The organism is Micromonospora sp. NBC_01699 (assembly GCF_036250065.1).
In the GTDB taxonomy this organism is placed as follows: domain Bacteria; phylum Actinomycetota; class Actinomycetes; order Mycobacteriales; family Micromonosporaceae; genus Micromonospora_G.
The window spans coordinates 3,563,734-3,621,404 of the sequence record NZ_CP109199.1 but is presented as its reverse complement, the minus strand read 5'-3'; the positions used below and the strand labels follow the sequence as shown (position 1 = coordinate 3,621,404).

40 protein-coding genes and 1 pseudogene (1 of these 41 running past the window's edge) are annotated in these 57,671 nt (G+C 72.4%); 20 read left to right on the top strand and 21 right to left on the bottom strand.

From position 1 onward, the window contains the following. Positions 1-69: 69 nt before the first annotated feature. Positions 70-468, bottom strand: a complete 399-nt coding sequence (locus OG792_RS15740) for a hypothetical protein (protein ID WP_329110393.1) — start codon at positions 466-468, stop codon at positions 70-72. 138 nt (positions 469-606) lie between these two features. Between OG792_RS15740 and OG792_RS15735 the strand changes: the two genes are divergently transcribed. After that, on the top strand, positions 607-2,346 hold the full coding sequence (locus tag OG792_RS15735) for a DEAD/DEAH box helicase (RefSeq protein WP_329110392.1): 1,740 nt from the start codon (positions 607-609) through the stop codon (positions 2,344-2,346). Positions 2,347-2,421: 75 nt separating this feature from the next. Here the strand turns inward: OG792_RS15735 and OG792_RS15730 are convergent, their stop codons facing one another. Together OG792_RS15730 and OG792_RS15725 are read right to left on the bottom strand one after the other, a co-directional pair. Beyond that, positions 2,422-4,272 carry a phosphatase PAP2 family protein gene (locus tag OG792_RS15730; RefSeq protein WP_329110391.1) on the bottom strand — a complete coding sequence of 617 codons (1,851 nt, stop codon included), beginning with the start codon at positions 4,270-4,272 and terminating at the stop codon, positions 2,422-2,424. Positions 4,273-4,456: 184 nt separating this feature from the next. After that, positions 4,457-5,611, bottom strand: a complete 1,155-nt coding sequence (locus OG792_RS15725; protein WP_329110389.1) for a nucleotide disphospho-sugar-binding domain-containing protein — start codon at positions 5,609-5,611, stop codon at positions 4,457-4,459. Positions 5,612-5,801: 190 nt separating this feature from the next. Between OG792_RS15725 and OG792_RS15720 the strand changes: the two genes are divergently transcribed. After that, positions 5,802-6,794 (top strand): methyltransferase domain-containing protein, encoded by a 993-nt coding sequence (locus OG792_RS15720; protein ID WP_329110388.1) that lies wholly within the window; start codon positions 5,802-5,804, stop codon positions 6,792-6,794. Here the strand turns inward: OG792_RS15720 and OG792_RS15715 are convergent. Further along, positions 6,776-7,966 carry a 4-hydroxybenzoate 3-monooxygenase gene (locus OG792_RS15715; protein ID WP_329110387.1) on the bottom strand — a complete coding sequence of 397 codons (1,191 nt, stop codon included), beginning with the start codon at positions 7,964-7,966 and terminating at the stop codon, positions 6,776-6,778. The genes OG792_RS15720 and OG792_RS15715 overlap by 19 nt on opposite strands. Then, positions 7,963-8,856 (bottom strand): hypothetical protein, encoded by an 894-nt coding sequence (locus tag OG792_RS15710; RefSeq protein WP_329110386.1) that lies wholly within the window; start codon positions 8,854-8,856, stop codon positions 7,963-7,965. Before OG792_RS15710 ends, OG792_RS15715 begins: the two co-directional genes overlap by 4 nt. A 439-nt stretch (positions 8,857-9,295) precedes the next feature. Between OG792_RS15710 and OG792_RS15705 the strand changes: the two genes are divergently transcribed. Beyond that, the gene (locus OG792_RS15705) at positions 9,296-10,048 is read left to right on the top strand and encodes a hypothetical protein (RefSeq protein WP_329110385.1); all 753 of its coding nucleotides are present in this window, start codon (positions 9,296-9,298) and stop codon (positions 10,046-10,048) included. A gap of 56 nt (positions 10,049-10,104) precedes the next feature. Here OG792_RS15705 and OG792_RS15700 read toward each other — a convergent pair whose 3' ends face one another. Together OG792_RS15700 and OG792_RS15695 are read right to left on the bottom strand one after the other, a co-directional pair. Next, the gene (locus tag OG792_RS15700) at positions 10,105-10,779 is read right to left on the bottom strand and encodes a hypothetical protein (RefSeq protein WP_329110384.1); all 675 of its coding nucleotides are present in this window, start codon (positions 10,777-10,779) and stop codon (positions 10,105-10,107) included. A 140-nt stretch (positions 10,780-10,919) separates the two neighbouring features. Further along, positions 10,920-11,324 (bottom strand): DUF2267 domain-containing protein, encoded by a 405-nt coding sequence (locus tag OG792_RS15695; protein WP_329110383.1) that lies wholly within the window; start codon positions 11,322-11,324, stop codon positions 10,920-10,922. A 169-nt stretch (positions 11,325-11,493) separates the two neighbouring features. Here OG792_RS15695 and OG792_RS15690 point away from each other — a divergent pair, with 169 nt between their 5' ends. The 3 genes from OG792_RS15690 to OG792_RS15680 all read left to right on the top strand — a co-directional run bounded on the left by OG792_RS15690 (position 11,494) and on the right by OG792_RS15680 (position 13,286). Then, positions 11,494-11,766, top strand: coding sequence for a DUF2795 domain-containing protein (locus OG792_RS15690; RefSeq protein WP_329110382.1), 273 nt, complete (start codon positions 11,494-11,496; stop codon positions 11,764-11,766). Between the two features lie 35 nt (positions 11,767-11,801). Further along, complete coding sequence (locus OG792_RS15685) at positions 11,802-12,455, top strand: DUF1345 domain-containing protein (RefSeq protein ID WP_329110381.1); 654 nt, start codon at positions 11,802-11,804, stop codon at positions 12,453-12,455. A gap of 423 nt (positions 12,456-12,878) precedes the next feature. Beyond that, positions 12,879-13,286 carry a glyoxalase superfamily protein gene (locus OG792_RS15680; RefSeq protein WP_329110380.1) on the top strand — a complete coding sequence of 136 codons (408 nt, stop codon included), beginning with the start codon at positions 12,879-12,881 and terminating at the stop codon, positions 13,284-13,286. 21 nt (positions 13,287-13,307) lie between these two features. On the opposite strand, the gene OG792_RS15675 is transcribed toward OG792_RS15680, so the two are convergent. The 3 genes from OG792_RS15675 to OG792_RS15665 are packed head-to-tail and all read right to left on the bottom strand — an operon-like array spanning position 13,308 to position 16,491. After that, a complete protein-coding gene (locus OG792_RS15675; RefSeq protein WP_329110379.1) occupies positions 13,308-14,861 on the bottom strand; it encodes a long-chain-fatty-acid--CoA ligase in 1,554 nt (517 codons plus the stop codon). Further along, positions 14,858-15,322: a MaoC family dehydratase gene (locus OG792_RS15670; protein ID WP_329110378.1), complete on the bottom strand. Its 465-nt coding sequence runs from the start codon at positions 15,320-15,322 to the stop codon at positions 14,858-14,860. Before OG792_RS15670 ends, OG792_RS15675 begins: the two co-directional genes overlap by 4 nt. Next, a complete protein-coding gene (locus OG792_RS15665) occupies positions 15,319-16,491 on the bottom strand; it encodes an acyl-CoA dehydrogenase family protein (protein ID WP_329110377.1) in 1,173 nt (390 codons plus the stop codon). Before OG792_RS15665 ends, OG792_RS15670 begins: the two co-directional genes overlap by 4 nt. A 230-nt stretch (positions 16,492-16,721) precedes the next feature. On the opposite strand from OG792_RS15665, the gene OG792_RS15660 reads away from it, so the two are divergent. The 7 genes from OG792_RS15660 (at position 16,722) to OG792_RS15630 (ending at position 23,491) form a co-directional block, all read left to right on the top strand. Further along, positions 16,722-17,387 carry a TetR/AcrR family transcriptional regulator gene (locus OG792_RS15660; RefSeq protein ID WP_329110375.1) on the top strand — a complete coding sequence of 222 codons (666 nt, stop codon included), beginning with the start codon at positions 16,722-16,724 and terminating at the stop codon, positions 17,385-17,387. Between the two features lie 50 nt (positions 17,388-17,437). Next, positions 17,438-18,856, top strand: a complete 1,419-nt coding sequence (locus OG792_RS15655; RefSeq protein ID WP_329110373.1) for an aldehyde dehydrogenase family protein — start codon at positions 17,438-17,440, stop codon at positions 18,854-18,856. Then, complete coding sequence (locus OG792_RS15650) at positions 18,853-19,968, top strand: alcohol dehydrogenase catalytic domain-containing protein (RefSeq protein WP_329110371.1); 1,116 nt, start codon at positions 18,853-18,855, stop codon at positions 19,966-19,968. The genes OG792_RS15655 and OG792_RS15650 overlap by 4 nt, the downstream gene beginning before the upstream one ends. 58 nt (positions 19,969-20,026) lie before the next feature. After that, positions 20,027-21,046: an SEC-C domain-containing protein gene (locus OG792_RS15645; RefSeq protein ID WP_329110370.1), complete on the top strand. Its 1,020-nt coding sequence runs from the start codon at positions 20,027-20,029 to the stop codon at positions 21,044-21,046. Between the two features lie 154 nt (positions 21,047-21,200). After that, positions 21,201-22,253, top strand: coding sequence for an LLM class flavin-dependent oxidoreductase (locus tag OG792_RS15640; protein ID WP_329110369.1), 1,053 nt, complete (start codon positions 21,201-21,203; stop codon positions 22,251-22,253). A 105-nt stretch (positions 22,254-22,358) separates the two neighbouring features. Beyond that, positions 22,359-23,117, top strand: a complete 759-nt coding sequence (locus OG792_RS15635) for a HipA family kinase (protein ID WP_329110367.1) — start codon at positions 22,359-22,361, stop codon at positions 23,115-23,117. Then, a complete protein-coding gene (locus tag OG792_RS15630) occupies positions 23,114-23,491 on the top strand; it encodes a DUF3037 domain-containing protein (protein WP_329110366.1) in 378 nt (125 codons plus the stop codon). Before OG792_RS15635 ends, OG792_RS15630 begins: the two co-directional genes overlap by 4 nt. Before the next feature lie 80 nt (positions 23,492-23,571). On the opposite strand, the gene OG792_RS15625 is transcribed toward OG792_RS15630, so the two are convergent. The 5 genes from OG792_RS15625 to OG792_RS15605 all read right to left on the bottom strand — a co-directional run bounded on the left by OG792_RS15625 (position 23,572) and on the right by OG792_RS15605 (position 28,679). Further along, positions 23,572-24,363: a maleylpyruvate isomerase family mycothiol-dependent enzyme gene (locus OG792_RS15625; RefSeq protein WP_329110365.1), complete on the bottom strand. Its 792-nt coding sequence runs from the start codon at positions 24,361-24,363 to the stop codon at positions 23,572-23,574. Between the two features lie 176 nt (positions 24,364-24,539). Next, entirely contained in the window at positions 24,540-25,637 is a 1,098-nt protein-coding gene (locus OG792_RS15620; protein WP_329110363.1) for a sugar-binding protein, read from the bottom strand. Between the two features lie 62 nt (positions 25,638-25,699). Next, a complete protein-coding gene (mmsB, locus tag OG792_RS15615) occupies positions 25,700-26,998 on the bottom strand; it encodes a multiple monosaccharide ABC transporter permease (protein ID WP_329110361.1) in 1,299 nt (432 codons plus the stop codon). Next, positions 26,995-28,542: a multiple monosaccharide ABC transporter ATP-binding protein gene (gene mmsA / locus OG792_RS15610; protein ID WP_329110360.1), complete on the bottom strand. Its 1,548-nt coding sequence runs from the start codon at positions 28,540-28,542 to the stop codon at positions 26,995-26,997. The genes mmsB and mmsA overlap by 4 nt, the downstream gene beginning before the upstream one ends. Next, the gene (locus OG792_RS15605) at positions 28,539-28,679 is read right to left on the bottom strand and encodes a hypothetical protein (RefSeq protein ID WP_329110358.1); all 141 of its coding nucleotides are present in this window, start codon (positions 28,677-28,679) and stop codon (positions 28,539-28,541) included. Before OG792_RS15605 ends, mmsA begins: the two co-directional genes overlap by 4 nt. Positions 28,680-28,856: 177 nt before the next feature. Between OG792_RS15605 and OG792_RS15600 the strand changes: the two genes are divergently transcribed. Continuing rightward, positions 28,857-29,783: a shikimate dehydrogenase family protein gene (locus OG792_RS15600; protein ID WP_329110357.1), complete on the top strand. Its 927-nt coding sequence runs from the start codon at positions 28,857-28,859 to the stop codon at positions 29,781-29,783. Here the strand turns inward: OG792_RS15600 and OG792_RS15595 are convergent. Then, positions 29,780-30,787, bottom strand: coding sequence for an FAD-dependent oxidoreductase (locus tag OG792_RS15595; RefSeq protein ID WP_329110355.1), 1,008 nt, complete (start codon positions 30,785-30,787; stop codon positions 29,780-29,782). The genes OG792_RS15600 and OG792_RS15595 overlap by 4 nt on opposite strands. Positions 30,788-31,474: 687 nt before the next feature. Between OG792_RS15595 and OG792_RS34710 the strand changes: the two are divergent. The 4 genes and pseudogenes from OG792_RS34710 to OG792_RS15575 form a co-directional block, all read left to right on the top strand. Further along, a pseudogene (locus OG792_RS34710) lies at positions 31,475-31,591 on the top strand (hypothetical protein); the annotation flags it as partial. Continuing rightward, positions 31,591-32,043 (top strand): tetratricopeptide repeat protein, encoded by a 453-nt coding sequence (locus tag OG792_RS15585; RefSeq protein WP_329111280.1) that lies wholly within the window; start codon positions 31,591-31,593, stop codon positions 32,041-32,043. The pseudogene OG792_RS34710 and the gene OG792_RS15585, both read left to right, overlap by 1 nt. Before the next feature lie 178 nt (positions 32,044-32,221). Further along, positions 32,222-33,160 carry an ion transporter gene (locus OG792_RS15580; protein WP_329110352.1) on the top strand — a complete coding sequence of 313 codons (939 nt, stop codon included), beginning with the start codon at positions 32,222-32,224 and terminating at the stop codon, positions 33,158-33,160. Positions 33,161-33,196: 36 nt separating this feature from the next. Further along, positions 33,197-33,712, top strand: a complete 516-nt coding sequence (locus OG792_RS15575) for a 2'-5' RNA ligase family protein (RefSeq protein WP_329110350.1) — start codon at positions 33,197-33,199, stop codon at positions 33,710-33,712. Positions 33,713-33,773: 61 nt separating this feature from the next. Here the strand turns inward: OG792_RS15575 and OG792_RS15570 are convergent, their stop codons facing one another. Together OG792_RS15570 and OG792_RS15565 are read right to left on the bottom strand one after the other, a co-directional pair. Next, positions 33,774-35,468: an NB-ARC domain-containing protein gene (locus OG792_RS15570; protein ID WP_329110349.1), complete on the bottom strand. Its 1,695-nt coding sequence runs from the start codon at positions 35,466-35,468 to the stop codon at positions 33,774-33,776. Between the two features lie 131 nt (positions 35,469-35,599). Next, complete coding sequence (locus OG792_RS15565; RefSeq protein ID WP_329110348.1) at positions 35,600-36,772, bottom strand: alanine--tRNA ligase-related protein; 1,173 nt, start codon at positions 36,770-36,772, stop codon at positions 35,600-35,602. A 360-nt stretch (positions 36,773-37,132) separates the two neighbouring features. On the opposite strand from OG792_RS15565, the gene OG792_RS15560 reads away from it, so the two are divergent. After that, entirely contained in the window at positions 37,133-37,621 is a 489-nt protein-coding gene (locus OG792_RS15560) for a hypothetical protein (protein ID WP_329110347.1), read from the top strand. On the opposite strand, the gene OG792_RS15555 is transcribed toward OG792_RS15560, so the two are convergent. Beyond that, the gene (locus OG792_RS15555) at positions 37,622-38,623 is read right to left on the bottom strand and encodes a LysR family transcriptional regulator (RefSeq protein WP_329110346.1); all 1,002 of its coding nucleotides are present in this window, start codon (positions 38,621-38,623) and stop codon (positions 37,622-37,624) included. A gap of 23 nt (positions 38,624-38,646) precedes the next feature. On the opposite strand from OG792_RS15555, the gene OG792_RS15550 reads away from it, so the two are divergent. Further along, entirely contained in the window at positions 38,647-39,828 is a 1,182-nt protein-coding gene (locus OG792_RS15550; protein ID WP_329110345.1) for a nuclear transport factor 2 family protein, read from the top strand. 275 nt (positions 39,829-40,103) lie between these two features. On the opposite strand, the gene OG792_RS15545 is transcribed toward OG792_RS15550, so the two are convergent. Then, entirely contained in the window at positions 40,104-40,316 is a 213-nt protein-coding gene (locus OG792_RS15545) for an MbtH family protein (RefSeq protein ID WP_329110344.1), read from the bottom strand. Next, on the bottom strand, positions 40,313-57,671 hold the 3' portion of the coding sequence (locus tag OG792_RS15540) for a non-ribosomal peptide synthetase (RefSeq protein WP_329110343.1). It continues 3,323 nt past the right edge of the window; 17,359 of the gene's 20,682 nt are visible here — the last part of the coding sequence; its start codon lies off the right edge, out of view; it ends in the stop codon at positions 40,313-40,315. The genes OG792_RS15545 and OG792_RS15540 overlap by 4 nt, the downstream gene beginning before the upstream one ends.

Here is a 57,671-nt window from a genome sequence, read left to right as displayed (position 1 = left end):
CGGTGCCGGGCGCCCCGCCATCGTGGTGGGGCGCCCGGCTCCGTACGGCGCGCACCCTCGGGCCGTACGTCAGGAGATCGGGCGGTCGCGGCGGGCGAGTGCCGCGTCGACCACGAGCACGGCGGCGCCGGTGTAGACGCCGACCGCGACGACCGCCGCCGCGATGATCGGCCACGGTGTCGCGATCGCCGCGAGATGGACCGCGACGGTGCCCGCGGCGACCGGGCCGGCGGCCGGTACGCCCGTCCGGCGCAGCCACCACCAGGTCACCAGCGGAACCGCCAGCGGGGGCAGGCCGAGGACGAACAGACCCAGACCGATGTTCGCGTCCGGGCTGGGGAAGGCGGTCTCGACCAGCCGGGCGGTACCGAAGCTCACCGCCCAGGCGGACGCCGTGGCCCCGCCGCCGACCAGGGCGGCGAGCGCGGCTCGACGGGACGGGGACGCGGTGCGCTGGACGGATCTCATGCCGGTCATTCTCACCGGATCGCACCCGCCGCCGCCTGAGTCGCCGGGCTCAGCCGGCAGCGGTAAGCACAGGCCCGTGCCGGCCCGGTACACCGGTAGTCGAAACACGCCGAGAGGGGTAATGAAAAGCTTATGGGTATGAGTTCCGAAAGCGTACAGCCCGACCCGGCAGACCCCGTCGACAGTTTCGGCGACGACGACGGGGCCGGCACCTTCGCCGACCTCGGGTTGCGGGCCGAGTTGCTCGGCGCGTTGAGCGCCCTCGGCTACGAGGAACCGACCGCTATCCAGCGGGAGACGATTCCGCCGCTGCTGGCCGGACGCGACCTGCTCGGGCAGGCGGCGACCGGGACCGGGAAGACGGCCGCGTTCGCGCTGCCGCTGCTGCACCGGATGCCGGCCGACCGGCGCTCCGGCGACCCGGTGGCGCTGGTCCTGGTGCCGACCCGCGAGTTGGCCGTGCAGGTCTCCGAGGCGGTCCACCGCTACGGCCGGGAGCTCGGCGTACGGGTGCTGCCGATCTACGGCGGGCAGCCGATCGGCCGGCAGCTGCGGGTCCTCGACAGCGGGGTGGACGTGGTCGTCGCCACGCCGGGCCGGGCGCTGGACCACATAGCGCGGGGCACGCTCCGGCTCGGGCAGCTCGTCACGGTCGTGCTCGACGAGGCGGACGAGATGCTCGACATGGGCTTCGCGGAGGACATCGAGGCGATCCTGGCGCAGACCCCGGAGCAGCGGCAGACGGTGCTGTTCTCGGCCACCATGCCGTCCCGGATCGACGGCATGGCCCGCCAGCACCTGCGCACCCCGGTACGGATCGAGATCGGCCGGGCGTCGACACCGACCGGTACGGCACCGCTGGTCCGGCAGACCGCGTACGTGGTGGCGCGGGCGCACAAGCCGGCGGCGCTGGGACGGGTGCTGGACGCCGAGTCGCCGACCGCCGCGATCGTCTTCTGCCGCAGCCGCGAGGAGGTCGACCGGCTCACCGAGACGATGAACGGGCGGGGCTACCGGGCCGAGGCGCTGCACGGCGGGATGAGTCAGGAGCAGCGCGACCGGGTGATGGGACGGTTGCGTACCGGCACCGCGGATCTGCTGGTCGCCACCGACGTGGCCGCGCGCGGGCTGGACATCGAGCAGCTCACCCACGTGTTCAACTACGACGTGCCGTCGGCGCCGGAGTCGTACGTGCACCGGATCGGGCGGGTCGGCCGGGCCGGTCGGCAGGGGGTGGCGATCACCCTCGCCGAGCCGCGCGAGCACCGGATGCTCAAGACCATCGAGCGGGTCACCGGCCAGCGGATCTCGATCGACCGGGTGCCGACGGTCGCGGACATGCGTACCCGGCGGTTGGAGCTGACCCGGGCGGCGTTGCAGGAGAGCCTGCTGGAGGACGACCTGGAGCAGTTCCGGGTGATCGTGGAGACGCTGACCGACGAGTTCGACGTGATGGAGGTGGCGCTGGCGGCGGTGAAGCTGGCCCACGAGGCGTCCGGCATACCCGTCGACGACGAGGAGATCCCGCAGGTCACGCTCCGGGGCGAGCGGGACGGTCGGGGTCCCCGGGACAGTCGGGACGGGCGCGGCGGCCGGGACGGTCAGCGTGCCGGCCGGCCCCGCCAGGGCAATATGACCTGCCTGTTCATCGGGGTGGGCCGGCGGTCCGGCATCCGGCCACAGGATCTGGTCGGGGCGATCACCGGGGAAACCGGGGTGAACGGCCGGGAGATCGGCTCGATCGAGATCGCCGACCGGTTCTCGCTGGTCGAGGTGCCGCAGGCGGCGGCCGACGAGGTGATCAGCCGGCTGCGCGGCACCACCATCAAGGGCCGCAAGGCCACCGTACGCCGAGACCGAGAAGGCACCCGCGACTAGCCCTCCCCGGCCGCCACCCCGTTGATCATGAAGTTAGCGCAAGTTCGATCTCTGTTTTGCGCGCTAACTTCATGATCAACGGGGCTGGGGCGGTGGGGAGCGGTCAGGGGTGGGTTTGAGCTGGGGTGGTGGCGGGGCGGCGGGGCGGGTCGGGGTCAGCAGGTCGGCGATCTGGCCGATCACCCGCTTCGCCTCGGGGATCGGGGTGAGCACCCAGTCGTGCAGCATGCCCGGGTACTCGTGCAGGACGATCTCGGTGCCCTGCTCGGCGGCGAGGTGTCGCAGCCGCCGGGCGTCGGGGTTGAGCACGTCGCGGGTGCCGGTGAACAGGGTCACCCGGCCGAGGTCGCGCAGCGGGCCGTTGATCGGGCTCACCTCGGCCACCGAGGGCAGGTCCGGCAGCGCGTACAGGTGTCCGAGGGATCTCAGGTGCGCGGGCTTGAGCAGCGGGTCCCGTGGCGCGATCGCGGGGATGTCCGGGTTGGTCATGGTCGCGTCCAGCCACGGCGAGAGCAGGACCAGGTCACCGGGGCGAGGGTCGCCGGCCGGCAACGACTGCACCAGGGCGAGCGCCATGCCGGCACCGGCCGAGTCGCCGACCACCGCGAGCCGGTCCGCCGACCCGAGCGCGGCGACCCGCCGGTAGAGGCGGTGCAGGGTCGGGAACACGTCCCGGTGGCCGTACTCCGGGGTCAGCGGGTAGATCGGTACGGTCACGGTGCGGTCGGTCCGCTCGGCCAGCCGGGCGACGAGGTTCCAGTGCCCGACGGTGATCTCGGTCGCGTACGCGCCGCCGTGCAGGTAGAGGATCTGCCCGGCGGATCCGCCGGAGACCGGGGTGACGACGTACGTCGGCCACTGCTCGACGTCCTGCCGCCGCACGGTGACGTGCCGCAGGATCGGTGGCCGGTGTCCGTTCGGGTCGCGGGGCGGGGCGGCGGCACCGATGAAGCGTTTCGGGGCGAACTGCCACCGCCGCACACCGGCCAGGGTCAGTGAGACGGTCAGCAGGCGACTGCTGATGCTGGGCATGGCTACGGTTCCTCCGTCGGCGCGGGTTTTCTGCACGGGCGTCCGTACCGGGTGCCCGGTGGTGCCGCTCGCCGGGGGACGACGCAGGGCGGGCAGCAGGAACGGGATCAGCGCGAGGATGGCGGCGGCGACGATGCCGTCGAGCCAGTAGTGGTTGGCGGTGGCGACGACCACGGTGAGGGTGAGCGCCGGGTGGATCAGCCACAGCCAGCGCCACCGGCTCCGGGTGGCGGCGACGAGTCCGACGGCGACCAGCAGCGCCCAGCCGACGTGCAGTGAGGGCATGGCCGCGTACTGGTTGGTGAGGTCGTCGGCGGTCGGCGAGCCGTAGACGGACGGGCCGTAGCGGGCGGCGGTGTCGACCAGACCGGTGTCGGCGAGCATCCGGGGCGGGGCAAGCGGGAAGAGCAGGTGGACGACCAGGGCCGCGCCGGTGAGTACGGCGAGGGTGTTGCGGGCCCGGCGGTAGTGGTCGGGGCGGCGCAGGTAGAGCCAGACCAGGAACGCCACGGTGGCCGGGAAGTGCACGTACGCGTAGTAGCCGTTCGCGGTGCGCAGCAGCGTCTCGCTGTGTGCGAGCAGGTGCTGGAGGCTCGCCTCGTCGGGCAGGTGCAGCGCCCGTTCGAGGTCCCAGACCCGGTGGGCGTTGGCCATCGCGGTGGGCACGTGACCGTCGGCGACCAGCCGACCCAGGCTGTACGCGGCCCAGAGCGCGGCGACGAGGAGCAGCTCCCGTACCGCCCCGAGGGCGCGGGGACAGCCGACCGGCCGTCGCCCGGCGGCGGGGACGGATCGGGGTTGCCGTACCGCCGTGCCGGGGCCGGCGGCGGTCTGCGGTGACGCGCCGTCGACGGCGTACGGCGCCGGGCCGAGCTCTGCGAGGGGTACGGGCATGGTGGCTGCTGTCCTTGGTTGCTTCCTACCAACTAGTAGCTTTGAAAATACAAGCTCCTATGCTTCGGCTAGCCAAGCTACCTCCCGTAACACCACTGGTCGCCGGTTCGATACCGGAAAGTTCCGCAGGACACACTCACCCGAGCCGCGTGCCCCCTCCCGGTCGGCGGGAGTACGGTCCGTCTCAGCCGGCGAGCGCCACCAGCCGGCCGACCAGGTCCACCGGGGCGGGAAGCTCGCCCATCCGGCGCGCCGTCGCCTGCGCCGCGCCGCGTACCGCCCGGTCGCGCAGCACCGCGCTCAGCAGCTCGGAGTCGACCTCCTCGGGCTCGGACTGCCGACCGACGCCGTGTCGGGCCACCAGGTCGGCGTTGACGAACTGGTCGGCACCGTGCGGCAGGACCAGCTGCGGCACACCGGCACTGAGCGCGGTCATGGTGGTGCCCGAACCGCCGTGGTGCACCACCGCCGCGCAACTGGCCAGCAGCGGGTGCAGCGGGGTCCACCCCACCGGTCGTACGTTTGCCGGCAACCGCCCCAGCGAGGCCAGGTCCGCGTCCTCGCCCAGCGCCAGCACGAACTCGGCGTCCACCCGGGCGGCCGACGCCAGCAGCCCGGTCAGCCCGCCGACCCCCGCCAGCCGGGGCACCACCGTACCGAGCGTGACCAGCACCCGGGGCCGGGCCGGCGGCTCCCACAGCCAGTCCGGCAGCAGACCACCGGCGTTGTACGGCACATACCGCATGGACCAGCCGGTGCCGGTGCCCGACATCAGTTCCGGCGGGGCGACATGGATCACCGCGCGGCGGGGCAGTTCGAGCGGCACCCGGTGGCGCTCGAACCCCTCCGCGAGGTACGGCAGGAAGCGCGCCGCGAAGTCGTCCTCGCGCAGCAGGTTGAACCCGTGCTCCACCGCCGGTACGTCGAGCATCCGGGCCACCAGCAGCCCGGTGCCGTCGAGCCGGGAGTGCACCACCAGCTCGGGGCGCCACCACCGGGCCAGCCGTACGGTCCGGTCGGCCATCGCCGCCGACACCTGCCCGAAGGTCCGCAACAGCAGATCATGGGTACGCCCACCGGCGCGGGCGATCTGCCGCCCCCGCTCCCGCATCCGGTGCGCCCGCCCGGCCGGTTCGCCGACCGTACCGACGAAGATCGCGTCGATCGCCGTGGCCGGTGCCGTCGCCACGGCCGCCAAACCGGCCCGGATCGCGGCGGCCACCCCGTCGGCCGCGGTGGCGACCAGCACCTCGTGACCGGCCGCCCGCAGCGCCCAGGCCAGCGAGATGGTCGGGAACAGGTGCCCGAGCCCCGGCGAAACGGTGAACAGAACGCGCATCCGAGTTTCCTTCCTCCGGGCCGATCGGCGCATTTCCGATAGCCGAGATCAGCGCCCGACCGGAAGGTCCGGAGGCGCTCCGAATGGTTGACACCAACATCCATGATTGCTAATTTCTCAACCATTGCCCCGGCGATTTCCCCCCTTCGCGCCGGGATGACCGTCACTTCCAGCGAAATGGAGAATCGGCGTGCCCGAACCGGTTGACATCCCCTTTACGCCGGACCTGCACCTGCGTCTGCTGCTGAGCCTCGACCGGGGCCAGAACGTGCAGCGGGCGGTCACCGAAGCGGTCCGTCCCGGAATGCGCGTGCTCGACGCCGGGACCGGCAGCGGACTCCTCTCCTTCATCGCGTTGGCGGCCGGCGCGGCTACCGTGGTCGGGGTCGACCGGCACCACGTGGACCTGGCCCGGTCGATAGCGGAGCACAACGGACTGGGCGACCGGCTTTCGTTTATCGAAGCCGACCTGGCCGATCTGGAGCTGTCGTCGTTCGACCCGCCGAAAGGGTTCGACCTGCTGTTGGCGTTCATCCACACCAACAACCCGCTGATCGACGAGGGCCGGTCACGGCTGGTGTTCGAGCTGCGGGACCGGCTCTGCGCGGACGGCGCCACGGTGGTGCCGGGCGCGGTCCGCTACCGGGCGACCGGGTGCGACCGGCGGGACTGGGACCTGCACACCGAACTCACCGACCTGGACGAGACGACCGGGGTGCTGCGCGGCGCGTACGGCCTGGACTTCCAGCCGGTGACCGACGCGGTCCGGCAGGGGCTGGCGCTGCGCCGGATGCGCCCGGTCGACGCGGTCGCGCACACCTGGCGCTCCCCCACCACGATGGCCGCCATCCGGTTCCCCCGCACCGACGTACGGCTGCTGACCGGGGCCCACGACTTCGCCACGTTCGACTACGGCGCACCCGCGTTCACCGGATTCCCCCCGCAGGTGCGACTGCGGGCCACGGTCGCGGGCCGGCTGACCGGGGTGATCTGGACCCAGGAACTGCTCCACGCCGGGGTGCCGCTGTGGACGACCGAGTCCTACAGCCCGCTGGCCGCCCCGATCGCGGTGACCGCCGGGGACGAACTGACCCTCGCCACCGGCGACGAGTGGCGGGCGACGAACATCCTGCGTACCCGGCCGAGCGGGGAGGCCGGCGAGGATCACTCCCACCCGATGTAGTCCTGTAGGAAAGCGGCGGCGTACGCCGGGGAGGCGAAGATCCGTTCCAGCCGGGCCCGTTGCACCCGGTGTAGGAACGGCGCCTCCCGGCTACCCAGACCGGGCGTGTTGACCAGGTCCATCATCCAGCCGACGAACTCCTGCGCCCGCCAGATCCGGGCCAGCCGGGTGTCCGAATAGGCGTCCAGCCGGGCGGCGCTCGCCCCGGAGAACCGCTCCACCAGGGCGAGCGCGAGTTCCTCGGCGTCGGCGAGGGCGATGTTGAAGCCCTTGCCGCCCACCGGCGGCACGATGTGGGCCGCGTCGCCGGCCAGGAAGAGCGGACCGTACCGAAGCGGAGCGCAGACCAGACTGCGCATCCGTACGCTGCTGGTGGACAGGATGGGGCCCTCGTTCAGGGTCCACGGCGCGTCCAGCGTCAGCCGGATCCGGACCTCCTTCCAGATCCGCTCGTCCGGCCAGTCCGCCCGGCTGTCCTCCCGTGGGCACTGGAGGTAGAACCGGCTCACCGTCGGGGTTCGCCGGACGTGCACGCAGGAGCCCGACTCGTGGATCGCGTTGATCACGCAGTCGCTGGACGGGGCCGCCTCGGCGAGCACGGCCAGCCAGGCGTAGTCGTACTGGTACTCGTGGATGGCCAACGCGGCGCGCGGGATGGCGCGGCGAGCGACGCCGTACTCGCCGTCGCTGCCCACCACGACCTCGCACCGCAGCTCGGTCGGCCCGGCCCCGGTGGCCGGTTCGAGCAGGATCCGGGGCCGGTCGCCGCCGAGATCGGTGATCGCCACCGCGGACGTCTCGAACCGCAGGTCGCCACCGGCGGCCAGGAAGGCGTCGATCAGGTCCCGGACCAGGAACTGCTGCGGGTAGATGTAGTGCGTGCGACCACCCGCCACCGGGTCGTAGGCCAGCGGGTACCGCCGGCCGCCCATCCGGAACTCGATCCGGTCCTCGACCGCACCGGTGGCCAGCAGTCCGGCGGCGAGGTCGTGCCGGCGCAGCAGTTCGACCACCCGATGCTCGACCGTGGCCCCGCGGGCCCGCTGTTCGACGTAGGCCCGGTCCCGCCGCTCGACCACCACGCAGTCGATCCCGGCCCGTTGCAGCAGGACCGCGACCAGCATGCCGGCCGGGCCGGCGCCGACGATGCCCACCCGGGTACGACCCGTCATGCCGTCGCACCCCGACCGTTGACCCCGGTGAGGGTGAAGAGGCGGGCCCGCATGATCTGCCGCAGCGCGTCGGCGCCGGACTGGGTGGTCCGGCCCTGCGAGTTGGCCGCCATCCGCAGGCTGGGCAGCACGTCACCGCCGAACCGGGCGCAGATGAACTGGTGCGCGTCGTACGCCTCGATGGTCGCGTCGACGAACTCCTCGAAGTCGGCGCCGGCGCGCCCCGGCCCCGGTCGGGCGAGCAGGGTCCGCAGTTCGGTGAACAGGCCGACCAGGAAGGCATGGTCGCGGGTCTGCAAGCCGCTGAACCCGGCCCGTACGGCGGGCGGTGCCATCGCCGGGCGGACCAGCTTGTCGTAGTCGACCGGACCGAAGTCGGCGGTGAACCTGATCGCGGCGGCCGAACTGCGCATGAAGTCGCTGGCCACCCCGACCGCCGCGCGGGCGTCCGGCTCGTCGCCGCGTTCGGCGGCGTGCACGAAACAGTTGAGCCCGACGATCGCACCCTGCACGACGGCGAAGAACAGCTGGTGCCCGACCAGCCAGCGGTGGTGCGGCAGGTACTCGTCGACCGGTCGGGTGGGCATCGGTGGCACGCCGCCGGCCAGCGGTACGCGGGCGTATCCCAGGATGCCGTGCAGGCCGGCGAAGAGGTTTCGCCACTGGGTGGCGTCGAGATTCGTCACACCCATCTGGTCGGCATTCTGCCGGACCAGTGAATAGGCTCGGACGAGGCCGCGAAGGAACGTCTCCACGGGTTGTCGCCGGACCCGGCGTACCTGGAAATAGCGGTCGTGCTCGGCGTACTCCGAATTGGGTTCGGGCGTCGGGTCGATACCCCGGTGCACCCACTCGGCGGCCTCGTTCTCCACCTCGACCGGTTCCGGCACGGAATCGAGGTCGAATGGGTGGGACAACCCGTTGCCCAGCGCGCGGTTTGCCGCCTCCTGTATCTCGGATCGGCTACGGGGAAGCAGCGCCGGGTACGGTAAGCGCAAGAAACCTTCAGGCACAGACGTATCGCCCTTCTGACAGCCCAGCCCGGTCGAGTAGCTCCACACCGGCAGCGTCACGGCAAGTTCCCCTGCCATTGTGCGGCCATCGGCGGATTGGCGAAGCGCACAGGAATTCTCACGTCTCCGCTGACGGGTGTCAATCCCTGATGATCCCGGACGGGCGCCGGAGGATATGACGCGCATTTTGCGCTCGTGTTGCCGACAGCCAACCGGACCGGGACCGAACCCCCGGTCACCGGGTGTAAACTTGTGGTTTACAGTGCTAGGGTCGTGGCCGCGACACAACGGAGATCCGATCGTGGAGGTACCCCTCGTGAGCCGAGAACCCCGACCGCTGGAACCGCTCGACCACCTGCCCGCGTCCGAGTACGACGAGCTGCGGGACCTGGCCCGTGACCTGGTCCGCCGGATCACCGCCCGACTCGCCGACCAGCCGACGCTGGCCGGAGCGGAGTCCGGGGCGAAGTCGGGCGACGTCGACGACGAACGGTTCCACCGCAGCGCGTACCTGCGCCGGATCCGCGCCGGCCGGGTCACCGACGCCCTGGTCAACGACCTGATCACCGAGTGCTCGGCCGAGGACGCGGCGGACGCGGTCTGGCTCGGGGCCAGCCTGGCCGACCTCGGCGTCTCCACCGGCAACAGCCGACAGGCCGCCCGCAAGCGCTGGCCCGACCTCGGACTGGTCTACCGGACCCGACGCTGGGTCGCCGGCCACCACCCGGATCTGGTCACGGTGATCGAACAGCTGCTCGTCCACGCCGGCGACCTCACCGCCGCCGAGGGCCACGACGACGCGCTCGGCCGGGCCGTGTCGGCACTGCGGGAGGCGCTGGCGAGAACCCGCCGGGACCTGGACTCCGGCTCGGTGGTCGACCCGCACACCGGTCGGCCGCTGCGCTGGCGGCGGTTGGCCGAGGCGGTCGACGTCCAACTGCGTACGGTCGTGCGGCTCGGCGTACCGACGACGTCGGCGGCGTCCACGGCGCTGGCCGGTGCGCACGGCGTGCTCGCCCACCACGACTCGGTCACCGCCGAGCCTGCCGCGGCCACGGCGGCGCGCTGATCCGAGCCGGCGTCACGCAACCCCTGCCCCGGCCGGTATTGCCCCGCACCCACCCGCTACTTGGTGGTGCCCTCCGGCGCCCCGTCGGAGGTGAACGCGCCGGTTCCCGGTTCCGTGGTGAGGTAGACGTGCTGGTGTCCGTGTCCGGCGTCGATGTTGATCTGGTCGAGCTGGGCTGCCGCGATCGACCAGGCCGTGCCGGCCGCCGTACGCTGACGGGTCGCCAGGTCGAGCACCGACCGCTGGGCGGTGGCGGGCAGCGTGCCGACCAGGGCGTAGGTGTCCAGTGCGGTGGACAGGCCGTCGACAGCGGCCCGCAGGCCACCGCGCGCGACGTTGGTGGCGGTGCTGCCGGACGGGCTCTCGGCATGCCGTTCGACCGCCCCGCGCATGGTCTGCTGCCAGCCGGTGAGCTTGTCGGCGGGCGCCGGTTGGCCGGTCTTGACCGCCGCGTCCAGTTCGGACAGCAGCGGCGCGAGCTCGTCCCGCGTGGCGCGGGCCGCCTCGGTCAGGCTGGCGATCTGCGCGGTGTCCCGCCGCGCCTCCTCCTCGCGCAGCTTGTTGACCGCCACCTCGGTCTCGCTCGGCCCGCCCACGGCGTAGCCGATGCCGGCGCCGATGAAGCCGGCCAGCAGCACTGGCAGCAGCATGGCGAAGACCAGGGTGCCGACACTCGGCCGCCTGCTCGTCGGGGCCTTCGTGTAGGAAGGCTTGCCGGTCCTGCGGGACATGTCCGTTCCTCCCGTGGCATCGACCACCGCACGCACGTTGCGTAGAGGTTACGGCTTTGCTGCGAGGCAGTCTATTGCCCGGTAGAAATCGGCCGAACTTTCGTTGCTTTCGACAAAAGTCGATGTTCCGGCTCCCCGCCCTAGCGCCGACGGGCCCGACCGTCCGGCATCAACACCGGCTCGACCAGATCGCGGAACTCACGCGGCAACTGACTCATCACGTCGTCGAACTCGCCGCCGGTGACCGCCTCCCGAACGGTGGTCAGGACGGCCCGGACCCCGGTACGCGCCGTCGTCTCGTCGACGTCCGCGCGCTGCGCCGCCCGGTTGATGAACTCCTGCGCCCCGAACGGTTCCGCGGCGTCCGCCGGACCCTGCATCGTCGCCTGCAACGGCTGCGGCAACTGGGCCGCCAGGTCCATCACCTCGCCGCTGGTCAACCGGTCGGCCAGGACTTCCAGGGTCCCCCGGCTCAGGTCGACGGCGGTGTCCGAGTCCACCCCCGCGCGCTGCGCGACCATGTCGACGAACGTGTCGTAGTTCATGGCAACTCCTCCCTGGCGTCGCCGTGGTCCGGCGAGGCGTGCCGGGCGCGTACCCGGGCCGGGTCCGGTGAAACGAATGTCGACCGTGGCCCGGTCGGGGGCGTGAAGCCGGCAAAGCGGGGTAACCGCCGCGTCGAGAACCAGACGACCGGCGAGGAGCGGGATTCACATGGTCACCAACGCCGAGGTGCTGCGCTACCTCACCGCACTGGACTTTCCCGCCACCAGGGACGACATCGTCGCCGAGGCCGAGCGGGCCGGGGCACCGAACGACGTACTCCGCGCGCTGCGGGCGATGCCACCGGTGGACTACGGCAACATCGACGAGGTGTCGCGCTCGGCGCACACCAACCCCAACCCGGAGGTGACCCCGGCGGACCTGGCGGCACGGGCCCGAGACCGCAAGCACCAGCGGGTCGCCCGGCACCTGCGCCCGAGCTGACCCGTGCGTCCCACCGGCCCAGCGGAACACCGACGTTGACCGGGGCCCGACCGCGCCGGGAGCCGATCCGGTCCGCGAAGCTGCTGCTCAGCATGGCGGTGGTGGGTGCGGCGGGTGGGGTCCCGGTCGGACTGTACGACGCGGCGGTCCTCGGGCCGCTGGTCGGCTGGGATCTGGCCGCGCTGTTCTACCTGGCCTGGGCTCGATTCCGGCTCTGGCCGCTGGAACCGACCGAAACCGCCCGGTTCGCGCTGCGCGAGGACACCAACCGTGGGCTACGCGACTCGCTGCTCCTGTTCGCCTGCCTGGCCAGCCTGCTGGCGATCGGGGTGGTGCTGATCCGGTCGCAGCCGCTGGACGGCTTCTCGGAGCAGTTGCACATCGCCCTCGGCATCATCAGCGTGATCTTCTCCTGGGCGGTGATCCACACCGTCTTCGGCAGTCGGTACGCCCGGCTGTACTACACCGGCACCGACGGCGGTGTGGGGTTCAACCAGCAGTCGCCGCCCCGGTACACCGACTTCGCGTACCTGGCCTTCACCATCGGGATGACCTTCCAGGTTTCCGACACCCCGCTGAGAAGCCCGGAGATCAGACGTACGGCGCTGCGGCACGCGCTGCTGTCGTACCTGTTCGGTGCCGTCATCATCGCGTCCACGGTGAACCTGATCGCCGGTCTGGTGCGGTGAACCCCGACGGACGACACGGAGCCACCGCACCAGATCGGTTCGAAACGGACACCGGACGAGGTGCCGGTCACGACAGGCATGACCGGGGCACCACGTCCGACGAAACTCCGGCGACAACTGGCGTCCGAACCGGACGCGGTCACCGGATGGCGGAGGTCCAGCCGAACCGGCCGGACAGCCCCACCAGCCCTATCCTATGAGTCGAGCCCGACCGATCGACCGGGAACACCATAATTGTGGGCGAAGCAACATATGGTTGGGGGCTATGCAGCAATTTGGTGGCATCTGTCATCGAGGTTCCACCATGGGTCGACCACCGCAACGGCGCCGGCCGCGCCGATCCGATCCCGGCGATACCGACACACCCCACCGGTACGCTCCGCGAGACCCGATGACGCACCGAACTGAGTGGGAGACCAAATCGTGAACTGGACGTTGGAGGTTGTGGTGGTTCCGGTGTCGGACGTGGACCGGGCGAAGGCGTTCTACGCCGACCAGCTCGGCTTCACCGTCGACCACGACACCCGGATGGGCGACGACGTCCGGCTCGTGCAGCTGACCCCGCCCGGATCGGGCTGCTCCATCGTTCTCGGCACCGGAGCCGGACCGCAGATGCCGCCCGGCTCGGTCAAGGGCCTGCAACTGGTGGTCCCGGACCTGCACCGGGCCCACGCCGAGCTGGTCGAGCGCGGCGTGCGGGTCAGCGAGATCCAGGTGCTCGGCCAGAGCCCGACGCCGACGCCGCATCCGCTGGACAACGTCGGCTTCATCTTCTTCAGCGACCCGGACGGCAACGACTGGGCCGTACAGCAGATCTCGTCGCGAGGCTGACCCCGGTCGGGGCAGCTGCGGTCAGTCCGAGGCGACCCGCTGAGCGATGAGCCGCCGCAGCTCCCGCTTGAGCACCTTGTGGCTGGGCCCCAACGGCAACTCGTCGAGAAACCGGACCTGGCGCGGATACTTGTGCCGGCCGAGTCGCTCCCGCGCCCAGTCGACCAGCTCCGACTCGGTCGGGGCGGTCGGCCCGGCCGGATCCAGCACGACCACCGCGCAGATCTCCTCGCCGTGCACCGGATCAGGCACCCCGATCACGGCCACCTGGGCCACCGCCGGATGGCCGGCGAGCACCTCCTCGATCTCGCGCGGGTAGACGTTGAATCCACCCCGGATGACCAGGTCCTTCTTCCGGTCCACGATGCTGACGAAGCCGGCCTCGTCCTTCGTACCCAGGTCGCCGGTGCGGAACCAGCCGTCGACCAGCGCCTCGGCGGTCGCCGCCGGCCGGCCCAGGTAACCGGCGAAGACGTTGTGCCCACGGACGACGATCTCACCGATCTCACCCGTGGGCAGCAGCTCGATCCGATCCTCCAACTCGGGCCGGGCGATCTCCACCTCGACTCCCCAGACCGGGTGACCGACCGTACCGGCGCGGGTGCCGAAGTGCGGCTGGTTGGTGGTCGCGGTCGGCGAGGTCTCGGACAGGCCGTACCCCTCGAAGACCGTGGTGGCGAAGGTGGCGTTGAACCGCTCCAACACCGCTACCGGCAACGAGGCACCGCCGGAGATACAGAGCCGCAACCGGGGCAGGGCCGGCGCCTCACTGGCCGCGGCCAGCAGTCCGATGTACATGGTCGGTACGCCGTGGAAGACGTTGACCCCCTCGGCCAGCATCAACTCGATCGCGGCGGCACCGGTGAACCGGCCCAGCAGGACCAGCGTCCCACCCACCCGGAAGGTGCCGTTCATGGCCACCGTCTGGCCGAAGGTGTGGAACAGCGGCAGGCAGCCGAGCACCACGTCCGCGCTGCGCGCGTCGTTGGCGTCGAAGACGTTCACGGTCGCGTTCATCACCAGGTTCAGATGGGTGAGCAGCGCACCCTTGGACTCACCCGTCGTACCGCTGGTGTAGAGGACCACCGCGGTCTGCTCGGCCTCGCGGTTGACGTACGACGGCAGTGCCGCGACCCCGTCGCTGACCTGCTCCAGCCGGCGGACCTCGATCCCGGCGGGCACCGGGCCGACGGTGACCAGCGGGACTCCCGCCCGCTCGGCGGCCTCGGCGCCGATGGCCAACTGACTCGTGTGACAGACGAGCAGGTCGGCCCGGCTGTCCCGGAGCACGTAGGCCATCTCCTCGGCGGTGAGCAGCAGGTGCACCGGCACCACCACCGCACCCGCGGTCAACGCCCCGTAGTAGGCCCGGGGAAAGTCGACCACGTTCGGCGCGAGCAGGGCCACCGTGTCACCCGGCCCGATGCCCAGCTCACGCAGGCCGGCCGCGGCGGACCGGGCCTCCAGCCACAGCTCGGCGTAGGTCACCCGGATCTCACCGTCCACCACGGCGACCGTGTCGGCGTGTCGGCGGGCCGCCTCGGCGAGCACCATCGCCAGCGACAGCGCGGTCATCTGTCCTCCTTCAGATAGAGCCGGGACACCGTCTCGGCGACGCAGACCGGCTTGCCGCCACCGGCACTGTCCACCGTGACCGAGGTGACCACCTGCAACCCATCCGGTACGGGCTCCACCGCGACGATCAGCGCGGTGGCCCGGATCGACGTACCGACCCGCAGCGGGGCGGGGAACCGTACCCGGTTGAGTCCGTAGTTGACGCCCATCCGCACCCCGTCGACCCGGTAGAGCCCGGTCACCAGCGCGGGCAGCAGGGACAGGGTGAGGTAGCCGTGCGCGACGGTCCCGCCGAACGGTCCGGCGCAGGCCCGCTCCGGGTCGACGTGGATCCACTGGTGGTCGTCGGTGGCGTCGGCGAAGAGGTCCACCCGGTCCTGGTCGACCCGGTGCCACCGGCCCGGCCCGAGCGGCTCGCCGACCGCGCCGAGCAGTTCGGCGGGCGAGGCGAAGGTCCTCATCCGAGGTGCCCGCCGAGCTTGGTGTAGCCGCGCAGCAGGTCCCGGGCGATGATCAGGCGTTGCATCTCGTCGGTGCCCTCGAAGATGCGGTAGAGCCGCACCTGCCGGTACCAGCGCTCGATCGGCAGTTCGCGGGTGTACCCCATCCCACCGTGGATCTGCATGACCCGGTCGACCACCCGGTTGACCATGCCGGCGCCGTAGAGTTTCGCCATCGACGACGCGTGTCGTGGGTCGAGCCCCTGGTCGACCGTCCAGGCGGCGCGCAGGATCAACCACCGGGCCGCTTCCAGCTCGGTCTCCGAGTCGGCGATCATCCACTGGATCGCCTGGTTGGAGCCGATCGGCGCACCGAAGGTCTGGCGGGTGTTGGCGTAGTCGATCGCCATTCGCAGCGCCCGTTCGGCGATCCCGACCGCGTGCGACGGGATGGTGTAGCGACCCTTGCCGATCCACTGCATGCCGAGGGCGAAGCCCTGGCCCGGTTCACCGAGGATGTTGCGGTTCGGCACCCGTACGTCGTCGAAGACCAGTGCGGCCGGGCCGCCCTCCCCCATCGTCTGGATGAACTCCGACCGCCACCCCATCGCCCGGTCCACCAGGAACGCCGTGCTGCCGCCGTCGCGTACGCCCAGCTCGGGGTCGGTGACCGCGACCACGATGGCGAAGTCGGCCTCGTTGCCGCCGGTGATGAACGTCTTCTCGCCGTTGAGGATCCAGTCGTCGCCGTCGCGGCGGGCGCTGAGCCGGATGTTCGCCGCGTCGGAGCCGGCACCGGGTTCGGTGATGGCGAAGCAGGATCTCCGCTCACCCTCGATCGTCGGCACCAGATACTCGCGCCGCTGCTCGTCATCGGCGTGGAAGAGGATGTTGTCCGCCTCGCCACCGAACCGGAACGGTACGAAGGAGCGCCCGATCTCGGTCCAGATCAGCGACTGGGTGACCGCGGGCAGGTCCATGCCGCCGTACTGCTCGGGAGTGGCCAGCCCCCAGAACCCGAACTTCTTGGCCCTGAGCTGCAACTCGCGCAGCTCACCGCGATCGAGTCCGGGCCGGTGCGTCCGCTCGCGGCGCAGCACCTCGGCCTCCAGCGGGACGACCTCGCGGGTGATGAAGTCCCGGGCGGTGTCGCGAATCGCGCGCTCCTCGTCACTGAGCGAGAAGTCCATGATGTCCTCCGAGGGTGTGGATCGGCGTACGGCGCGCCCCGGCCGTTGCCGCGAGCCGGCGGACCGCCGCCTGCTCCACGGATAGCTGGAGGTCCATGGGTCTAAACTAGCGCTGGAAGTTTTGTTCCGTCCAGCCCCCGTGTGGCAGAGTCTCGGCAGATGGAACCCGGATGACCCCGGGTGTACGGGCAGCTCCGGTGACACCGGGAGGACCGAGCAGGAGGTACGCCATGCCCCGGCCACGGCAGGCGCTGCTGAGCCGGCAGCGGATCATCGAGACCGCCGCCGCCCTGATCGACGCCGACGGGCTCGGCGCCTTCTCCACCCGGCGACTCGCCGCCGAGCTGGGCGTACGCGGACCGTCGCTGTACAACCACTTCGCCACCAAGGACGAGATCCTGGACGCGGTGGCGGACAGCATCACCGCCCAGGTCGACGTCTCGTCGTTCGGCAGCACCGACTGGCGGGAGGCACTGCGCCGGTGGGGACTGTCCTACCGGGCCGCCCTCGCCGCCCACCCGCACATCGTGCCGCACCTGGCCCGGGGGCCGGGGCGCCGACCGGCCGCGCTCGCCATGGCCGACGCCGTCTACGGCGGGCTGGTCGACGCGGGCTGGCCACCGGCGCGGGCCACCCACATCGGCGCGCTGATGCGCTACTTCGTGACCGGCTCCGCGCTGGGTTCGTTCGCCCGCGGTTTCGTCGAGGACCCCGGCTTCTACGCCGAGCAGTATCCCCACCTGACCCAGGCGCACCGGCTGGTCGAGCATCAGCGCAGCGTCGACGAGGGCGCCTTCACGCTCGGCCTGGATGCCCTGATCGAAGGGCTCGCCCACACCTACGAGCGGATGGTCGGGCCGCTGCCTCCCCTGCCGTCCGGTGCCGGCGCGTACTAGAGTCGAAACTTGCAGCGCTAGTTTCCGTCGACCCCGAGGGGTGGCCCACGATGGACCTCACCCGTACCGACCTCTACCTCGACGGCCAGTGGGTCACCCCCGCCGCCACCGACACCATCCCAATCGAGAACCCCACCACCGAGCAGGTCATCGGCACCGTGCCGGCCGGCACCACCGCCGACGTGGACCGGGCGGTCGCCGCCGCCCGGGCCGCCTTCGACAGTTGGGCCGCGACCGACCCCGCCGACCGGGCCGCCGCACTCGACCGGCTGCACACCGCACTCACCGCCCGGAGCGACGAGATCGCCCGTACCGTCGTGCTGGAACTCGGCGCCCCGCTGAGGATGGCGACCCGGGTGCAGGCCGGACTGCCGCTGACCGTACTGCGCGGCTACGTCGAGCTGGCCGCGCAACCACCGCCCGGTCAGCTCGTCGGCAACTCACTGGTGGTGCACGAGCCGGTCGGCGTGGTCGGGGCGATCACCCCGTGGAACTATCCGCTGCACCAGGTGGTCGCCAAACTCGCCCCCGCCCTCGCCGCCGGCTGCACCGTCGTGGTCAAACCCAGCGAGCTGACCCCGCTGGTGGCGTACCTGCTGTTCGACGCGATCGACGAGGCCGGACTGCCGCCCGGCGTGGTCAACCTGGTCACCGGGACCGGCCCGGTGGTGGGCGAGGCGATCGCCGCCCACCCGGACATCAACATGGTCTCGTTCACCGGATCGACCGCCACCGGCCGGCGCATCTCGCACCTCGCCGCCGACCGGATCGCCCGCGTCGCCCTGGAACTCGGCGGCAAGTCGGCCAACGTGATCCTCGACGACGCCGACCTCGGCGCCGCGGTGAAGGCCGGCGTCGGCAGCGCCCTGCTCAACTCCGGCCAGACCTGCACCGCGTGGACCCGGATGCTGGTGCACCGCAGCCGCTACGACGAAGCCCTCGACCTCGCCGCTCGGGCCGCCGAGGGCTACCGGACCGGGGACCCGTTCGACCCCGCCACCCGGCTCGGCCCGCTGGTCTCGGCCGCCCAGCGCGACCGCGTACGCGCCCACGTCGAACAGGGCCTCGCCGACGGCGCCCGACTGGTCCTCGGCGGTCCCGACGCGAAGGTGCCCGAGCGTGGCCACTTCGTCGCCCCGACCGTGTTCGCCGACGTCGACCCGGACAGCGCCCTGGCCCAGGAGGAGATCTTCGGCCCGGTGCTGGCGGTGATCCCGTTCGACGACGACGACCAGGCCGTCGCGGTGGCCAACAACTCCCGGTACGGGCTGGCCGGCGCGGTGTGGTCGGGCGACGACGACCGGGCGCTCGCTGTCGCCCGACGGATGCGTACCGGCTCGGTCGACATCAACGGCGCGGCGTTCAACCCGCTCGCCCCGTTCGGCGGCTACAAGGAGTCCGGGCTCGGCCGGGAACTGGGCACCTTCGGGCTCGACGAGTTCCGCCAGACCAAGGCCATCCAGCGATGAGCCTGGTACGCGCGTTGGTCGCCGGTGCGGCCGGCACGGCACCCCGGATCGAACGGATCCTGCTGCCGGCACCGGGACCGACCGAGGTACGGGTGGCGATCCGCGCCGCCGGGGTGTGCCACTCCGACCTGTCGATGGTCAACGGGACGCTGGCGCCGCCGTACCCGCTGGTGCTGGGGCACGAGGCCGCCGGGGTGGTGCTCGCGGCCGGTGCCGGGGTCGACCGGGTCCGGGTCGGCGACCACGTCGCACTGAACTGGGCGCCACCGTGCCGGGAGTGCTGGTTCTGCCGGCGGGACGAGCCGTGGCTCTGCGCCACCACCGGCACTCCGGCCGTACCGCACGGCGCCACCCTGGCCGACGGGACACCGCTGCACGTCACCCTCGGGCTCGGCGCGCTCGCCGAGGAGGTGGTGGTGGCGGCGAACGCGGTCGTCCCGGTCCCGGCCGGGCTGCCGTTCGAGTCCGCCGCCCTGCTCGGCTGCGCCGTGCTCACCGGCGTCGGCGCGGTACGCCGTACCGCAGGGGTTGTCGCCGGCGACGCGGTCGCGGTGATCGGCCTCGGCGGGGTGGGTCTGTCCGTGGTGGCCGCCGCCCGCGCGGCCGGCGCCGACCCGGTGATCGCCGTCGACCTGTCGGAGGCAAAACGCGACCTGGCCCTCGCCGCCGGGGCCACCGACTTCCTGCGCTCCGACGACACGCTGAACAAGGCGGTACGCACGCGCACCGGCGGCCGGGGCGTCGACCACGCGTTCGAGTGCGTCGGCCGGGCGGCGACGATCCGGCTGGCCTGGCGGGCCACCCGCCGGGGCGGCCAGGTCACCGTGGTCGGCATGGGTGCCAGGGACGACGTGGTCGAACTGGGCGCGCTCGACATCTTCCACTCCGCCCGGATCCTCCGCTCCTCGGTCTACGGCTCCTCCGACCCCGACCGGGACCTGCCCGAACTCGCCGACGCGGCACTCGACGGGTCGCTCGACCTGGGCCCGCTGATCACCGATCGGATCGGCCTCGACCAGGCCCCGGCGGCGCTGGACCGGATGGCCCGGGGCGAGGGGGCCCGCTCGGTGATCCTGTTCCCGGCCGACGCGACCGGCCACCGGTCGGGGTGAGACGGGTGCAACAGCGCAGCGACGACGCTCACCCCGGCTGGCGCAGTAACGTGAAACCGTGCCAACGACTAACGTGCTCACCAGCGCCGATCTGACCGAGTTGCGCCAGTCCGCGCTCGGCGCGGCAAACCCGCTCGGCATCGCCGCCGAACTGGCCGAGGCCGCCGACCAGGGCCGGCTGGCCGACCCGACCGACACCGGCTACGCGCTCACCCTGGCCGCCGAGATCGCCGAGAGCAGGGCGAAACTCGACGCCGCGCTGCGCTACGCGGATCGGGCCGTCGACGCGTACCGGACACAGGATGACAGCACCGGCGCTTTCGCCCGCGCGCTGCGCGCCCGGATCCTGTTCCGCGTCGGCCGGGACGACGAGGCGATCGACGAACTCACCGCGCTGCGCCCACTGCTCACCGAACAGGGCGACGCCGCGGCGTACGTCAGCGCCGCGCTGGACGCCGGCGGTCGCAGCAGCACCGCCGAGCAGTGGTTGACCACGGCGGTGGAGACGATCATGGCGGACCGCGCCGCCTCCACCGACCAGCCGAAGGAACCGAAGGACGCCGACTCCGCCGGGGTGCTGTTCTTCCTGCTCCAGCAGCGCCACCGGGTACGCCGGGACCTCGCCCTGCCGCACGACCAGAACGACAACCTGGCCGACCGGCTGGAGAGCGGCCTGACCGGTAACACCGGCCGTACGGTGACCGAGCCGACCGCCACCGACCTGCTGTTCTGGCCCCGGGACGACTTCGACCGGCTGCGGTCGGACTGGCCCGCCCTGGGCGAGACCTACGGCCGGGACTGGGACGAGCACCGGGCCCGGCTGGAGCGGGAGCTGACCCGGCTCGCCGGTGGCGGCCGTACCGGGCTGACCGTGCTCAGGGGTTCGCTCGACGGACTGGTCGGTTTCGCCCCCCAGCGGGGTGGGGATCCGACCGACCCGAAGATCCGCGCGGCGTACGCGCAGGAGCTGACGACCGGGTCCAGCCAGATCCCGTGGCCGCCCGAGCGCAACGACGCCTGCTGGTGCGGTTCGGGTAACAAGTACAAGAAGTGCTGCCTGCCGCGTTCCCGCGGCTGACCGAGCCTGGTGCGGCAGACCGCCCGGTCCGCCGCACCGGGATCGGGCATGAGCCGTCACGGGACGGGAATGGGATCATCGGCACCGCCGTTGCACCGCCGGAAGTAGTCACGGCGCGGGTACGCCCGGGGCGTACCGACGAGGGAGAGACATCATGGCGACCGGTGTGGAGTTCGGCCTGGACACCTTCGGCGACGTCACCGTCGACGCCGAGGGCAACCGCCTACCGTACGGCCAGGTGATCCGGAACGTCGTCGAGCAGGCGGTGCTCGCCGACCGGCTGGGCATCGACGGCTTCGGCATCGGTGAGCACCACCGCGACGACTACGCGGTGTCGGCGCCCGAGATCGTGCTCGCCGCGATCGCCAGCCGGACCGAACGGATCCGCCTCGGCACCGCCGTCACCGTGCTCAGCTCCGACGACCCGGTACGCGTCTTCGAGCGGTTCGCCACCCTCGACGCGCTCTCGCACGGACGCGCCGAGATCACCCTCGGCCGTGGCTCGTTCACCGAGTCGTTCCCGCTGTTCGGCTACGACCTCACCGACTACGACCGGCTCTTCGCGGAGAAGGCCGACCTGATGTCGCACCTGCTGACCGAGGACGCGGTCAGCTGGCAGGGCACCGTACGCGCCCCGCTGGAGAAGCAGCACGTCTACCCGAAGACCGAGTCCGGACACATCCGTACCTGGATCGGTGTCGGCGGCAGCCCCGAGTCGGTCGTCCGCGCCGCCGAGTACGGCTTCCCGCTGGTGCTGGCCATCATCGGCGGCGCCCCGGCCCGGTTCGCGCCCTACGTCGACCTGTACCACCGCGCCCTGGCCGAGTTCGGCAAGGAGCCGCTTCCGGTCGCGGTGCACTCCCCCGGCTTCGTCGCGCGGACCGACGAGGAGGCGGCCGACATCCTCTGGCCGCACGTGCGGGTGCTGTTCAACCGGATCGGTGCCGAGCGGGGCTGGCCGCCCATGACGCGGGAGCGCTTCGACCACGACGTCACCGAGGGGGCCATGCACGTCGGGTCGCCGGAGACCGTCGCCCGGAAGATCGCGAACACGGTACGGGCCCTGGGCGTGCAGCGCTTCGACCTGAAGTACTCCAACGGCACCCTGCCGCACGACCGACTGATGACCGCCATCGAGCTGTACGGCACCGAGGTCATCCCCCGGGTCCGCGAACTGCTCGCCGACGACACGACGTCCGGGTCCTGACGCCGGTCGGGTGCCCGGTCCCGGTGGGCCGGCGCCACGATTCGTGCACGATCGGCGCGGCATCCCGCCGTCGCCGCGCTCCCGGCCGCCACTAGGGTGGGCGGCATGCTGCGTCACGTCACCGGGACCCGATACGTGACCCCGCTGCGCGAGGGCGGTTCGCTACCGGGCCTGGTCGAGGCGGACGACCTCGGCACGTACGTGGTGAAGTTCCGGGGTGCCGGGCAGGGCCCGAAGACGCTGGTGGCCGAGGTGGTGGCCGGTGAACTCGCGCGGAGCCTGGGGCTGCCCGTACCCCGGCTGGTGGTGATCGACATCGACCCGATCATCGCCCGCGCCGAGCCCGACCAGGAGGTCCAGGAACTGCTCGCGGCCAGCGGCGGTGCCAACCTCGGCCTGGACTTCCTGCCCGGCGCGCTCGGCTACGACCCGCTCGCGCACCCGGTGGATCCGGAACTCGCCTCGCGGGTGCTCTGGCTCGACGCGTACCTGGAGAACGTCGACCGGAGCTGGCGTAACCCGAACCTGCTGATCTGGCACCGCGAGCTCTGGCTGATCGACCACGGCGCGGCGATCTACTTCCACCACAACTGGCCCCGTTCGGCGGCGGCCGTCCGGCGGCCGTTCCGGGCCGACGACCACGTCCTGGCGCCGTACGCGACGCGGGTCGCCGAGGCCGACGCCGAGCTCGCCCCACGGGTGACGGCCGACCTGCTGGCCGGGGTGCTGACGCTGGTGCCCGACGACTGGCTCACCGGGCCGGACTTCGGGTCCCCGGACGAGGCACGGGCGGCGTACCTGGCCCACCTGTCCGCCCGGGTCGCCGACTCCGGCGCCTGGCTGCCCCGGGTGGCGACGACATGAGGAAACCCTTCGAGTACGCGGCCATCCGCGCCGTCCCGCGCGTCGAGCGGGGCGAGCAGATCAACGTCGGAGTGGTGCTCTACTGCCAGTCCCGCGACTTCCTCGCGGTGAGTCTCCACCTCGACGCCGATCGGCTGCGTTGCCTCGATCCCGGCGTCGACGTGGAGGCGGTCGCCACCGCACTGCGCGGCTGGGACACCACCTGCACCGGTGGGCCGACGGGCGGACCGGCGGCCGGGATGCGGCTCGGCGAACGGTTCCGCTGGCTCACCGCGCCGCGCAGCACGGTGATCCAGGCCGGTCCGGTACACACCGGACTGACCGAGGATCCGGCCGGCGAGCTGGCGCGCCTGCTCGACCTGCTGGTCCGCTGAACGTCCGGAAAACCGGGCGGATCGCCTGACCACCCGCCGGTGTCACACGATCCGCCGGTACGACGGCGCCCCGGCCGGGATCAGAAGCCGGGGAAGGCCCGGCGCAGGTCGTCCAGGCTGAACGGGCCGGTCACCCGCACGCCGTCCGGCGTGTACCGCTCGGCGAGCCGGCCGACGGACAGCCGCAGCCACGCCTCGGCCGGGATGACCAGTTCACCGTCCGGCTGCTCCGGTACGTCGGTCAGCTCGAACCGCTCACCGAGCCGCAGCCCGTACGCCCGGTCGGGGTCGCTCAGCCGCAGCGCCAGGGTGCCCTGCCGGCCGGCGAGGGTGTCGGGGCGACCGGTCCAGGCGAGCATCCCCGCGGCCTGGTCGAGCAGCAGCGGCACCGCCGTCGGCGTGACGGTCGCGTACGGGTTGAAGCCGACCTCGACGTCCCACTGGTGCAGGGCGAACTCGCTGAGCCGGAACCGGGCGGCGTTGCCGACGTCGATCGGCTCGGGCAGGAAGCCGAGGTCCACCCGCAGCTCCGCGCGGGTGGTCGGGTCCAGCGCCTCGTACGCCTCGACCAGCCGCTGGTTGGCTTCGAGGAACCCGGCGGCGTGCTCGTCGGCGGTCATGGCGTCCCACCGGGCCCACACCTTGCGGTTGAACTCGCCGTCGGGCGCGGATCCACCCTCGATCGCGGCGGTCAGTCCCGCCAGGCCGATCTCGGCGCCACTGCCCAGATGGCTGAGCACCTGGGACACCTGCCACTCGCTGGCGCCGGAGGGCCGGAGCAGGTCCTCCGGGCCGAGGTCCCGGACGAAAGCGGCAAGTTCGTCGTGGCCCGAGCGCAGGGCGGCGATGGTCTGGTCGGCGAGGGTGCTCATGGTTCTCCTGTCACCTGGTTCGGTGCTGCTGAACTGGCGCTGCCACCGTCCTCCGGTGGCACCTTCGGCAGCTACCCATCATGCCGCGTGTGCTGCCCGGGACGGGACCGGGTCCCCGGAGTGGGAACTCCGGGGACCCGATGATGCCGTTCGAACGGGTGTTACTCGCTCGGGTGTTACTTGGTGAGCGGGGCCAGCTTCGGGTCGTTGGCGTACGCCTCGACGGCGTTGGTCTTGGTGACGATCAGCGGCGCGAGCAGGTACGCCGGGACGACCTTGACGCCGTTGTCGTACGACTTGGCGTCGTTGACCTGGGCGTCCTTCCCGGACTGGAGGTCCTTGACCATCTGGATGGTCTGCTTGACCAGGTTGCGGGTGTCCTTGTTGATGGTCGAGTACTGCTCGCCCGCCATGATCGACTTGACCGACTCGACCTCGGAGTCCTGCCCGGTCACCACCGGCAGCGGCTTGTTGGCACCCTTGACCGAGGTGATGATCGCGCGGGCCAGGGTGTCGTTCGGCGAGAGCACGCCGTCCAGGGTCTTGCTGCTGTAGCTGGAGGTGAGCAGCGAGTCCATCCGCCGCTGGGCGTTCTCGGCCTTCCAGCCCTCGGTGGCGACCTGCTTGATGTCGGTCTGGCCGGAGCCGACCACCACGTTGCCGGCGTCGATCTCCTTCTTCAGGATGTCCATCGCGCCGTTGAAGAACACCCCGGAGTTGTTGTCGTCCGGCGAGCCGGCGAACAGCTCGATCGTGTACGGGCCGGTCGGCTTCTTCTCCTTCATGCCCTTGAGCAGCGCCTCGCCCTGGAGCTGACCGACCTTGAAGTTGTCGTACGCGACGTAGTAGTCCACGTCCTTGGTGTTCGTGATCAGCCGGTCGTACGCGATCACCACCGCGCCCTCCTTCTTCGCCGCCTCGACCTGGGTCGCGAGCTGCGCGGCGTCGGTCGCGCCGATGACGATCACCTTGGCGCCCTTGGTGACCATCGCCGAGATCTGCGACTGCTGGTCGGCCACGGTGGTGGAGGCGCCGGCGTACTGCACGTCGGACTGGAAGCCGGCCTCCTTCAGGCCGTTGGTGAACAGGTCACCGGCGAGGACCCAGTTCTCCGAGGTCTTCGACGGCAGCGCGACACCGATCAGCGCGTCGGCGGCGAAGCCCTTCTCCGACCCGGTCGAGCCGGAGTCGGAGCCTTCACGTTCGGAGCAGGCGGTGAGCGCCAGCAGGGCTACGGCGCTGAGCGCGACGCTCCTGGCGAGGAACTTACGCATGGGTGGTGGCCCTTCTTCGAAGTGAGCGGGGCAGATGTCTTCCGCCCCGTCGGCGGTGACCGTCAGCCGGCCACCGGGGTCTTCGCGGGCTCGGAGCCCGTCTCGGACACGGACGCCGGCCCGGTGGCTGTCTGCCGGCGGAACTGGCGCATGAACGCGCCGGTGATCGAGGTCCGTCCCTGGTTCTTGTTGTAAACGTCGAGCGCGACGGCCAGCAGCAGCACCAGCCCCTTGATGATCTGGACCCGGTCCGACCCGACGCCCATCAGCTGCAAGCCGTTGTTGAGTACGGCCATCACCAGGCCGCCGACGATCGAACCGCTGATGGTGCCGAGTCCACCGGAGACCGCCGCGCCACCGATGAAGACGGCGGCGATGGCGTCGAGCTCCCAACCCAACCCGTCCTGTGGGCCGGACGCGGCGGAGCGGGCGACGAAGATCATGCCGGCGAGCGCCGCGAGCACCGACATGTTCATCATCACGAAGAAGTTGACCCGCCGGAGTTTCACCCCGGACAGCTCGGCGGCCCGCGCGTTGCCGCCGACCGCGTAGATGTGCCGGCCCCCGGCGGTGTTGCGGGTGACGAAGGAGTACGCGAGCACCAGGACGGCGAGGATGATTCCGGAGATCGGGAAGCTGGTGCCCACCCGGCCGCCGGCGAACCGCATGGTCACGTACACGATCACACCGAGCGCGGCCGCGACCCGGAGGGCCGAGATCCACATCGGCGCGACCTCGGCCGCCATCTCCCGCCGGGTCCGACGCAGCCGCCACTCCCGGAGCACCACCGCCACACAGGCCGCGAGCCCGAGCAGCAGGGTGAGGTTGTTGTAGCCGGTCCCCGGACCGACCTCGGGCAGGAAACCGGCACCGATGACCTTGAAACCCTCGGGTACGGGGATGGTGTCGGCGTTGCCGATGAACTGGTTGCCGCCCCGGAACAGCATCATGCCGGCGAGCGTGACGATGAACGCGGGCACCCCGACGTACGCGACCCAGAATCCCTGCCAGGCGCCGATCAGGGCACCGACGCCCAGGCCGATCAGGATCGCGACGAACCACGGGACGGAGTAGTCCTGCATGACCTTCGCCACCACGATGCCGACGAACGCGGCGATCGAGCCCACGGAGAGGTCGATGTGGCCGGCGACGATCACCATCAGCATCCCGATGGCCAGGATGAGGATGTACGAGTACTGACTCACCAGCGAGATCAGGTTCCCCGAATTCAGGGTGAGCCCGTCGGTCAGGATCTGGAACAGCAGGACGATCGCCACCAGGGTGAAGATCATCCCGAACTGCCGGGCGTTCGAGGTCGTCCCGCCGAACAGGGACTTCCGGAGGTCTCGGATTCGACTCATGGCGTCTGCGTCTTCTTCGCTGAGGTCATCTGCTTCAACAGGGTCTCCGGGTCCGCGTCCCGCTTGTCGAGGTTGCCGGTGATGGTTCCTTCGAACACCGTGTAGATGCGGTCACACAGGCCGATCAGCTCGGGCAGCTCCGAGGAGATGATGACGACGCCCTTGCCCTGGTCAGCGAGCCGCTGGATGATGCCGTAGATCTCGTACTTGGCACCCACGTCGATGCCGCGGGTCGGTTCGTCGAGGATCAGCAGGTCCGGGTCGGTGAACATCCACTTCGCCAGGACCACCTTCTGCTGGTTGCCGCCGGACAGCTTGGTGACCCCCTCGTCGACGCTCGGGGCCTTGACCCGCAGCCCGGTCCGGTAGCCCTCGGCCGCGCGGTACTCCTTCACCCGGTCGACCACGCCACGGGTGGAGACCTTGCCGAGCTTGGCCGAGACCATCGAGGTCTTGATGTCGTCGAGCAGGTTCAGGCCGATCGACTTGCGGTCCTCGCTGACGTACGCGAGCCCGTGGTCGATCGCGTCCGACACCGACCTCAGCACGATCTCCCGACCGTCCTTGAAGACCCGCCCGGACAGGTACGTGCCGTACGACCGGCCGAACACGCTCATCGCCAACTCGGTCCGCCCGGCACCCATCAGCCCGGCGAAGCCGACGATCTCACCGCGTCGTACGGTGAAACTCGATCCCTTGCAGACCAGGCGCTCGGCCGAGATCGGATGCCGGACGGTCCAGTCGCGTACCTCGAAGAAGACGTCGCCGATCGACGGGGTGTGGTCCGGGAACCGGCTGCTCAACTCCCGGCCGACCATGCCCCGGACGATCCGGTCCTCGTTGACCCCCTCCGCCTGGACGTCGAGCGTCTCGATGCTCCGACCATCGCGCAGGATGGTGATCGAGTCGGCGATCTGCTCGATCTCGTTGAGCTTGTGCGAAATGATGATCGAGGTGATGCCCCGCTCCCGGAACCCGCGCAGCAGGTCCAGCAGGTGCTGCGAGTCCGCCTCGTTCAGGGCAGCGGTCGGCTCGTCCAGGATGAGCAGCTTCACGTCCTTCGCGAACGCCTTCGCGATCTCGATGAGCTGCTGCTTGCCGACGCCGATGTCCTTGACCAGGGTGTCCGGGTCCTCCCGCAGACCCACCTGCGCCATCAGCTCCAGCGCCCGGCGGTTCGCCACCTTCCAGTCGATCACGCCCGCGCGGCGCGGCTCGTTGCCCAGGAAGAGGTTCTCCGTGATGGACATGCCGGGAACCAGCGCCAGTTCCTGATGGATGATCACGATGCCGGCGTGTTCGCTGGCCCGGATGTCGGAAAACCGGCACTCGGCGTCGCGGTAGACGATGTCACCGGAATAGCTGCCGTACGGATAGACGCCGCTGAGCACCTTCATCAGGGTCGACTTCCCGGCGCCATTCTCACCGCAGATCGCGTGGATCTCACCGGCCCGGACCACCAGGTTCACGTCGGCGAGCGCCCGGACACCCGGAAACTCCTTGGTGATCGAGCGCATTTCAAGCAGGATCGGGGCATCACTCATCGCCGCACCTCCCCGGTCAGGTCCACCGACGCGTACGCGTGCAGGGCGGCCGGGGGCACCGGATGGGCCCGCCCCGGCAGCCGGAGGGACCCGCGCACACCCGCCCGGAGGGTGCCGCGCCATGTCACCAACGCCATCGTCGCCTCCGTGAAGAGATCGGCATCAGCCGTTCGGTTGCGGAAGCAAACTATGTGAGTCGAAGGCGTTCCGCAACACGTGAACGCGCTCTACCGTAGCGGCTGGTTCCCGTGCTCATTGCCCCGGATCGCGCTCTCTCAGCGGGCCGGCGGACCGGGCAAGGTCATAATTGGCCGGTGACGTCCACAGTGTGGTTCGTGGGGGTGTCGACCGCCCAGTCCATGGTCAACCAGGCGTTCCCCGTCTGGCTCGCCGACCTCGGTCTCGACGTACGTCTGCGGTGCCGCGACGTACCGCTGGCCGCGCCCGCCGAGACCTACCGCGACCTGGTCGCGGAGCTGGCCCGCGACGACACGGCGCTCGGCGCGGTCATCACCTCGCACAAGGTGGCCCTGCTGGCCGCCGCCGGCGACCTGCTCGCCCGGCTCGACCCGGTGGCGGCCGAGTGCGGTGAGGTCAACGCGCTGCGCCGCGGATCCGACGGCCTGGTCGGCTTCGCCCGCGACCCGATCTCGGTCGGGCGGGTGGTGGACCGGATCTGGCCCGACGGCGAACAGGTCGTCTGCCTCGGCGCGGGCGGCACCGCGATCGCCCTCGGCCGCCATCTGCTGGACCGCCCGGTCCCGCCGGCCAGGCTGGTGTTCACCGACCGGCACCACGCCGCCGCCGACCACCTGCGATCGGTCCTCGGCCCGTGGGCGGCCGCCCGGCGGGTCGGTCTGGACATACACGTCGGCGCCGGGCCGTGGGACGGCCCGGTCGAACGGAGCCCGGCCGGAACGCTCGTGGTCAACGCCACCGGGCTGGGCAAGGACCGCCCCGGAAGTCCACTGTCGCCGGTCGCCGGATTCCCGTCCGGTGCCGTCGTGTGGGATCTGAACTACCGGGGTGACCTGGCCATGTTGCGACAGGCGCGGCGGGCCGACGACGGGTTGGCCGTACACGACGGCTGGGAGCTGTTCTGCCACGGCTGGGCGGCGGCACTCGGCCCGATCCTCGACCTGCCGGGCGAGGCGCACACGGCCGACCGGTTCGTCGCGCTCGCCGCGCCGCTGCGGCGGAACCAACCCGCGACGACCGCGCCGGCGCAGCCCCGGCGCTAGCCCGCTACCGGCCCACGGCACAGCTCGACCACCTCGTCGGCGCAGCCCCAGGCGAGGGTGACGCCGGCCCCACCGTGCCCGTAGGCGTGCACCAACCGGCGTCCGCCGGGCAGCCCGACGGGGTCGATCGCCACCCGCGCGCCGCCGTGCCGCGCCGGTCGCAACCCGACCAGTTGGGCCAGCACCGGGGCGCCGGACAGTTCCGGCACCAGGGCGACGCAGCGGTCCAGGATGGCGCGCCCGGTGGCCTCGTCCGGCGTGGTGTCCCACACGTCGCGCTCGAAGGTGCCGCCGAGCACCACGTCCTCGCTGCGCGGATGGACGTACGTCATCCCGGCCGGGTTGTCCTCGTCCCGTACGGAGACGTGCACTCCGGGGTTGCCGACCAGGACGATCTGACCACGGGCCGGATGAACCGCGTCGTCGCCGGCCAGCACCCCCGCCGCCAGGCCGGTGGCGTTGACCACCACCGGGGCCAGTTCCGCGACGTCGGCGAGACGGGCCAACCGCCGCCGCAGCAGCACCCCGCCGGCCACCGTGAACCGCCCGAGCAGCCAGTCGAGATAGGGTCCCATCTCCACCGAGGGCACGGTGAACCGCCACTCGCCGAGGTGGCCGCCGGCCGGGCCGGTCGGCGCGGTCGACCGGAAATCCGGTACGGCGGCAGCCCACCACGGCAACGATCCGTCCCCGCCGCGCAGCAGCATCCTCGTCGGCCGCATCACCACCCCGGGCACCGCCCGGCGCGCCTGTTCGGACAGTTCGTCGAACGTACGCCGAGCCCAGTCCAGCACCCGTGGATCACCCTCGGTATGGGTCGGATACCACACCGCCGCCGCGATCCGCGACACCGTCCGCGCCGGTTCGTCCGCCGTCACCACCGCCACCCGCGCCCCCTCCCCCTGCAACCGCACCGCACAGGTAAGCCCAACCACCCCACCCCCGACAACCACCACATCAACCACCACCCCACCACCCAACCCCCACCACCCCCGCACGTCCACCCCCTCCCCCTCCCCCCCTCGCGCCCCTCCTCCCTCCCCTCCCCACCCCTCTCCTCGTCGATCTAGGGCGAATACGTGTGTTTAGAGATCAACTAGCACGTATTTGCCCTAGATCGACGAGGAGAGGGGAGGAGGGAGGAGGAGGGAGGAGGGCGCCGTCTGAATACACCCGTGCTCCATTTGCAGGCAACACATATATGGGACTGTCATCGCTGGGTTGTGGACCTTCGTCTGGATGGGGGCGTCGGTGTGGATGTTCTGGATGTTAGCGGTGTGGACGGAGATCCGGTGGTTGGTGATGGAGTTGATGGCGGCGTCGTCGGCGATTGGTGGCGGGGGTGCTTGCGGCGGGCGGGGGTGCTGGTCAGGATGGGTGGGAGGGTGTGGTGACCACGATCCGATTCGGAGAACCATGACGACTTTCCCGGGTCGGGATCCGGAATCGGTGGAGATCCGTGAATGGTACGGGCGATGCCGCTTGCCGGCGTTGTTCCCGAATCTCACAGGGGACACACAGGGGTGTCGACGCGACGCTGAAACCCGCTATGGTCCGGTGTCCGACTGAGCCGTCCGGAGCGGTTACGCCACGGTTGTCCTGGCCCATAAAATCGGGTTCGGGCGGCGGGACTGTACGGCGAACTCGGCGACACGGCCGGTCAGGCGCGCACCGACCGCAGCATCGCCTGGGTGTTCTCCCGTCAGGGATGTCACCGGCAGGCGCTCGTCCACGCGCAGCGGGCCCTCGACCTGTTCGAGACCGTCGGTGACACTGCCATGGTGGCCCGCGCGCTGAACTCGGTCGGCTGGCAGTACGCCCAGCTGCACGACCACGGGCAGGCGCTGCGGCACTGCGAACGCGCCCTGGTCCTGCTGGGTCGGTCGGCGACCGGTTCGGCGAGGCGAACACCTGGGACAGCCTCGGCTACGCCCACCACCATCTGGGCAACCATCGTCAGGCCATCGCGTGTTACCGCCGGGCGGTCGACCTGTTCCGGGCCGTGGGTCACCGCTACTACGAGGCCGACACCCTCACCCACATCGGGGACAGCCAGCAGGCGGCGGGCGACCCGGAGGCCGCCCGGCACTGCTGGCTCGGATCGCTCGACATCCTCGACGCGCTCGGTCATCCCGACGCCGAGCAGGTCCGGGCCAAGGTGCACCGGCCGGGTCCACCGCCGACGACCCCGAGCCCGCCGGTGCCCGCCGGGTCGGGGGCGGGGTGGCCCGACCGGGTCCACCGCCCGGCCGCCTGCTGATCACCCCCTGCACCGGTTCGTCCGGCGCCGCTGTCGCCGGGCCCGAGCCGGAGAAGTCAACGATGGCTGTCAACCTGGGTAGGCTGCCCCGCGACAGGCTGATCCACAGGGGAGAGTGCTCGGCGTGAACGAGGTTCCGGCTGCCGTCAGGACACGAGTGGCAGGCTGGTGTGGGCGGGTGGTGGGCGCGGACTGGTTCAACGCCGCCGCCTTCGGCGTGATCATCGTCAACGCGATTGTGCTCGGGGTCGAGACCTACGACCGGGCGCTGGACCGGGCCGGCGGTGTCCTGCTCGCCGTCGAGTACGCCTGCCTCGCCTGCTTCACGGTCGAGCTGGGCCTGCGGTTCGGCGCGCACCTCCGCGCGCCGCGCGGCTTCTTCCGCGACGGCTGGAACGTCTTCGACCTGCTGGTCGTCTGCGCACCCCTGCTGCCGGGCGTACGGGAGAACGTCACCCTGCTGCGACTGTTCCGGCTCGCCCGGGTGGTACGGGCGGTGCGGCTCTTCCCCAGCCTACGGATGATCATAGGCGGGGTGCTGCGCAGCCTGCCCGGCCTGGGCAGCTTCCTGCTGATCGCGACGCTGACCGTCTACCTGTACGCGATGGTCGGCTGGATGACCTTCGGCGAGGCCCAGCCGGACCGGTACGGCACCGTCGGGCGGGCGATGCTCACCCTGTTCCTGCTGCTCTCGCTGGACGGAATCACGGACGCGTTGGAGACCGGTCGGCTGGTTTCCGAATGGAGCATCCCCTACTACACGTCGTACATCATCGTGGCGTCGTACCTGCTCACGAACCTGCTGATCGGCATCGTACTCAAGGCGTTGGAGGAGGCCCACCAGGCGGAGCCGGCCGCCGGACGGGTCGCCGACCGGCACCCGCCGGCCCCGCCCGCCCCGGACCCGAAGCCGGATCCACCGGAGAGTGCGCGGGCCATCGGTGAACGGCTGCGCGAGCTGCGGACCGCGCTGGACGCCCTGGAGGCCGAGCTGGTTGGCCAGCGGCACCCCGAGGACGTTCGCGGCGGTCAGCGGCAACCACCAGCCGGAAGGGAGCCGGGCCGCGGCGCCGGACGGCGGTCGAAGGCCCGGCGTACGGCCGGCAACCGGACCTGAACACGGGCTTGATCACCGGACCACTATCGTGACCCGGTGGTCGCGGCGCTCGAACTGTATCTGGACCCGGACGCCACCCGGCGGATCCGGACGCTGTGGGACGCCCTGGAGTCCGAGGGCGTGCAGAGCCTGCGGTCGCTGCTGGGTCAGCGGCACCGCCCGCACGTCTCGCTCGCGGTCGCGCCGCGTCTCGACCCGGTACGGGTGGCCGACGCCCTGACTGGGATGGTCGTGGCGGCACCGCTGCGGATGTCGTTCGAGCACGCCGGACAGTTCGTCGGGCGGGTGCTGTGGCTGGGCCCGACACCGACCCCGGAGATGCTGGCCCATCACGCCGACGTGCACGCCCGGCTGGCCGCTGCCGGCGTGGTCCTCGCCGAGCACTACCAACCGGGCCGGTGGGTACCGCACTGCACCCTCTCCATGCGGGTGCCGAACGCGCTGATGGCCGCGGCCGTACGGCGGTGCCTGGAGGTGCTGCCGCTGGAGGCCACCGTCGTCGGGGCGGCCGTCGCCGACCACGCCCGGGACATCGTCCACCCGCTCGGCTGACCGACCACCGTCGACAGCCCGCCACGCGCCGGTGCTCCGCCGGGTGTCGCGGCCCCCGCCGCTATCTCGCGTACGACAGCAGCGGGTGCCCACCGTCGGGCACCGGGTCGAGATCGAGGTAGCGCCAGAGCATCGCGGACAGTTCACGGGTCTCGTCCCAGCGCTCGTGCCGGTGGGCGTAGTCCGTCACCGCCATCAGGTTCGACCGTTCCGCGTCCAGCCAGCGCCGGGCCACCTCCGCGCTCGGGAACGGCGGCAGCGCACCCGAGTATCCGCCCCGGCTGAGCCAGTCGTACCGGTCGTCGTCGGGCGAGGCCACGTCCAGTGCGGCGACGGCGGTGTGCCGGTAGTAGTCGACCAGCACCTCGACCCGGCGGCGTTCGTCGTCGCCGAGCAGTTCGTGGGCGTACGCGCGGAGCAGGTCGTGCAGTTCCATCCGATCGCCGTCGACGCGTTGGACCAGGTGGGTCCGGAGCAGCGTCTCCAGGGGCCGGTGCAGTTCGGCCGGGTCGAGTCCGGCGAGCGCCGCGGCGGCGTACCGGTCGAAGTCACCCGGATGCAGGGCGAGCAACCGGAACAGCCGCATCGCCCCGGCATCCAGCCGCCGGTACGACCAGGAGAAGACCGCCCGTACGTCGGTGCGTTCGTCGCCGCCCGCGTCGAGCAGGTCCAGCCGGTGCCGCTCGTCGGCGAGGTCGTCGGCGAGATCCGCCAGCGGGGCCGTCGGGCGGGCGGCGGCCAGGTCACCGGCGATCCGCAGGGCCAGCGGAAGCTGGGCGCACCGGCGGGCGAGCACGGCGGCGGAGTCGGGTTCGGTCCCGATCCGTGGTCCGACCAGCGCCCCCAGCAGGCGCAGCGACTCGGCCAGCGACAGCCGGTCCAGTTCCACCCGCCGCGCCCCGTGCCGGACGGCCAGGGCGGTGAGCCGGTCCCGGCTGGTGACCAGCACGAAGCAGGACGCCGTACCGGGCAGCAGTGGGCGGACCTGGTCGACCGAGCCGGCGTTGTCCAGCACCAGCAGCATCCGCCGCCCGGCCACCACCGACCGGAACCGGGCGGCGAGTTCGTCCACGCCGCCCCAGGTCTGGGCCCGCGCGCCGTCCAGCGCGTGCAGGAACCCCTCCAGCGCGCGGACCGGTGTCACCGGCGCCTCCGCGTCGTACCCGCGCAGGTCGAGGTAGAGCTGCCCGTCGGGGAAGGCGGCGGCGACCCGGTGCGCCCAGTGCACCGCCAGGGCCGTCTTGCCGACTCCCGCCGTACCGGAGACGACCGCGACCGACCCGGCGGCGGCCGAGGTGGTCAGCAGGTCGTCCAGGGCGACAAATTCGGCTTCGCGGCCGGTGAAGGCGGGGACGTCGCCGGGGAGCTGCCGCGGCGGGTCCGCGGCCGGGACCAGACCGGGTTCGGCCCGCGCCGCCGGGTCCGCGCCGGCAAGTTCCACCTGCGCGGCCACCGCCTGGCGGTGGCCGGACCGCCGCTCCGCCAACTGCCGCAACAGCCTGCGGTACGACACCCGCCAGTGCTCCAGGTCCGCCGGCCAGCCGCCGAGGCGGGCGCAGGTGCTCACGTACGCCTCGACGAACTCCCACGACGGCTTCGAAACCCCGGCGAGCTTGTCACCGACGGTCGACCGGGGAAACGTCCGACCGCCCTCCTTCATGTACGCCGACAGTTCCCGCAGCGACGGCTCGCCGCATTCCGCGCGTAACTCACGCAACCGGGCCGCGAACAGTGCCAGCGGCTCTTCATGTGCCATTCCCCGACGCTAGGCGACGCCGGGCGTCGAACATCCGCAGTGTCCAGACTCCGTCCGGAATCATTGCCGGACGCCACGGAATGTGCCGGAGCCCGCTGCGCTGCGTACTCGAATCCCCGCGCCGGTGACTCTCAGTCCGCCTCCCCGAGCAGGCCGTCGACCAGTTCCCTGGGCAACCCGTGGGTGTCGTGCAGCCAGTGGTAGTCGGCGTCGGTCAGCGGGCCGCGGGACCTCGTCCGGGAGACCAGCGGCCGCCCACGCCCGAGCAGGCCACGGAACCGCCGCTCCTCGTCGGAGAGCAGGTCGCGCAGGTCCCCGACGTCGACCCGCTGGCGGAACCGGTCGAGGGTGTGCTCGAACGGCTCCGGGGGCAGATCGGACAGACTCCGCACCGGATCGTCGCGCCAGAGTGTGGTGAGCACCCGGCGGATCAGCCGGCGCAGCACGTACCCCCGGCCGGTGTTCGCCGGGCGTACGCCGTCACCGATGACCACGACGCTCGCCCGCAGGTGGTCGCAGACCCGGCGCAACGACTCCCGGTCAAGTCCCCACAGCCCGGAGACGGTACGCACCCACGGCTCGAAGCCGTCGCCCTCGAACACCGAACCGTTGCCGGACAGGACCATCTCCATTCGCTCCAGTCCCATGCCGGTGTCGATGTTGGGCTGGTGCAGGGGTTCGAGGCGGCCGTCGTCGTACCGTCGGTAGCGCATCTGGACGTGGTTCCAGACCTCCATCCACCGGTTGTCGGTGCCCGGCGACCCCTGCGGCGGGGTCGACCCGGTCCAGACGAAGATCTCGGAGTCGGGTCCACAGGGTCCGGTCGGCCCGTTCGACCACCAGTTCTCCTCGCGGGTCAACTCGACCGGTACGCCGAGCTCGGTCCAGGTCGCGAGCGAGGTGGTGTCCGGGCCGACCCGGTCGTCGCCACCGAACACGGTGACGTGCAGCCGGTCCCGCTCGATGCCGAAGCCCTCGTGCAGCAGGTCGTAGCCCCAGCGCAGGCTCTGCGCACCGCCGTAGTCACCGAGTGACCACGACCCGAGCATCTCGAACACGGTCAGGTGGGTGGGATCGCCGACCTCGTCCAGGTCGGTGGTGCGCAGGCAACGCTGGAGGTCCACCAGACGCCGCCCGAGCGGATGCGCGAGACCCTCCAGGTACGGGGTCAGTGGGTGCATCCCGGAGGTGGTGAAGAGCACCGGATCGCCGGGCGGCGGGATGAGCGAGGTGTCGGGCACCAACAGGTGCCCCCGCTCGCGGTAGTAGTCGACGAAGATGCGGACAATCTGCTCGGGTGTCACGGCGGTGGCCTTCCGGGGTCGGGACGACCGGAAAGGGCCACCGAGGCGGGGCGAGCCGCGAAGAGTCGACGCACCGGCGGACCGTTTCCGGTCGCCGGCGGGGAATCGGGAGATCAGACGGCGGCAACCGACGAGCTGGTAGCTCGTGCGGTCGCGGCGGTGTTCCGACGGGGAATCTCCACGTGCCCGACTCTACCGTCGCGCGGGATCACCGCCCAGCGCTTTCCCGGCGGCGCCACCCGGCGACTTTCCCGGTACGACGCCAGCCGGCGACCAGGAATGCGGCGGAACAGGGCGGGTAAGTGGCTCACGTCGTACCGCGCGGTGGGCGCGGGCCGGACCGGGAGTCGAGGGGGTCTCATGGCGCGTACGCTGGCCAACCTGACCAACGGCATCCTGGCCGGCGCCGCCGCCACCCTCGCCCGCGAACTGGTCAGCAACCTGGACGTGGTCGTCCGGGCCCGGCCGATGAGCAACAGCCACGAACGGACAGTGCAGCGACTCATGGAGCGGGCCCAGCTCAGTCTGGGGCCCGAGGACCGGGCCGCGAACCGCCGGGCCGGTCTGGGCCCCCTGCTCGGGTTCGCCAACGGGGTGCTGACCGTGGCCCTGTTCGCGACGGTCACCGCGCGACGGCGCCCGGCACCACCGGTGGCGGTGGGACTGATCGGCCTGGGCGGCATGCTGGTCGCCGACGGGCCGATGGCGGCGTTGGGCGTGACGAACCCGCGCCGCTGGCGGGCCCGGGACTGGTTCGAGGACGCCCTGCCGTACGTCGCCTACAGCCTGACCGCCGTGGCGACGCTGACCCTGCTCGACCGGGCCACCGCCCCGGCCCGGCGCCGCTGATCAGCGCGCCGCTCCGCCGCTGATCACCGGAACGGTCGCCGTCAGCGTCGGGCCGAAGGCGAGCGTGAGCTGGTCGAGCAGCGGGGCGGCGGATGGGTGTGGGTCGCGGCGTGGGGTGATCGTGTAGATGCCGCGGGTCGGGGGGTCGACGAGGCTCACCGTGGTGACGTCAGTTCGCAGCGCGCACGTCAGTGCCCCCGGTATCAGTGCGATGGCGTGGCCGGTTGCGACGAGGGCGACCTTGCCGGGCAGGTCGGCCGCGGTGAGGTCGATGCGGGCGGTGACTCCCGCGCGGGCGGCGTGCTGGCGTAGCAGTGTCGCCGAGCCGTCGTTGTCCTCGACCCAGGTCTGGTCGGCCAGCGCCGCTATGCGTACCGGGTCGGTGCCGGCCAGCGGGTGGTCGGAGGGCAGGACGACGACCATCTCGTCCGTACCCAGAAGTCGTCGTTCCAGACGCGGATCGTCGGGCAGCCCCGGTGGCGCGTCGGTGACGACGGCAACGTCCAGGTCGCCGGCGATCACGCGGTCGTGTAGTTGTGCGCTCAGCGCGGGCAGCAGACTCCATCGGAGGGGGCCGGCCGTGTCCATCAGGCGACGGATCGCCGCGGGTACGATCCCGGCTGCCAGAGATGGCGTGGCGCCGACGGTCAGTGGGCGGTTGAGCGTTCCGTCACGAACGGCCCGTACCGCGCGAACGCCGCGGTCGATCTCGTTGAGCGCGGCCAGGGCGTGGTGACGGAACACCTCGCCGGCGGCCGTCGGACGCACGCCGCGCGGGTGTCGTTGCAGCAGCGGCACGCCGAGCTGGCGCTCCAGCCCGGCAATCTGTCGAGAAACGGCTGACTGTGTGTGGTGGAGCTCGGCGGCGGCCGCCGACATCGAGCCGAGGCGGCAAACCGTCACGAAGGTATGACACACCGCCAAATCCATGGCACGAGTATGACGGACTGGTATGCGCATGCCGCAGGGCCGTCCTGCGAGATCTGCGCTTCTCGCAGCCATCGCGATGTCTCACCCTGGTACGCATGTCCAAACCGCACACGATCGCCGTTCTCGGCTTAGGCCGCATGGGCACCGCGATCGCGACAAGACTCGCCGACCACGACTGGAACGTCGTCGGTTGGACCCGCTCCGGGCGTACGGCAGGCGCTGTCGAGACGACTGGCGATCCGAACGCCGCCGTGGCGAAGGCCGACATCACGCTGTTGGCGCTGTTCGACGGGGCGGCCTGCCAGCAGGTTGTCGACCATGTCCGCGGCTCGCTGCGAGCGGGAGCGGTGGTGCTGAACACCAGCACCATCGCTCCCGCCGAGGCGACGAGGCTGGCCCGCCAACTCGGCCCGTCCTACGTCCACGCTCCCGTGCTCGGCTCCGTGCCCGCCGCGGCCGCCGGCGCGCTACAGATTCTCGCCGCCGCCGACCAAGACGCGTTAGACCGAGTCCGACCGGTCCTGGAAGCGCTCGGCACCGTGCGGCGCATCGACAAGGCTTCCACCGCCGCCGCGCTCAAGCTGGTCGCCAACAACAGCCTCGCCGGCGCCGTCCTCGCGCTACGCGACTCACTGCGGCAAGCCGACGCCCTGGGCCTGCCCCGTGCCCAGGCGCTGGACATCCTCGAACTGGGCCAGCTCGGTGGGCTTGTCTCCCGCAAACGATCCTTCCTCACCAACCAGCCGGCCGCCGCCACGGCCGAGTTCACGATCGGCGCGCTGGTCAAGGACATGGCACTGCTGGCCGCCGCGTCGAACACTCCCCTGCGCAGTGCGGTCGGCCTGATAGCCGACACCCCCGCCGGCCAGCAGGCCGACATCGCCGTTGCCGCCACCGTCCCCGCCGTCGACGACGCCGTGCTCGAACCGCTACGCGCCTACATCCGCGGACACGCCACCGGAGACCCCGCGCACTTCCGCGACGCGTTCCTGCCCACCGCGCATATCGAGGGAATTCGGGACGGCGCATTCGCCCCGTGGGGCCTGGACGAATACTGCGCTCTCTTCCACGGCCACCCAGCCCCGGACGAACCAATCCGCTCTCGCCGCATCGACTCCGTCGACGTCCTCGGCACCGTCGCGACCGCAACCATGACGCTCTGGCACGGCGCGGACACCTTCACCGACATCTTCCTGCTCGTCCGCGTCGACGACGGTTGGCGCATCGCCAACAAGGCCTACCACCGGCACTCCTCGGTTGCTGGCCTACCAACGTAGAGGACCCATGTGGGTGTGGCGGCATGACGCGGTTGGTGGTGGCAGGCAGGCTGCCACGGTGTCGCCCACCCGTCGTGTTCACCCCGACCGAGGGTCGGTGGAAGCATCCGCGGCGGGAGGTCATGAACGCGAGGTCGACGGCGGTGCGCCGACCACCGTACCGGTGGCCCCGGCCGCCTCGGACGAGCGCCGGGCCTTCCTGCTCGACCACTGACCCCCGGCGGGAGAGGGTTGCCCGGCGCGTCCACGACCGGGCAACCCACGGCGACGGTGAGCTACCGGGTGGCCATCGCGTCGACGAGACTCTGCGGACGCAGGTCGGTCCAGTGCGCCTCCACGTAGTCCAGGCACTCCTGCCGGGATCCGGGTCCCTGCACGGTGGTCCACCCGGCCGGTACGTCCACGAACGACGGCCAGAGGCTGTGCTGGTTCTCGGCGTTCACCAGCACCAGGTAGGTGCCGTCCGGGTCCTCGAAGGGGTTGGTCATCGGTTTCTCCTCGGGTTGGGATCGACGGACGCGACGAGCATCCGCAGCGTCCGGGTCCAGGCGTCGGTCAGAGCCCGGACCGCGTTCTCGGTCAGCACCGCTTCCGGCCACGTCCAGCTCGCGATCAGGTGCGGTCCATCGGCACGGTCCTCGATGTGCACGGTGACACCGAGACCGTACGCCTGTGGCATGTCCGGGTCGCAGGCGTGTGCCGAGGCGGCTGCCATCTCCGGTGCGAACGCCCAGTCCGTCGCCTCCGGCAGCCCGAACCGGCCCAGGTAGTTCACCTGGATGTCGGGCAGGCCGAGCGCGGCGAGCGTCGGTCCGGTACCCGGGTTCAGGTAACGCAGCAGGCCGTAACCGAGCCCGTTGTCGGGCAGCGCCCGCAACTGGTCCCGTACCCGCCGCACCGCGTCGGCCGGCGACGCGGGCCGGTCGGTGCCGTCCGGGCCGGTCGTCCGGGCCGGGCCGGGGTCCAGGCGTACGGGGTAGACGCTGGTGAACCAGCCGACGGTGCGGGACAGGTCGAGCCCACCGCGAGCCGGATCGCCCTCGACGGCCGCCTCCTCCCGCCCGTGTCCCTCAAGCGAGAACCTGACCACGGTGCCGGTGTCGCCGCCATCGGGTCGGGTCTCGTTGACGGCCAGGGCGAACCCGGTCATCAGCAGCTCGTTGACGGTCGCGTCGAGCGCGGCCGGCAGCCGGGTCAGCAGCGGCGACACCTCCGCCGGGCCGAGCGTGACCCGTAGCTCGCGGGTGGTCGCCGCGGTGTCGCGGACCGGGTCGACCGGGTCCGGCAGCGGCCCGGCGCCGGTCATCACCTCGACCCAGTACGCCAGTTCCGCCTCCCGGGACGGATCGACCGCCGCTTCGGCGAGCACCTCCGCCCACCGCGCGAACGGCGTTGTCGGCGGCACCGGTTCGTCGGCGGTGGCCGTCGGCTCGGCAGCGGCGGCCGGTTCGACCGCGACGGCCGACTCGACCACGACGGGCCCCTCGACCACGACGGGTTCCTCGACCACGGTGGTCGGCTCGGCGGCGGTCCAAGCGGCGGTGAGTTCCGGGACCAGGATGCGCCAGGAGACACCGTCGACCGCCAGGTGATGGACCATCAGCAGCAGCCGGCCCGGCCGCTGCCCCGCGTCGAACCAGACCGCCTGCACCAGCACGCCCCGATCCGGGTCGAGTCGTTCCCGGGCCAGCCGGGCCTGCTCGTCCACCACGGCCAGGAGCCCGTTGTCGTCCAGGGTCGCCGCGTCCACCCGCCGGACCAGCTGCCCGGCGTCGACCGTACCGGCCGCCGGGATCCGCAGCGACCAGGTGGCGCCGTCGGCCCCCTCCCGGTCGAGCCGGGCCCGCAGCAGGTCGTGCCGATCCAGCAGGACACCCAGCGCCCGGCCGAGCCGGTCGGTTCCGAGGCCGGCCGGCACCCGCAGCACCACCGACTGGTTGAACCCGGCGAGCGGACCGGTGAGTTCGCGCAGCCAGTGCATGACCGGGGTCAGCGGTACCACGGTCTCCACCGGGACCGCGACCTCGGCCAGCGCCGCGACGGTCCGGAGCCGGAACACGTCCCGGGGACGGACCGCCAGCCCGGCCTGCCGGGCCAGCACCACCAACTGGATCGAGGCGGCACTGTCCCCGCCGACGGCGAAGAAGTCGTCCTCGACCCCGAGTTCCGGCCGGCCCAGGGCCCGTACGGCCACCGCGAGCAGGGCCCGCTCCACCGGCGTACGGGGCGCCCGGCCGTGGGTGGCCGGGTACTCCGGCGCCGGCAGGGCGGCCCGGTCGAGTTTGCCGTTCGGCAGCACCGGCAGCCGGGGCAGCACCACGAACGCGGCCGGGGTCATGTACTCGGGCAGCAGCCCGGTGAGGTGCGCCCGCAGATCAGCCCGGTCGACCGACTCCCCCGGCACGGCCACCAGGTACGCGACCAGGTGCCGGCCACGGGCCCGGTCCTCGCGTACGACCACGGTCGCCCGGCCGATGGCGGGATGCCGGACCAGGGCCGCCTCCACCTCACCCGGCTCGACCCGGAACCCGCGGATCTTCACCTGGTCGTCGGCCCGCCCGACGAAGTCGAGCTGACCGTCCGGGGTCCACCTGGCCAGGTCACCGGTGCGGTACATCCGGCCGCCGGTCGGCCCGTACGGGTCGGCCACGAACCGCTCGGCGGTCAGTCCCGAGCGGCCCAGGTAGCCGCGGGCCAGCCCGGCGCCGGCCAGGTACAGCTCCCCGGTCACGCCGGGCGCCACCGGCCGCAGCGCGCCGTCGAGCACGTACGCCCGCATGTTGTGCACCGGACGGCCGACCACCGGCACGTCGCTGTCCCCGACCCGGCCGACCAGGGCGTCCACCGTGCACTCGGTCGGGCCGTACAGGTTGTAGGACTCGGTGTCGGGCAGGTCGCGCAGCGTCCGCCAGAGGTCCGGTGGCACCGCCTCCCCGCCGACGCCGACCACCGCGAGCCCGCACCGGCCGTCGGCGACCAGTCCGGCGTCGGCCATCGCGGCGAAGTGCGCCGGGGTCACCTCGATGAAGTCGAGGGCGGCATCCCGGATCCGCGCGGCGAGCCGGCCGGGGTCGCGCCGGGTCTCGTCGTCCACGACGTGCAGCGCGTGCCCGTCGAAGAGCCAGAGTTGCGGCTGCCAGGACGCGTCGAAGGAGAACGACCAGGCGTGCCCGACCCGCAGGTGGCGCCGGCCGGTGGCGGCGACCGCCGGCCGGTGCAGGGTGCTCCGGTGACTGTGGAACAGGTTCACCAGGTTGCGGTGGGTGACCACGACACCCTTGGGCCGCCCGGTGGAACCGGAGGTGTAGATGACGTACGCCGGGTGGTCCGGATGCAGTGGCGCGAGCCGGTCGGCGTCGTCCAGCCCGTGCGCCGGCTGGGCGGCGAGCAGGTCCACCGTGCCACCGGTGTCGAGCAACAGCTGCGGGCGGGCGGTCGACGGCAGCTCCGTCGCTAGCGCGGTGGTGGTCACCAGCAGGACCGGGTCGGCGTCGTCCAGCATCATGGTGACCCGGTCGGTGGGCAGGTCCGGGTCGATCGGCAGGTAGCCGGCGCCGGCCTGCTGGGTGGCGAGGATCGCCGTGATCATCTCGGCGCCTCGGGGCAGCGCCAGCGCGACCACCCGCTCCGGGCCGGCGCCCCGCGCCACCAGCAACCGGGCGAGCCGGTTGACCCGGTGGTCGAGTTCGGCGAACGTCCACCCGGCGGCGCCGGTGTCCGGTGCGACCAGCGCCACCGCGTCCGGTGACTCGGCCGCCTGGGCGGCGAAGATCGCCGGCATGGTGCCGGCCGGCACCGCCAGGTCGGTGTCGTTCCACTCGGTCAGCACCCGGTGCCGTACCGGGCCGGGCAGCAGGTCGATCGTGCCGACCGTACGGTCGGGGTCGTCGGCGAGGGCGGTGAGCACCCGGACGAAGGCGTCGGCGAACCGGCGTACCGGCTCGGGGTCGAACAGGTCGGGCCGGTACTCGGCGACCAGGGACAGCTGTTCACCGGGGGCGATCGCCCAGGTCAGCGGGTAGTGGGTGGCGTCGCGCCCGCCGGTCGGCCGGATGGTCAGCCCGTCACCGGACCCTTCCAGGACATCGGGTACGGCGGGGAAGTTCTCGAACACCACCAGGCTGTCGAACAGTTCACCGATGCCGGCCGACCGCTGGATCTCGGCCAGGCCCAGGTGCTCGTGTTCGACCAGCCGCGACTGGGCCGCCCAGACCCGGTCCAGCACGGTGCCGAGCCGGTCGGCCGGGGCGCAGTGCACCCGTACCGGCACGGTCGTGATGAACAGACCGATCATCGATTCCATGCCGGGCAAATCGGCCGGGCGACCGGACACGGTGGCGCCGAAGACGACGTCGTGCCGACCGGTGAGCTGGCCGAGCGCCACTCCCCAGGCGGCGTGCACCACCGCACCAAGGGTCAGGCCCCGGCTCCGGGCCAGCGCGGTCAGCGCCGTGGTCACCGGCTCCGGCAGCGTCACCTCGTGCAGCAGCGGTGCGATCGGCAGCCGGGTCGGTTCCGCCGCCGCCAGCAGGGTCGGCTCGGTCAGCCCGGCGAGTTCCGCCGTCCAGGCGGTACGCGCGGCGTCCCGGTCCTGGCCGGCGAGCCAGCCGAGATAGTCCCGGAACGGTACCGCCGGGGCGAGCCCGGTGGGGTCGGCGTCGGTGGCGTACAGGGCGGAGAGTTCCTCGACCAGCGGCGGTCCGGACCAGCCGTCCAGCAGCAGGTGCTGGTGGGTGAGCAGGAGCCGGTGCCGGTCGGGGCCGAGCCGGGCCAGCAGCAGCCGCAGCAGCGGCGGGTGGGCCGGGTCGAACCGGGCCGCCTGCTCGTCGAGCAGCCCCCGCCAGGTCTGGTCGGCGGCAACCGGGTCGATACCGGTCAGGTCCCGCTCGGTCCACGGGACCGGTGCGTTCGCCGGCACCAGCGCGACCGGGCGGCCGGAGGCCAGGTAGCGGAACCCGGCGCGCAGGTTCGGGTGCCGGTCCAGCAGCGCCGACACGGCGCGACGCAACCGGTCCGGGTCCACCGGGCCGTCGAGTTCGAACCAGGTCTGCACGGTGTAGACGTCCGGGCCGTCGGCGTCGAGCGAGGCGTGGAAGAGCAGGCCCGACTGCAACGGGGTGAGCGGCAGCAGTTCCACCGGGGCCGGGTCGAACGCGGCCACCTCGGCCCGCTCGGCCGGGTCCAGGTCGAGCAGCGCACCGGACGCCGGCACCGCGACGGCGGCCAGGTCGTGGGCGGCCCGGGCCAGACCGGCCGGCGTACGGGCCTGGAACACGGCCGCCGGGCGGATCGCGTACCCCTCCCGACGGGCCCGGCTGACCAACTGGATGGCGACGATGCTGTCCCCGCCGAGGGCGAAGAAGTCGTCGTCGGCGCCGACGCTCGGCAGGTGCAGCAGTTCGGCGACGAGCCGGCAGAACACCTCCTCGCGGGCGGTGGCCGGCGGCCGTCCTCCGGTGGTGCCGAAGTCCGGTGCCGGCAGGGCCCGTCGGTCGAGCTTGCCGTTGGCGGTCAGCGGCAACGGGCCGTCGAGCACCACCACCGCCGCCGGCACCATGTACTCCGGCAACCGGTCCGCCACGTACGCCCGGAGCGCGGCCGGGTCCGGGACGGTCCCGGCGGCCGCGTCCGGCACCGCGTACCCGACCAGGCGTACGACGCTGCCGGCCCGGTCGGCGACAACGGCGGCCTGGGTCAGGTCCGGGTGCCCGGCCAACGCCGCCTCGATCTCACCCAGCTCGATCCGGAAGCCCCGGATCTTCACCTGGTCGTCGACCCGGCCGAGGAAGTCGAGGTTGCCGTCGGCCCGCCAGCGGGCCCGGTCACCGGTGCGGTACATCCGCGCACCGGGCGAGCCGAACGGGGAGGCGACGAAGCGTTCGGCGGTCAGCGCGGTCCGACCCAGGTAACCGTGGGCCAGGCCACGGCCGGCGACGTACAGCTCGCCGACGACGCCGGGCGGTACCGGGCGCAGGTTCGCGTCCAGCACGTACGTCCGGGTGTTCGGGTCGGGGCGGCCGATCGGTACGGCCGCGTCCCAGTCCGGTCGCGCCGCCCAGAGCGTCGAGTTGACGGTCGCCTCGGTCAGGCCGTACGCGCCGAACACCCGCTGCCGGCGGGCCAGTCGCCGGATCAGGTCCGGCGGCACGGTTTCCGTACCGACCAGGACGGTGCCGCCGTCGGGCAGTTCGCAGCCGGCCGGCAGCGCCGACAGCAGCGACGGCGGCAGGATCATGTGGGTCACGCCGTGGGCGTGCAGGAAGTCGGTGAGTGGATGGTCGGCGACCCGCGCCTCGTCCGGGATCAGCACCAGCCGTCCGCCCACGCACAACGACATGACCAGGTCGAACACGGCCACGTCGAAGCCGACGGAGGCGAACTGCGAGACCCGGCTGTCGGCGGTGACGCCCATCCGGTCCACGGCGGTGGCGATCAGGCTGCCGATGCCCTCGTGGCTGACCACCACGCCCTTCGGTCGGCCGGTCGAGCCGGAGGTGTAGATGACGTACGCGGGGTGGTCCAGGCCCGGTGGGATCCGGGTCTGTCCGGGGTGGAGTGGCCCGTCGGCCAGTCCGGCCAGCTCGGCGACGGTTTCCGTAGTGTCCAGCCCGATCCGGTGCACACCGGGCGCGTCCGGGATCCGGTCGGACGCCTCGGCGGTGACCAGGACGAGCCGGGTGCCGCTGTCGGTGAGCAGGTAGTCGAGCCGGTCGGCCGGCAGGGTCAGCTCCAGCGGCAGGTACGCCGCGCCGAGCTTGAGCACACCCAGGATCGCGGCGACCATCTCCCGCGACCGGGGTACCGCCAACCCGACCACGTCCCCGGCCCGTACGCCGCGACCGGCGAGCAGCCGGGCGATCCGGTTCGACCGGGCGTCCAGTTGCGCGTACGTCAGCTCGCCGGCCGTGTCGACCACGGCGACCGCGTCCGGTCGCTGCGCCACCCGGGCGCCGAACAGCTCCGGCACGGTGCCCTCGTCGACCGGCCGGTCGGTGTCGTTGAACTCGTGCAGCACCCGCTGCCGTTCGGTGTCCACCAGCAGGTCGACCCGGCTCACCGGTGCGTCCGGATCGGCCGCGACCGCCTCGATCAACCGGCTCAGTCGCCGGCCCAGGGTCCGGACGGTGTCGGCGTCGAACAGGTCGGCCCGGTACTCCAGCAGCACCGTGATCGAGTCCTCGTCGGCCTGCTCGCCGAAGCCGAACACCAGGTCGAACCGGGCCGTGCCGGTCCCGTACGGCTCGGGGGTGACCGTGAGGTCGCCCAGCTCCAGCCGGTCGGCGGCCCGGTTGCGGTAGACCACCATCACCTGGAACAGCGGGTTGTCGGTGACCGACCGGTCCGGGTTCAGCGCCCGGACGACGGCCTCGAACGGCACATCCTGGTGCGAGAACGCGGCCAGGTCGGCGGCCCGGACCCGGCCCAGCAACTCGGTGAAGCTCGGGTCGCCGGCCACGTCGGTACGCAGCACCAGCGTGTTGACGAAGAAGCCGATCAGGTCGTCCAGCGCCTCGTCGGTACGGCCGGCGATCGGGGCGCCGAGCGGGATGTCGGTGCCCGCGCCGAGCCGGTGCAGCAGTGCCGCCACCGCCGCCTGCCCGACCATGAACATGCTGGCGCCACCGGCCTGGGCCAGCCGGCGCAGGGCGCGTACGGCAGCAGGGTCCAGTCCGACCGTCATCTCCCCGCCGGCCCGGCTCGGCTGCCCCGGTCGGGACACCCGGTCGGTCGGCAGCTCGATCCGTTGCGGCAGGTCGCGCAGGGTTTCCCGCCAGAAGTCGAGCTGGCGGGCGGCGAGACTGTCCGGGGTCTGCGGGTCGCCGAGCAGGTCCCGTTGCCAGAGGGTGTAGTCGGCGTACTGCACCGGCAGCGGGGTCCAGTCCGGGGCGACGCCGGCACACCGGGCCGCGTACGCGACCCCGAGGTCGCGCAGGAACGGCCCATCGGACCACTCGTCGGTGGTGATGTGGTGCAGCAGGAACACCACCACGTGCTCGTCCGGGGTGAGCCGGACGACGGTGACCCGCAACGGCAGCTCGGTGGCGAGGTCGAACGGGCGGGACGCGGCGGCCCGGACCACCTCGGCCAGATCGGCCCGGTCGACGGCCACCGTACGCAGCACCGGGTGGGCGTCGGCGGGGGCGACGACCCGCTGCGTCGGCAACCCGTCGTGTTCCCCGATCAGGGTGCGCAGGGCCTCGTGGCGGAGCATGACGTCCCGGACCGCTTCGCCGAGGGCGACCTCGTCCAGGGTCCCGTGCACCCGTGCCACCAGCGGGAAGTTGTACGCCGGGGAGGCCGGGTCGAGTTGCTGGATGACCCAGAGCCGCTGCTGCGCGTACGCGGCCGGCAGCGGGTCGGGCCGGTCCACCGGCACCAGCGCCGGCCGGAGCGCGACGGCGGTGTCCGGGGCGAGCCGGGCGGTCAGCTCGGCGACGGTGGGCGCCTCGAACAGGTCCCGGATGGACAGTTCGGCGCCGAGCACGCTGCGGGCCCGGCCGATCAGCCGGGTAGCGAGCAGGGAGTGCCCGCCGAGGTCGAAGAAGCTGTCCCGGACACCGACCACGGGCAGGCCCAGCACGTCGGCGAAGAGCTGGCAGAGCTGCTTCTCCTGCTCGGTGACCGGGGCCTGGTCGCCGCCGACCGAGCCGGTGGGTTCGGCGTCCGGCAGCGCCCGTACGTTCAGCTTGCCGTTGACCGTGAGCGGCAACGCGGACAGGGTGACCAGGGCGGCCGGCACCATGTAGTCGGGCAGCCGGAGCTTGAGGTGATCGCGCAGCCGGGTGGTGAGGGCGGCCACGCCCCGGGCCACCGCCGGCCGGTTGGCGCAGTCGGCCGGCGTCGCCGCCGCTCGCAGCGGCCGGCACAGGTCGACCGGCAGGGTGTCGTCGGCGAGCTGGTCCGGTGCCACGAACAGCACGTCGAGGCTGCCGTCGGAGACCGGTGACCAGGTGGTGAAGACCCGGTAACCGAGCCGCTCCCCCACCTCGTGCAGGTCCTCCGGCTCCACCGGGTTCACGGTCGCCGTACCGGCGGGGTCGGCCCGGTCCGGGTCGAGCGCCCGGGTCACGGCCAGTTCGTCGGCCAGCCGGGCATTGGGTACGCGTTCCACCCGCAACCGGTCCGGTCGCCGCCGCGCCAGGTGGTCCTCCAGTGTGGACAGGTCACCGAGTTCGGCGCCCCAGCGGACGGTGGGCACGTCCGCCAGGGACAGCGGGTCGGTGGACGATGTGTCCAGCCGGCGCAGTACGGCGTCGTACCGGTGTCGGGTCAGCTCGTTGTGCAGGTGGCCGCGCTTGGTCCGCACGGTGACCGCGACCGGGGTGGTCCCCGCCCACGCCGCCGGCAGGGTCGCGAACAGGTCCGGGTCGACCAGCAGTTCCTTCTCCAGCAGCACACCGCGCTCGACCGCGCGACGCAGCCGGTCGGGGTCGGTGCCCGCACCGGAGCGGGTCGCCTGCACGGCGGCGTGGAAGGTCCGGGCCAGCCGCAGGTTGCGTACGTCGCCGACGAACAGGCAACCGCCCGGTACCAGCAGGTCGACCGCCCCGGTCAGCACCTCGACCAGGTACTCGACGCTGGGGAAGTACTGCACCACCGAGTTGATCACGATGGTGTCGAAGTGGTCGCGCGGCAGCCCGTCGAGCACGTCTGCCGGCTGGTGGCGCAGCTCGACCCGGCCGGCGAGTTCCGGCAGCCCGGCGATGTCGGCCCGCAGTTTCTCGATCACCGGCCCGGCGAAGTCGGTGCCCCAGTACGACTCGCACTCCGGGGCGATCCGGGACAGCAGCAGCCCGGTGCCGACCCCGATCTCCAGCACCCGGCGGGGGCGCAGCTCCCGGATCCGGGCGACCGTCGCCTCCCGCCACTCGCGCATGTCCGCGAGCGGGATCGGCTGGCCGTCGTAGCTGCTGTCCCAGCCGGCGAAGTCCTCGTCGGCCACGGCGGTGCCGATGGCGGCGTACTCGTCGTGGTAGATCTGCTGCCACTCGGCCAGGTGCTCGCGCTCGTTGCCGGCGTCGACACCGGCGACCGGTACGACGTACCCGATCAGCCGCCGCCCGGTGCCGGACGCGCCGTCGCGGGCGATCACCGCCGCGCGGGCCACCTCCGGATGTTCGGCCAGCACCGACTCGATCTCGCCCAGTTCCACCCGGTAGCCCCGGATCTTGACCTGGTCGTCGGTCCGGCCGAGGAAGTCGAGGTTCCCGTCCGGGCGGCGGCGGGCCAGGTCACCGGTCCGGTAGAGCCGGTCGCCGGGGGCGCCGAACGGGTCGGCGACGAACCGCGACGCGGTCAGCCCCGGTGCGCCCAGGTAACCCCGGGCCAGCCCGGTACCGCCGATGTACAGCTCGCCGGGGCAGCCGTCGGGCACCGGCCGCAGCCACGGGTCGAGCAGGTACGCGCGGGTGTTCCAGATCTCCCGCCCGACGGTCGGGGTGGCACTGTCCTCGGTACCGCCGCCGAGCGTGTTGATGGTGTACTCGGTCGGGCCGTACAGGTTGTAGCCGAGGGTGCCCTCGGTGTCCCGCAGGCTGCTCCACACCTGCTCGGAGACGGCCTCGCCGCCGAGCAGGACGAGCACCGGCCGGTGCCGACCGGCCGCCGGGTCCTGCCGGAGCAGGCCCTCGGCGATCAGGTGGTCGGCGTACGTCGGGGTCACGTTGACCACGTCGATCCGGTGCCGGTCGCAGTACGCCACCAGCGCCTCCGCGTCGCGGCGCAGGTCCTCGTCGCAGACGTGCACCTCATGCCCCTCGACCAGCCAGAGCAGTTCCTCCCAGGACATGTCGAAGGCGAACGAGACGGTGTGCGCGATCCGCAGTCGACGGCCGCCGGCCGCCGCCACCGTCGGCCCGAAGATCGCCTCCTGGTGGTTGAGCTGCATGTTGGTCAGCCCCCGGTACGGGGTGACGACGCCCTTGGGCCGCCCGGTCGAGCCGGAGGTGTAGATGACGTACGCCGGGTGTTCGAGCCGGTCGGGGCGGGTGCGGGCGAACTCGGGGTGCTCGGCGTCGGTGATCTCCGTCGCCGGCAGCGCGTCGAGTTCGGCGGCGACCGCCGGATCGTCCAGCGGCACGAGGCCGGGGACCGGCAACCGGGTCGCCACACCGGTGGTGGTGAGCACGCAGACCGGGGACGCGTCGGCGACCATGTGCGCCAACCGCTCGGCCGGGTGGTCCAGCTCCAGCGGCAGGTAGGCCGCACCGGTGCGGAGGACCGCGAACAGCGCGGCCACCATGTCCGCCGACCGGGGCAGGGCCAACGCCACCACCCGTTCCGGGCCGGCACCCCGGGCCAGCAACAGCCGGGCCAGCCGGTTCACCCGGGCGTCGAGTTGCGCGTAGGTCAGCCGGGACGAGCCAAAGACCAGTGCGGTCTCGTCCGGCGTACGCCGGGCCTGCGCGCCGAGCAGGTCGGCGACCGTCTCGTTCGGCACCGGGCGCGCGGTCGCGCGGGCCGGTACGCCCACCGCCGCCCGTTGCGCCGCCGGGAGTACGTCCAGCCGGCCGACCGGCCGGTCCGGGTCACCGGCGAGCCGCTCCAGCACGGTGGTGAACCGGTCCAGCAGGCTCGCCGCCGTCGTCGCGGCGATCGCGTCGTCCCGGTACGCCAGCGTCGCCCGTACGGTCGCGCCGGGTGCGACCACCAGGGTCAGCGGGTAGTGGGTGGCGTCGACGCTGCCGACCTCGGTCAGCCCGTGCCGGTCCCGCAGGTCGGTGGCCTCGTCCCCGCCGCCGACCTGTTGCAGTGCGAAGAGGGTGTCGAAGAGCTGGGCGTGCCCGCTGCCGCGCTGCACCTCGCCCAGGCCCAGGTACTCGTGCGCCATCAGCGCCGTACGCGACGCCTGGATCCGGCGCAGCAGGTCACCGACCCGCTCGAACGGATCGAGGGTGACCCGTACCGGCACGGTGTTGAGGAACAGCCCGACCGCGTTGCCGACGTGCGGGATCTCGGCCGGCCGACCGGCGACGGTGGCACCGAACACCACGTCGGTACGCCCGACCGCGGTGGACAGCACCAGCGCCCAGGCGGCGTTGAGCAGCGTGTTGAGGGTGACGCCGTGCTTCCGCGCGGCCGCCCGGATCCTGGCCGTCGACGCCTGCGACAGCTCGGCCCGGCGCCGCTGCGGCAGGACCGGCCGGCGGGCCCGGTCCACCGGCGCGATCAGCGTCGGCTCGGCCAGGTCGGCGAACTCCGCCTGCCAGGCGGCCAGCGCCGCGTCCCGGTCCTGTTCGGTCAGCCAGACCAGGTAGTCCCGGTACGAGCCGGCCGGTGGCAGGTCGGTGTCGTCGCCGCCGGTGGCGTACAGGGCGAGGAGCTGGTCCAGCACGATCCGGGCCGACCAGCCGTCCCAGAGCAGCACGTGGTGGGTGATCACCAGCCGGTCGGTGCCGTCGTCGAGGCGGAGCAGGAGCAGCCGGAACAGCGGCGGCCGGGCCGGGTCGAACCGGCGGGTCCGGTCGTCGGCGAGCAGGGCCTCGATCCGGGCCGCCCGGTCCGGGCCGGACACCGTGGCGAGGTCGACCACGGTCAGCGGCGGCGGCGGGTCGGCGGTGATGAACTGCACCGGCGCGGTCAGCCCGTCACCGGTGAAACCGGCCCGCAGGCCCGGATTGCGGGCCAGCAGGGTCACGCAGGCGGCGCGCAGCCGGTCGGCGTCCATCCGGTACGCCACCTCGAACGCGACCTGCGCGGTGTAGACGTCGATCTCGCCCTGGTCGTAGCTGGCGTGGAAGTAGAGGCCCTCCTGCAACGGCGACAGCGGCCACACCTCGCCCACCGGCCACGGGCTGCGCGCCCGGACCAGGTCCAGTTCGGCCGGGTCGATCGTGGGCAGCGGCTGTGCGTCGACCGCACGCACGGGGGCGGTCAGCTCGGCGAGCGCGGTGAGCCAGTCGTCGGCGAGTTCGCGTACGTCGGACTCGTCCCAGGCGGCCGTCGCCCAGGTCCAGGTCGCGGTCGGAGCGTCCCCGTCCCGGACGGTGATCAGCAACGGGTGCGGGTGGGCGGTCGGCGTGCCCAGCCACCGTGCGTCGGGCAGGGCGCCCGCGTAGTCGACCAGCACCGGCGGGCTTGCCATCTGGGCGAGGATCGGGGCGGCCTGCGGGTTGAGGTGACGCAGCAGGTCGTACCCGGTTCCGTGGTCCGGGACGGTGGCACGGTGGCCGACCACGTCGGCCAGCGCCTCGGCGGGGTCGTCCGAGGCCGGCAGGCGTACCGGATGCACCCGGCCCAGCGGCCCGACCGTGCGGGACAGGTCGTCGCCGGCCGGGGTGCGGCCGGCGGTCACGACGTCGACCAGCAGGTCGGTGTCCGTGTCCCGACCGTGCCGTCGCTGGCGGCGGGTCACCGCGACCCGCAACGCGGCGAGCAGCAGGTCGACCGGACCGTCGACGGCAACCGAACCCGGATCGTCGGCCGAGATGTCGACGCCGACCGAACCCAGGCCGTCGGCCGGATTGTCGACGCCGACCGAATTCAGGACCAGCTCGATGGTGGACCGGGACGCCGGGTCCGCGCCGGGCGGCAGGGGCAGGGCGAGCGGGTCCGTTCCGGGCGCCAGGGTCTGCGCCCAGTGGGTCAGTTCGGCGAGCCGGGCCGGGTGCTGGGCCTGCTCGCCGAGGGAGCGGACATGGCCCCGCAGCGGGGTGGGCACCGGCGCCGTGTCCAAGGCACCGGCCCCTGCCAGCAGGGTGGACAGGTCGGCCAGCAGGATCGGCCAGGACGCCTCGTCCACGGCCAGCCGGTGCGCCGCCAGCAGCAGGTGACCCGAACCGTCCGGGCCGCCGTCGAACCAGACGGCGTCGACGACCGCACCGGCCTCCGGATCGAGCCGGGCGAGCGCCGCCCGCGTCCACTCGTCCGCGGTCGCCGGGTCGACCACCGTGTCCGCGACGGTCAGCGGCAGGTCGTCGCCGGTGGCCACGCCGGCCGGGGCGATGTGCAGGGTCCAGAGCAGCGCGCCGATCCGGGTCAGCCGCTGGCGCAGCCCGTCGTGCCGGTCCAGCAGCGCCGCGAGGGCGGCGCGGACCTGCGCGGTGGTCGTCCCGACCGGGGTACGGGCGAGCACCGCCGTACCGGCCCCGGTGACCGGTAGCCCGCTCTCCCGCAGCCGGTGCACGGCCGGGGTGGGCGGCACGTCGCCGTACCGGTCCGAGACCGGCTCCGGGGCGCCAGCCGGCTCCGGGGTCGCCGTGATCGGGCCGGGAACCGGCTCCGGGATCGCCGTCACCGGGGCGCCAGCCGGCTCCGGGGTCGCGTCCACCGGCTCCGGGCCGACCAGTTCCGCCAGGTTGGCCGGGGTGCGGTGGGTGAACACGTCACGCGGGCTGATCGTCAGCCGGTCGGCGTGCGCCCGGTTGGCGACCCCGATCGACGCGATGCTGTCCCCGCCGAGGACGAAGAAGTCGTCGTCCGGACCGACCTGCGCCACCCCGAGTACGGACGCGAAGATCTCGCAGAACAGCCGCTCCCGCCCGGTACGCGGCGCCCGGCCGGCGACCCGTACGGGTAACGGCTCCGGCAGCGCGTCGAGATCGAGCTTGCCGCTCGCCGTACGCGGCAGGGTGTCCAGCACCAGCAGCGCGGCCGGAACCAGCGGTGCGGGCAGCGTCTCGGCCAGCCCGGTCAGCAGCGCGTCCGGGTCGATGGTGGTGCCGGTCCGGGCAACCAGGTAGCCGAGCAGCCGAGCCGAACCGGTCGCCCCGGTCCGGGCGACCACCGCCGCGGCGGCCACCTCGGGTCGGGCGGTGAGCCGGGCCTCGATCTCGCCCAGTTCGACCCGGTGGCCCCGGATCTTCACCTGCCGGTCGGTCCGCCCCAGGTATTCGAGCGTCCCGTCGGCGGTGGACCGGACCAGGTCACCGGTGCGGTACATCCGCTGCCCCGCCGGCCCGTACGGGTCGGCGACGAACCGGTGCGCGGTCAGCACCGCCCGGCCGAGGTAGCCACGGGCGAGTTGCACCCCGGCGACGTACAGCTCGCCGGACACCCCCGGTGGCACCGGGCGCAACCCCTCGTCGAGTACGTAGAGCCGGGTGCCGGCGACCGCGCGTCCGATCGGGACGGTGGTGCCGGTCGCCGGGCCGGTCCGCCCGTCCGCGGCATCGGCACAGGTGACCTGGATCGTTGCCTCGGTCGGGCCGTACACGTTGTGCACCGGTACCCCGGTGAGTTCCCGCCAGCGGCGCGCGACGGTCTCGCCGAGCGCGTCGCCGCCGGCGAGCACCCGGCGCAGCGTGCCCACCGACCGCGCGTCGCCGCCGACCTCGACCGCGTCGGCGAAGGCGGCCAGCATCGAGGAGACGACAACCAGCGTGGTCACCGAGTGGCGGCGGACCGCCGAGGCCAGCCGGGCCGGGTCGCCGGTGGCGTCCGGGGCGGTGAGCACCACGGTCGCCCCGGCGGTCAGCGGCCAGAAGATCTCCAGCGCGGCCGGGTCGAAGCTCGCCGACAGGTGGTGCAGCACCCGGTCGTCGGCGGTGAGCCGGAACCGGTCCTGCACCCAGGCGAGTTGGGCGGCGATCGCCGAGTGCGGTACGAGCACACCCTTCGGCTGCCCGGTCGAGCCCGAGGTGTAGAGCAGGTAGGCGGGCTGTGCGGGGTGCGGCAGCGTCCGGAGGGCGTCGTCACCCGGTGGCGGCGCGTCCGTCCCCGGCACGACAAGGTCGAGACCGGTGGGCAGCAGCGGTGCGGCGGCAGCGGTGGTGACCACCGTGCGCACGCCGGAGTCGGCGAGCAGGTACGCCAGCCGGTCGGCCGGGTGGTCCACGTCCAGCGGCAGGTACGCGGCACCGGCCTTGAGCACCCCGAGCAGGGCCACGACCAGTTCCGCCGAGCGGGGTACGGCGACCGCGACGACCCGCTCCGGCCCGGCGCCCCGGGCGAGAAGTTCGGCGGCCAGTGCCGCAGCGCGGGCGTCGAGTTCGGCGTAGCTCAGCGTCTCGTCGTCGGAGACCAGCGCGGGCGCGTCCGGGGTCCGGGCGACCTGCGCCTCGATCGCGGCGAGCAGGGTGGTGGGGACGTCGTCGGCGTGGTCCGGGCCGGCGAGCCGGGCCAGCAGGTCCCGCCGCTCGGCGCCGGACAGCAGCTCGACCCGCCCCACCGGCCGGTACGGGTCGTCGACCACCTGTTCCAGCAGTCGGGTCAGCCAGCCCGCGATCCGGTGTACAGCGGTCCGGTCCAGCCGCGCGGCGTCGTGCTTGAACCGCAGTTCCAGCCGGTCGCCGGGGACGACGATCAGGGCGAGCGGGTAGTGCCCGGCGTCCCGGTAGTCGGTCCCGGTGACGGCGAGGGTGCCGGCGGGGTCCCGCAGGTCCGCCGGGTCCGGGTAGTTCTCCAGCACCACCAGGGTGTCGAACAGCTCGTCCAGGCCGGCGATCCGGTGCAGTTCGGCCAGGCCGAGGTGCTGGTGGTCGAGCAGGTCCGACTGTTCGCCGTGCAACCGGGCGAGCACGTCGACCAGCGGCTGTTCCGGGCGCCAACGGACCCGGATCGGCAGCGTGTTGATGAGCAGCCCGACCAGGTCGCCGATGCCGTCGAGGTCGGCCGCCCGCCCGCTGACGGTGGTGCCGAACAGCACGTCCCGGCGTCCGGTGAGGTGGCCGAGCAGGATGCCCCAGGCCCCCTGGAGCAGGACCCCGAGGGTGATGCCGTGCTCACGGGCCCGTGCGCTGAGGCCGGCGGTGGTCGGCTCGGGCAGCGCGATGCGTACCTCACCGGGGTTGGCCGGTCGGTCCGGTCCGGCCGCCGGCACCAGCCGGGTCGGCTCGTCCACCCCGGCCAGCACCTGCCGCCAGGCGGTCCGGGCGGCGTCCCGGTCCTGCCGGGCCAGCCAGGCGAGATGGTCCCGGTACGGGGTGAGCGCCGGCAGTGGCGGCACGGTGTCGGTGGGCCCGTACAGGGCGAGCAGGTCGCGCAGCAGCACCGGCACCGACCAGCCGTCGGCGACGATGTGCGGGAACTGGAGCACCAGCCAGTGCCGGTTGTCGTCGCGGCGCAGCAGCAGCGCCCGCAGCAGCGGCGGCCGGGCCAGGTCGAACGGGCGGGCGCGCTCGCTGTCGGTCTCGGCGGCGAGCCGGTCGCGCTGTCCGGGCTCGTCCAGCCCAGACAGGTCGACGGTCCGCCAGGGCAGTTCGACGCCGGTGACGACGGCCTGGATCAGCCGGCCGTCGCCGGCGAGCCGGAACCCGGCCCGCAGCGGCGCGTGCCGGTTCAGTACCCGCTGCCCGGCGCGGCGCAGCGCGGCCGGGTCGAGCGGGCCGTCGAGGTCGACGATGAGCTGCACCAGGTACGCGTCGGTGCCGGTGCCGTCGGCGAGGGCGTGGAAGTAGAAGCCCTCCTGCATCGGGGTGACCGGCAGCGCCTCGACCAGTCCGGGCAGGTCGGCGGCGAGTTGCGCGGTGGCGTCCGGGTCGAGCACCGGGGCCAGCGGTTCGGCGACCGCCGCGCTGACCGGCACCGCGACCGGGGCGAGTTCGGCGACCGTACGGCTGACGAACACCTGCCGCAGGGTGATCGCCAGACCGGCCTGGCGGGCCCGGATGACCAGTTGGATGGCGACGATGCTGTCCCCGCCGAGGGCGAAGAAGTCGTCGTCGATGCCGACCGTGGGCAGGTCGAGCACCTCGGCGTAGAGGGTGCAGAGCAGTTCCTCGCGGGCGCTGCGCGGCCGTACGCCGGTGCTGAGCGCGCCCCGGTCGGGCACGGGCAGCGCGGCCCGGTCGAGTTTGCCGCTGCCGGTGACCGGCAGCCGGTGCAGCGCCACGATGGCGGCCGGCACCATGTACTCGGGCAGCCAGGTCCGGGCCTGTTCGCGTAGCCGGCGCAGCAGGGTGGGC

Coding starts and splice junctions, on each gene's coding strand:
- OG792_RS15620 (WP_329110363.1), bottom strand. CDS start 25,637: ATGCGTAAGTTCCTCGCCAGGAGCGTCGCGCTCAGCGCCGTAGCCCTG.
- OG792_RS15560 (WP_329110347.1), top strand. CDS start 37,133: ATGGCGCGTACGCTGGCCAACCTGACCAACGGCATCCTGGCCGGCGCC.
- OG792_RS15725 (WP_329110389.1), bottom strand. CDS start 5,611: ATGCGCGTTCTGTTCACCGTTTCGCCGGGGCTCGGGCACCTGTTCCCG.
- OG792_RS15660 (WP_329110375.1), top strand. CDS start 16,722: ATGCCCCGGCCACGGCAGGCGCTGCTGAGCCGGCAGCGGATCATCGAG.
- OG792_RS15625 (WP_329110365.1), bottom strand. CDS start 24,363: ATGAGCACCCTCGCCGACCAGACCATCGCCGCCCTGCGCTCGGGCCAC.
- OG792_RS15730 (WP_329110391.1), bottom strand. CDS start 4,272: ATGCCCGTACCCCTCGCAGAGCTCGGCCCGGCGCCGTACGCCGTCGAC.
- OG792_RS15655 (WP_329110373.1), top strand. CDS start 17,438: ATGGACCTCACCCGTACCGACCTCTACCTCGACGGCCAGTGGGTCACC.
- OG792_RS15640 (WP_329110369.1), top strand. CDS start 21,201: ATGGCGACCGGTGTGGAGTTCGGCCTGGACACCTTCGGCGACGTCACC.
- OG792_RS15695 (WP_329110383.1), bottom strand. CDS start 11,324: ATGAACTACGACACGTTCGTCGACATGGTCGCGCAGCGCGCGGGGGTG.
- OG792_RS15605 (WP_329110358.1), bottom strand. CDS start 28,679: ATGGCGTTGGTGACATGGCGCGGCACCCTCCGGGCGGGTGTGCGCGGG.
- OG792_RS15650 (WP_329110371.1), top strand. CDS start 18,853: ATGAGCCTGGTACGCGCGTTGGTCGCCGGTGCGGCCGGCACGGCACCC.
- OG792_RS15545 (WP_329110344.1), bottom strand. CDS start 40,316: ATGACCAACCCCTTCGAGGACCCGGACGGCACCTACCTGGTGCTGGTG.
- OG792_RS15570 (WP_329110349.1), bottom strand. CDS start 35,468: ATGGCACATGAAGAGCCGCTGGCACTGTTCGCGGCCCGGTTGCGTGAG.
- OG792_RS15740 (WP_329110393.1), bottom strand. CDS start 468: ATGAGATCCGTCCAGCGCACCGCGTCCCCGTCCCGTCGAGCCGCGCTC.
- OG792_RS15675 (WP_329110379.1), bottom strand. CDS start 14,861: ATGACCGCGCTGTCGCTGGCGATGGTGCTCGCCGAGGCGGCCCGCCGA.
- OG792_RS15690 (WP_329110382.1), top strand. CDS start 11,494: ATGGTCACCAACGCCGAGGTGCTGCGCTACCTCACCGCACTGGACTTT.
- mmsB (WP_329110361.1), bottom strand. CDS start 26,998: ATGAGTCGAATCCGAGACCTCCGGAAGTCCCTGTTCGGCGGGACGACC.
- OG792_RS15715 (WP_329110387.1), bottom strand. CDS start 7,966: ATGACGGGTCGTACCCGGGTGGGCATCGTCGGCGCCGGCCCGGCCGGC.
- mmsA (WP_329110360.1), bottom strand. CDS start 28,542: ATGAGTGATGCCCCGATCCTGCTTGAAATGCGCTCGATCACCAAGGAG.
- OG792_RS15735 (WP_329110392.1), top strand. CDS start 607: ATGAGTTCCGAAAGCGTACAGCCCGACCCGGCAGACCCCGTCGACAGT.
- OG792_RS15630 (WP_329110366.1), top strand. CDS start 23,114: ATGAGGAAACCCTTCGAGTACGCGGCCATCCGCGCCGTCCCGCGCGTC.
- OG792_RS15635 (WP_329110367.1), top strand. CDS start 22,359: ATGCTGCGTCACGTCACCGGGACCCGATACGTGACCCCGCTGCGCGAG.
- OG792_RS15665 (WP_329110377.1), bottom strand. CDS start 16,491: ATGGACTTCTCGCTCAGTGACGAGGAGCGCGCGATTCGCGACACCGCC.
- OG792_RS15550 (WP_329110345.1), top strand. CDS start 38,647: ATGTCCAAACCGCACACGATCGCCGTTCTCGGCTTAGGCCGCATGGGC.
- OG792_RS15700 (WP_329110384.1), bottom strand. CDS start 10,779: ATGTCCCGCAGGACCGGCAAGCCTTCCTACACGAAGGCCCCGACGAGC.
- OG792_RS15670 (WP_329110378.1), bottom strand. CDS start 15,322: ATGAGGACCTTCGCCTCGCCCGCCGAACTGCTCGGCGCGGTCGGCGAG.
- OG792_RS15555 (WP_329110346.1), bottom strand. CDS start 38,623: ATGGCTGCGAGAAGCGCAGATCTCGCAGGACGGCCCTGCGGCATGCGC.